Raw genomic sequence first — 57671 nt, forward strand, 5'->3', positions numbered from 1 at the left:
GTGTCACCCATGCGGCGGTGACCGAGAACAAGCGGCTTGGCGAGGTATTGTCGTTGATCAAGGCCCATCAGGACCCGCTCCCTGCACCGAAGGTGAAGACCAACAGCGAGGTCATCGCCTATCAAAAGCGCGCACGCAAACCGTCGCGGCGCAACAGCTGGGTCGAGGAACGAAGGGAACGCAGACTACGGGAGCAGGCTGCCACAGATCTATTCACTGTCGCCGGGCAGAGCTGCGATATTGAGGTCTCCGCCCTGCCCGGCGACACACCTCGGCATCTGTCAGGATGACATTCTAACTTTGCACAACAAGCGACATTTCAACCTTGCTGCCACATAGTGTGTAGCCGGGTACATTCTATTTTCAACTGCAACAGATACTAAACCCTCTTTGTTTTCAGGAGGATGCAATGCGCAGCAGTTTCCGTCAGTTGAGCATGAATGAACGCCGTATCATAGCGCAGATGCTGCAAGCCAAATCAGGATTGGCTCAAATTGCGATGGTTCTGGGTCGAAACCGTTCGACGATCCACCGTGAGATCAAACGCAACTGGTGGCATGACAAGGACGTGCCGCAAGCCGATGGCTATTGGCATGTAACGGCACAAAGTCTGTGTGAACGCCGGCGACGGTCGTATCGCAAACTGCATCAGCATCCACAGCTGCGTCATGACATTATTGATCGCTTGAAGGCTGGCTGGTCTCGGGAGCAGATTGCCGGCCGGTTGAAGATCGAGCCGAATGGTCAGCACCGTCTGTGCCACGAAACGATCTACCGGTATGTCTATTCCGAAGACGGTCAATCGCAGGCCCTTGCGCGCCACCTGCCCGAGCGCCGCCGCAAGCGCAAACCTCGCTATGCGAGAAAGCCGAGAGGTCTGGCGTTTCCTGACTGTATGGCTATTCGCCACCGCCCCGACCAGATCAATGACCGTGGCGAGTTTGGTCATTGGGAAGGCGATCTGATGATCTTCCGCCGGGAGCACGGCAATGCAAACATTGCCACGCTGGTGGAGCGCAAAAGCCGTTACACCGTGCTGTTTCGCAACAATGACCGGCAATCGAAGCCGATCATGGGCCGTCTGATCAATGAACTGTCACCGCTCCCGCATTCGGCAAGACAAAGTATCACATTCGACCGGGGCTTTGAGTTCGTGTCGTGGCGGGATCTGGAGGCTGGGATGGGGACGAAGGCATGGTTCTGCGACCCGCAGGCCCTGGCAAAAAGGCTCCGTTGAGAACATGAACAAACGCGTACGACGCTACCTGCCGCGCGACACAGACCTCTTGTCGCTTCCGCATCAATCCGTCCGGTCAATCTGCGAACGTCTCAACGCAACCCCGCGAAAGTGTCTGGATTACAGAACGCCCACCGAAGTGTTCAGAGACCAGTTGCTTGATATCATCGCGCCACAACGATAGCCTGACCTAACCCGCCGTTGCATTTGAAGTAGAACCTACAAACGGCCTATCACCGAAAAGGCCTTTGCCTATGAACGGATTGGTTGGGCATGTTTATGCTCAACTCCCCCTGAGGAGCGTCGTACGGCCGATGATAACTTTGCAAACTCGCCGATAAAACTACGCCTTCACCGGTATTGGTCCGTTTTCATCAGATAGCTCTGTACGTATTCGCGCACGCCCTCCTCGAGACTGTAGAAGGGTTTGCTATACCCCGCACTTCTCAGTTTTTCCATCTTGGCTTCAGTAAAGTACTGATACTGGTTGCGGATGGATGCAGGCATATCAATAAATTCCATATCGACAGATTTGCCATTGGCAATTCCGATAGCCAGCATCAATTCCCGGAACGACCGGGCTTTCCCCGTCCCCAGGTTAAACAGGCCACTGACACTACGGTTGCCAAGCAACCAACCTATGACAGAGGTACAATCCTTAACATAGATAAAGTCGCGCAGCTGCTCCCCGTCCGCATAGCCTTCCTTATGCGATTTGAACATGCTGATTTTCTTGTCGGCCAAGATGAGCGGCGTGTTCTTTGCCACGAGACTCTTCATATCTCCTTTGTGACCTTCATTCGGGCCATAGACATTGAAGAACTTCAAACCTGCCCATTGCGGCGGAGCCTGATGGCGGCGCGCCCGCTCGAGTGCCCAGCGATCAAATGCATGTTTCGACCAGCCGTAGAGATTAAGCGGTTTAAGCATATCCATGCCCGCGTCGCTGTCGTCGTCAACAAAGCCAGCACTGCCATCACCGTAGGTTGCAGCAGAGGAAGCATAAATGAATGGCGTTCTTGTACTAATGCACCAATTCCAAAGCCGGACCGACAGCCGGAAATTGGATCTGACAATTTCATCTGCGTCAGTCGCCGTGGTCGATGAGTTCGCCCCCATATGAATAACGGCATCTGCACCGGCCAACCCTTGCAGATAAACATCGACCTCATCGGGAAACACGATGTCGTCAAAGCGACGCTTGGCAATATTGCGCCATTTGCTGTCAGTGCCCAGTGAATCGACAATGACGATATCGCTTCGTCCCGTTTCGTTGAGGTCAGCAGCAACGTTCGAGCCGATGAAGCCAGCCCCGCCAGTCAAAATTATCATTGGATCTACTTTGCTTTCAAGTCTTTAGCCGTTGAATCAAACCAGTCGTAGAATGGCCAAGCGTCAGATGCGCCAACATTACCGAACCGCCCGAAGCGCGAACGATATCGGCGCCGACCACCTGATCTTCAGTATAATCCGCTCCTTTGATGAGGACATCGGGTTTGATCGCGGCGATGAGTTCGTAGGGTGTATCCTCTCCGAACAATACCACCGTTGCCACACCTTTCATCGCGCCGATGGCTTCCGCCCGCGCTTCTTCCGTCTGCACAGGCCTTGTAGCGCCCTTCAGACGGCGAACCGATGCATCGGTATTCAACGCAATGACAAGCCGATCGCAGCTTGCCGCTGCCTGTCTGATCAGCGATACATGCCCAGGGTGGATGATGTCAAAACACCCATTGGCCAGGCCAACCGTCAAGCCGCTGTCGCGCCAAAAGGATCTGGCCGCCAATAAACCTTGAATATCGAGCAAGCGCCCATCTTGAATGTCAAGATGCCCCTCGGAGTCCTGGATCGACGCTACCAGTTCTGCAGGCGAGACCGTCGCAGTCCCAACTTTTGCGACAACAAGACCGGCAGCATGATTGGCCACACGCATAGCCTCGATGAGCGGCACCCCAGCTGCAATTGCTACACCCAAAGCTCCGACAACCGTATCACCGGCACCAGAGACATCAAAAACCTCACGCGCAACGGTAGCAAGATGGATCGGTTGGAGATCCGCCCCAAAATAAGACATGCCCTTGTCTGAACGCGTCAGCAGAATGTCAGCCCCGCAATTTTGCCTTGCAATCTCAGCGGCTACGGCAGCCTCTTCATCGGTTTCGCAGGCTTGGCCAGTCGCCTGTGCCAATTCTGCCCTGTTAGGGGTTATGATTGATGCACCGCGATAGGCAGAGAGATTACGGCGCTTTGGATCGACCAGAACAATCTTACCCATGGCTCTTGCATGCGAAATGGTCTGTGACAGTACGCGATCGCTGAGCACACCCTTTCCATAGTCCGATAAGATTATTAAATCCGAGCTTTCAATCGCATCCTTGGCCGCTTCTATGATCGCTTCTTCTATAGCTGGTGATATCGCAGAGGTGTCTTCGCTATCGACACGAACAATTTGTTGATGATGCCCCATTATGCGGGTTTTGGTGATGGTGCAGCGGCTGTCGTCAAAAACGACGCGATCGAAATCAACGTTGGAAAACGGGGTCAAGCTTGCTACCAGCCTGTCGTAACTCACATCACGATTAGCAATACCGACCAGATTGGCCCGCCCCCCAAGCGCTGCCACATTCGCGGCAACATTGGCAGCCCCGCCGGGGACTACACGTTCGGAAACCCGGCGCACAATCGGCACCGGCGCTTCGGGTGAAACACGATTCACATCACCTTGTATATAAATGTCGAGCATCAGATCACCGATGATCGCCACCTTCGCAGACGCAAACCGCTGCACTATATCCCACATTTCAAGTCGCTCCTGACATCTGCGTCTCGGCCGAATACCCTGCTTTTGTTAAGGGCGCCAACTCCACAAAAGCCGTGTAGAGGTGATAGAGGCTGCTGGCTGGTACGAAGTCAATAAGCGCACGATGCGCTTCATCGACCCGATCAATCCAGCCACCTTCGAAGGGTTGGTGAAGAAAAGTATTGTTCAGGGCATATGCCATCGCCTCCGCCACGGGTCTGGCATCGCCATCACCTGCCACAGTCCTGACTGCGGCAATTTTCGCGCCTTCCGCGTGCGGCCAAAGCCGGTGAGACCGCCGCCTCGCCTCCATTGTCAGCGATACTTCATCATAACATAGAAGCTTGGCGTTGAGGCCATGCCGACGAGCCGTCTGCCACAGGCGATCGGAAATCGAACTCTCATCTGTCTTGGCGAGTGAACCGAATCTACGCAAGAGCCAAGCCCATTCAAACTGGTGACCTGGCTCGTAAAAAAGGTCGGGCGATTGCTCATCCAATACTGACCAGTCATTACCATATTTTTCGACGAGCACGCCATGCTTGTGCATGAACATCCTGCTTTTGAAGTGCTCCACTATAGCCGCAGCTCGAACGAGAAAATCCCCGTCGGGAATGGCTTCGTGAAGAGCAAGATAGGCCTCAAGCAAATGCATAAGAGGGTTCTGCTCTTTCAGAGAGGTGGAAGGCGGAAACTGATCAAAGAGGCCAAAGGAACGGGGATCACTTAACCGTTGATCAACAAAGCTCACGACGTGGTCGATAGCCAGCCGAAGGTTCCTGTCACCCGACAATCGATAGGCAGCGGCAAAGGAAAAAAGTACGAACGCATGTGTGTAGCTATCCCTGACACTGGAAACAACATCGCCATTCTTCGTAATAGAAAAGTGCAGGCCGTTCTCTACACCACCAGCATCGCAAAAGCATTCCAGAAGATTCTCAACAGCCCGCATGGCATAGTCCGCTCCTTGCGGGAACACGCCGGTCGATGCAGCATGGCTGTAGACAAAAATCTGACGCGCCTGAACCATAGCGCGATGCGGAATGTTGAGCAGAACATTGCCAGTGAGATCCAGTCGCTCTGCAAAGAGTGACGTCTCTTTAGAGAACGTGTTGTCGTGCCAAAACGGCAGAACGACGTTCTTTATATGCGCGCAATAGCTTTCAATCGATTCGGAATAACCAACAGTCATGGGTTCTTGATTTAACCTAAGAGGAAACGTGTGTCGATGAAAGGCATTGAAGAACGAACTGATCCAGATCCCCACCTGCAAATTTGAAACCCCGTATTCCAGCAGCGGCAGCGGCTTCCAGATCGCTATCCTTGTCCCCGATAAGAAACGACTGCGCAAAATCAGTCGGATAATCCCGAAGCCCACGGAATATCATGCCAGGATTGGGCTTCCGGTCAGGATGATCCTGTCTGTATGCCTCCAGCGGTGCGTCTGGAAGATAGGGACAATAATAGAACGCCGAAATATCTCCGCCGCTTCGGGTAAATTCGCCGTTCATCCAATTGTGGAGCGCTTGCACGTCACCCTCCGAGAAAAAACCACGCGCCACACCGGATTGATTTGTAACGATCACAACGCGATATCCAGCGTCCTTTAAGCGTTTCAACGCCTCAAAACAGCCCTTCATCCATACAATTTCATGCGGATGGATGGGATATCCGGTATCCACGTTCAAGACACCATCCCTGTCGAGGAAGGCCATCGGGCGCGTGTCACGCGTCGCATTGGCGATCACCATCAACACCTGCCGAATAAAATATGACGTTTCAAAAGCAAGGTTTCTACTCTCTGACTATCGGAGGTTGCATCTCCACTCGACGCGCATACCATGGGCGTGTAGGCTAACCAAGCGCATATTAGATACTTTAACGCAGGATTAATAGCAGAACGGATGAACACGATACCCGAAACGCCGGCGGTGAAGTCAATTTCAACGCGATATGGCGATATGACATACTTTGCCAAAGATTCTGGCGCCATAAGGCTCTCCCTCGAGACATATGGCGAATGGGCCGAGAATGAAATCAGCTTTATCAAGAAATTCCTACAGGACGGTGACACCGTCATCGATGTAGGAGCTTATATAGGAACGCATACACTCGCTTTCGCCCGTCATGTGGGGCTGCGGGGGTCCGTCATTGCTATAGAAGCGCAAAGAACGACGCATCAACTTCTGATCCAGAATGTCGAAGCCAACGCGCTTGCCAATGTGCGTATCGAAAACGCAATCGCCGGAGCGCAAGTTGGGGATCGCGATTTATTGGCGATCAATCCGGATAGTTCGGACTCCTTCGGCAGCGCGTCGGTGCTCGCTGCTGTTCCGGATGTAACAAGGGTTGTCACCGATGGTTCACACCTGTCCGTTCGCCAGATCACTCTCGACTCACTGGATCTTCAACAATGCCAGCTGATCAAGATCGACGCAGAAGGCATGGAGCATTTCGTGCTCCAAGGTGCATCCAGCACGCTGCAGCGCTTGTCCCCAGTGATCTATGCCGAATGCAACTCGCTCGATGGCGGACTGAAAACCTGGGAGATTTTGAAAAATGATGGCTACCAAGTCTTTGCTCATGTGGTTGATGCCTACAATGAGCAAAATTTCATGGCAAATCCGCTCGACATATTCTCAGGCGCACGAGAGGTCGCGCTCGTCGGCGTGCAGGGCAAGAACCTTGAAATATGCAGGGCCTATGTTTCTCGGAAATGCGAGATGGTCCTTGAGTTAGAGACGGCGGATGATCTGGCACTGGCCCTTTTCAACAAACCGCAATATGTTCCGGAAATCCTGCGCACCTGTGCCGCCGCCCGGACTGGCGGGGCACTGATTCTAGACACGCATGACAATCAAAAACTGGAGATCGAGCGATCTCACGGCGACGTCGCCTTCCTGCGGGATAAGCTTGCCGCAGAAGCAGCGGAAAAAGACGAACTGAAGGCACTGGCAGCTACCTCCTCACGTGTCATCGACGAGCTGCAGCGCGACGACCGCATTTTGCGGGAGACAATTGCCATATCGGAAAGTCATTCCAATGACCTGCGTTTTCGTTTCGATCAAATAACAAAGGAAAAGACCGAATTGCATCATCGACTGACTGCTGTCTATGGGTCGATGTCCTGGAAAATCACCGCCCCGTTGCGCGCTTTTACATCTATGTTGCGGGGCCGACAACGAACGAACTGACCTACAGTATCTGAATTTTTTCAAAATTTCGTCTTACATAATGGAGTTGCACGTGGATCGCGGAACAGACATTAAGTCGACAGATTTGCAGAGCCTTCTGGAACGTCTGAAACAGCTTACAGATCGGCTGGAATATCTCGAACAGCATCATGGCGACGCGCTGACCGACTTCGGCCAGCGGTTGGCAGCAATCGAAGAAAAACATGGTGATGCACTGGTTGCGCTCGGTTCCAGGCTGGCGCATCTTGAGTCAAGGACGGGGCAAGTAGATGCACCCGCCCAGCCGCAGCCTGCAGCCAAAACACATGATTTTACCCTGCCGCCAGGAACATTTCTCGGTCATATCCCGGAACGCTACAGCAGCCAATTGAAGCGGTACGAAGCCTTAGGAGGCATATTCGGCAACGAAATCAATACCATCAGCTACGGCTACGGCGATATGGTGCGGTTCTACGGGCTGTGCATGGCGTTTGATCTCATCGAGAAGGACAAAATCAAAGGTGAAGTGGTCGAGCTTGGTGTTTATAAGGGCGATACCGCTGTACTGCTTGCCAATTTCGCGAGAAAATCGGCGCGTCAATTGTACCTCCTTGACACGTTCAACGGTTTTGACGATCGCGATCTGGAGCTAAACGAACAGCACCTGAGCGGTGCCTTCAGCGAGACAAGTCTGGAGTTCGTGAAGAAACGTGTTGGTGAAGAGAACACCAGTTTCGTTCAAGGTTTCTTTCCCGATACCGCCGCGCATCTTCCGGCATCAGGCCGATATTCCCTCGTCCACATCGATACCGATCTTTACGCGCCGATCAAAGCGGGATTGGAATATTTTTATCCCCGGCTTAACGACGGTGGCTTTCTTATCATGCACGACTACATGAGTTTGTGCTGGGAAGGCGCCATTCGAGCTATTGACGAATTCTTTGCGGACAAACCGGAACACATCATCCCGATTCCGGACCTTGCCGGAACAGTGATGATCCGTAAGATCGGCAGATGAACCCGCCAAGTCAGATTGTCATGTTTGCGCAATACAATTGCAGTGTCCTGTTTGGTAGTTCCATTTTCCAAAACGGGAAAATATCGTGCCGGCACAGAACCAATCATCCTGTGTTCGGCTCCCGTTTACGCAACTTGATGATTGTTTAGAATCCGGAAGATCAAAGCAGATATGAATTGGACAACCCAGAACTGTGAAGACAAGATTTACTCTCACAAATTCAATGATGTGGTTAGGATTATCAGTGAATGGTTTGAAGCGCATGGCGGCGTAGCTGACAAAGATGTGCTCGAGTTTGGATGTGGCGAAGCGACAGTTGCACTCGGGTTGGCTCTCCAAAAGAAACCTCAAAGGCTCGTTGGGGTCGAGATTTTGGATGTGGTTTTCAAATGCGCGGATTATGCGCGAAAAAACCTGGGCCTTGAGACACTGCCGAATAATCTGGAGTTGTACAAAATTGAGCCAGGGCAGCGGCTTACCGACCTGGGTACCTTTGACTTCATCTACACATGGTCGGTTTTTGAGCATGTCCGAAGGGACACCCTACAAGATGCATTCCGCAGTATTGCGCAGATTCTAAGGCCGGGTGGCGTCGTGTTCCTGCAGATATCTCCATTGTTTTATTCGCGCGACGGATCCCACTTGGCACCGTGGATCAATCAGCCATGGGGACATCTCTCCACGGAGCACGATGTATTTAAAGAAACTTTATGGGATGCGCCTGCAACCCCCGAGGCACTCAGAAAGGCTTGGTCAGTCTATATACCGTTAGATGCCGACCAGGAGATTGAGCGGCAAAAATTGTGGGAGACCTACGTCACACTCAATAAGATTACAGCGCCACAACTGGAAAGAGCTGCCACGGATGCAGGCTTGCAGATAATAAGGGATTATCGAACTAAGAATGATGATGCGATTCCCTTGGATATTGCTGAAATTTATGACGAAGACACTCTCCGAACGGAACAGATTGTGTGGTTATTGACCCATAAGGAGCCGAGATCTTGAGCCGCCTGGGTTCAACAGCGGCGTTCGTGTATTAATTAAATGCAGCTCGTCGGCTGCTATAGATTCGGCGCCACCGGTTATCTTTGGGAGAAAAGTCTTCGAGGACCGGTCGGAACAAAAAATTATAACCATGTGAAATGGCATGGCTTGTCCACCCTGAAGAACTGACGATCACCGGGCTTTTACACTAGATGATAAATACAAATTATACTGTGAATTGGGTCGGACTAAATTAACAACATCATTGTGCGTTTGACAACCGCATGACAGTGACAAGCATCAGCAATTGAAATGGCTCCAAAGCACGTGACAATCAAAACATCCTCTTTAGACACTCCATTTCGAATCTGCTCTTGGCTATGTGCCCTTGTCATCGTAGTACTTGCCGTGTTCCAAGCCATGGTCGCTTACAATCCTGTTCCGGTATGGGACATGCAGGAAGGGTATCTTGGGTTTCTTGAAAAATTGCAAAACGGCGATTGGGGAGCTTGGATCGCCCCGCACTATGAGCATCGAATTCTCCTGCAAAGGATCATATTCTGGTTTGATAACTATATATTCGGTGGCGTCAGCATCTTCGCTATCGTAGCGAACTTCATTTGCATTTCCTGCAATGTAGCCCTGCTTTATCTGCTGGCGAAGCGGCGGAATGCCTCATCCCTTCCACTTGCTCTTATCATTTGCTGGTGTTTTTTGCTTGTGCAGGGTGAAAATATCACGTGGGCATTCCAGGCTCAGTTCCACTTGGCTTATCTTGTGCCTTTGGCAGGGCTGTATTTAATTGCCGTCGAGCGAAAAGACCTAAATTGGCTGCGATGTCTTGGGGCAGTCGGGGCAGGTCTCCTTTCAATCGGCACCATGGGCAACGGAATTCTTGCCCTACCGCTCTATGTCGCTTATGCGATTGTCATGCGCTTCCCGGCACGTCTCACCAGCATCTTTCTCGGTGGACTGACCTTGGAGGTTTTATTTTTACTATCGAACCATAGCCCTGGTACTGCTCAACTAAATCTAGATTTATTGACCAACCTAGATACGATACTGCTGTTCTTGCTCAGATTGTTGGGATCGCCTTTCTATCACCTGCTAGGATCGTCTGATCGGTTCCACCAAGTCGAGATAATTGGACTCGTTTATCTACTGCTTCTCTCGACGAAAACTATCCAATTGCTTCGTCAAAAATCTTCGGCCCCAGTGGATTGGGCGCTGGCGACCTTCGCCCTCTACGTCGTCTTGAGTTATGCGGGTGCGTCTGTTTCCCGCTCCAACGTCGGCATGGCACTCGCTGTCACGACCCATTATACTACCCCTTCCCTGTTGGGCTGGATGGCTCTTGCGATCCTTCATTTCGACTGTTTCCAGCAACAATTGAGCGCAGCTTGGCGGTTCATAGCATTTTTTGTTTTTTCGCTTGTTATTGTCACCTATCAATATTCCGCGTTGGGTTATTTTTCCGGCCCTCTATTCGACTGGAAGGTCGCCACGCTGGGCTTGGCATTGGGTGCTGATGATCAGATTGCACAAAGAAGACTTGCAGCGCCTGAGTCCTACAGAGAGATAAAACGATATTCGGAACCAGCGTATCAATCGAACTTTAGCTATTTTCAATCAATTCCCTTTTCTGGCATCAGAGAACAGCTTGGACAGATATCCGCTGAAAACAAGCAGCCAAACCTGCAGGGCTGCTCGATAGCGCCATTTCAGATGATGACAACCACAGACCCCAAATTCTTTCGATTCTCTTCATTTATTGAATTAGATGCAGCGCGTAGTAACACGTATCCGGATTTTGTACGCATTCTCGACGAAAAGAACCGTCAACTCGGTTTCGCACTGGTGCAAAGTGGATGGAGGGACAGGCGCGAGATCACTCCAGTTAATGGTAAATATCGTTTTAAGGTCGAAGGCTATGTCGCGAGCTCAATTGGACGACATATTGATATCGTAGCGGAAGCTGGTGGGAAGCAAGTCTGCAATGTGAGCACCGAAATACCTTCTCAGCCAATGCAACTCAAAATCCCATTCGCCTATGGATCAAGCGGTGATCTGCCGATCGCGCAGGTATCGAATGTCAAAGATATTACAGGTGGAGATGGACTTCAGACCAATTTGTGCAGCTATGGACTTCAGGTCCTCGGCACATTTGGTCCAGACGGGGATGCAACTAAGGCTGCGCTACGGTTTCAACTGAGAAGCGGCCAAAGCTTCCTATATCGTTCAGGACCAACAGCAGGGAATCAACGTTTGTCGATTGTTGATGGTTCGCAGTTCCTCATGCCGCAGGCGCTGGATTGGTTAGAAGTTACTCTGGATCCCTCGCTTTACGGGAATAAGGATTCCATTGATGTATCCGTATTGGATGAAGGAAGTGGTTGGGGGGAGTGGTCGGCAATTGCTGTTCGTGTGCCTGTCGACCAGTGCAGACCGCCACACAAGGAATGAGTTGAAGTTTGGCCGCAGGTGTTATGAGCAGTCTCGGACTGCGCCTTTCAAACAGCCCAGATGGATCATTCCCTGGAGCTTATTGGATCCTTCATTGATGCGTACTGACCGCCCTTCCCTGTGGTAACCGTCCGTGCAAACGCTGGTGCGTGGCCCGCAAGATCCAGCCGGGCAGGCAAAACGATGAATTTTTTGCGGCCATTACAACAATGTTAAATAAGATCATTGGACTTGGTGCGGCAATTTGATAGGCCTTCATTAAATAGGTGACGGAGGGGGGCGTTACCTCCTTGGGATATTAATAGCTGAGAGGCGAAATGAAGATTTTAGTCGGACTAATTGAGCACATTGGTGATATCATCGCGTGTGAGCCTGTCAGTCGCTATCTCAGAAAAGCCTATCCGGATGCGAAAATTACATGGGCGGTCAGCAAAGCCTATCGCGAGTTGATCGACACCAATCCCAATGTGGACGAAACCGTCATCATCGACTGTCTTACGGATTGGATAAAGAAGGCCAATCACGAAAAATTCGATCACGTGGTCGATTTGCATGTCAACTTCCGGGTATGCGAGTGTTGTCGGATACCTTTGCTCAAGAAGCATGGCAATCCACTTGTAAATGCTCATGAATGGTTCGATTTTGGCTCGATCCTCCAGGCGTTTTCAATTGGCGCCGGCTTGCCTCCCCTATCGGCAAGCCCTCGAATTTACATTGATGCCAATGCAAGGACTTTGGTGGATGCGCTGGACCTTCCTGCCAATTATTGCGTGATCCATCGAGAGTCCAATGATGCCATCAAGGACTGGGAGCCGCAAAAATGGGCAGAACTGGTTTCCTGGCTCCAACGAGAGCTGGGAATAGCCGTCGTTGAAGTCGGTTCTCTCAAGAAGCAGGCGCTGCCGAGCCCGCTCGAAGGAACGATTGACCTGGTAAACAAGACTCCGTTGCTTGCTACCGCCGAAGTCATCCGGCGCGCCAAGTTTTTTATCGGAATCGACAGCGGCCCCGCACATATGGCAAATGCTGTAGGTGTTCCTGGTGTTATCCTGCTTGGCCGGATTGGGGTGTTCAGGAACTACAATCCGTTTTCCGGACATTTCTCGGATAATGGCTCGCATGTGAAAATCGTCCGCAATCTGACCGGTCCTGTTTGCGAGATCAGTGTCAGCGAGGTTCAGGAAGCAACCGCGTATCTCTCATCTCTCATCTCGATGAAACCTCGGGAGGACGCGGATACAATACCGATCGAAGCTGGAGGAACATCGCACGCTACTGCCGAAGATCGTGCGCTCGTCCTGCAGTCTGGAATGTTCGATGCCGCTTGGTATAGCGTCCATATCCCTGAAGTAGACGGGAGCGAAGCCCTTGATCATTTTCTCTCGATCGGCGGATCACGTGGCATTTCTCCGAGCCAGCATTTCGATTCCCAACACTATCTGACCGCCAATGCGGATGTTGCCAAAGCCGGTCTCAATCCGTTGGTGCATTATTTGAAATTTGGACGGCGGGAAGGGCGATCGATGCGCGTCCTCTATCAAAAACCGCCATCCGCTTACTCAAGCACGGAACTGGCTCCCCATTGGCGTTCTCCGACACTTGAGACCGAGGATTCTGTTCAGGTGCCGGAAGGTCAACTGCCGCAAAACGAGGTACCGCGGGTCTTTGCCTTCTATCTGCCCCAATTTCATCCAATCGCGGAAAACAACTGGGCTCACGGCACCGGGTTTACCGAATGGACCAACGTCATCAAAGCTGAACCACTTTTCCCCGGCCATTATCAGCCGCGAATTCCGGGGGAGTTGGGTTACTACGATCTGCGCTCGCTCGACGTGATGAAGGCGCAGATCGATTTGGCATTAAAACACGGCATCTCTGGATTCTGCTTTTACTACTACTATTTCCAGGGCAAGAAACTTCTCTACAAGCCGATCGAAAACTATATAAAATCCGATATAAAGGCTCCCTTCTTCTTTTTATGGGCGAATGAAAACTGGAGCAAACGCTGGGATGGCGGTGACAAAGAGGTCATCATCGCGCAGAATCACTCTCCCGAAGACGATATTTTGTTCATTCAGGAGCTCATCACGACGTTCCAAGACGAGCGATACGAGAAGGTCGACGGCAAGCCGATCTTGATGGTTTACAAGTCCCATCTGTTTCCAGATATCAACACCAGCACTGATATTTGGCGTGAAGAGGCCAAACGCCATGGATTCCCGGGTCTTTATCTTGTGATGGTGGATGATTGGTCTCAGGAGCCAACGCATCCGCGAGCACTCGGCTTCGATGCGGCTTATGAGATACCCGGCAACACCATTCCTGAAAACGTGCTCAGCGACCATATTGCGGCAAGTGATCTGCCAAAAGATTTCGAGGGCCGCATCGTTGACTACAGAAAATTTGCCAGCTTTCACACAGGTCGGCCTTTACCGGAATATCGCAGACACCGGACCGTAATGCTACCATGGGACAATACGCCACGATATGCATCCCGCGCCATCGTCCACGTCAATACCGAGAATGATGCATATCGCATCTGGCTGACTCAAGCCATGCTCGATACTTACCGCTACCGCACGCCGGATGAGAGAATTGTATTTCTTCATTCATGGAATGAGTGGTGTGAAGGCACCTATGTCGAGCCAGATGGGCGGAATGGCCGGCGCTACCTCGAAGAGACAAAGGCAGCCATCGACGACGTCCGGGACATACTCGCGCTGGATCCCACCGGCACGGCATCGCGCGCACTTGCAACACTTCGGCGGGTTGCACGCGAGAAAGACGAGGGCGCCTTTCGAGTGGTGCAAGCAGCAAAGATTCAGACGCGACACATATTCAACGAGCTACAGCAAACGCGTGCGACCCTGACAAAAGAACTTGAATCGGAGCGTACGCACAGATCCGCTTTGCTGAAATCTATATCCTGGCGCCTGACAGCGCCAATTCGGGGACTTCGCAAGATCCTCGCGAGACTATAGGTCGATGGGTTGCCGGCAATTGTGATGTTGGACCAGGAATTGCCGGTAAGCCACGTCGGATGATCGACGATGCGGAGCCTCCTCATTTCAAGCACAGCTGACACGGATCGCTGTCCCTGTCAGTTGGAATATTCCAAGGGCTTCTGTCTTCAATTTCCTCGTGACTGATCCGCATATGTGGGTAATGTGATCGGCATTTGCTCTTGGCTGAAGTATCGTTTCAACGTCTGGAGCGTCGATCATGATCCTGTCCAATTATCTTTTCTTTACAACGACCTGTGAGCAGGCACTCGCCTTTTATGCCGAGTGCGGTTTGGGATGCATCACCGAAGAATTGCGCTATGGGGCAAACGGCATGCCAGTGCCGGCCGAAGCCATGCGCGGCAAGATCATGCATGCGCGCTTCGAAGGTCCGGGCGTCCTCTTCTATGCCTCGGACAATGACGATGCCGAACCCATGCGCGGTTCCGCCCATATGCTTGTGATCGAAGACCGGGATGATGCGAAACGGCTGTTCGAGCACCTCGCGGCGAGCGGCACCATCACCACGCCGTTCGGACTTCAAGTCTGGGGTGATTTCTTCGGCAAGCTGACAGACCGGTTTGGCGTCCAGTGGATGATCAACGTCCCGACAAACGCTAAAACGTCCTGACGGCTTTGCCCTCAGATACCCTCGCCATGCATATGGCCCTCATGGGTCAGCGTCGCGATAAAGCGCTTGGTGCGTTCCTGCTTCGGCTGGGTGAAGATATCATGCGACGTGCCGGTCTCCACGATCACGCCGCCATCGAGCACGATGGCCTGATTGGCAATGCGCGAGGCCAAGCGCAGATCATGCGTTGCCATGACCATGGTCGTTCCCTCCCGTGCGAGCTGGGCAAGCACGTCAACGACTTCACCCGAGAGTTCAGGATCGAGCGCCGATGTCGGCTCGTCGCAGAGCAGGATTTTCGGCGATGGCGCCAGCGCGCGCGCAATCGCGACGCGCTGCTGTTGCCCGCCGGAGAGGGTTGACGGCCATACCTCCGCCTTGTGCGCAAGGCCAACTTTGTCGAGCAGCGCCATGGCCCGCTCCCGCGCCTTCTCCTTCGGCCATTTCAGAACGGTCGTCAGCCCCTCCGTCACGTTCTCGATCACGGTGCGATGCGGAAACAGCTGAAAATTCTGGAACACCATGCCCGAATGCCGGCGCACCAGCTGGATGGACTTGGTGGTCACCTTGACACCAGGCTGGAAATCCAGCCGGTCACCGTCAATTTCCACGGAACCGGAGGTGGGAATCTCCAGGAGATTCATGCAGCGCAGCAAGGTGCTCTTGCCACCGCCGGATGGACCGACAAGCGCCATGACCGAGCCCTCGGCAATGCTCAGAGACACATTCTTCAGGACCGTCAGATCGCCGAAACGCTTCTCGATATGCTTCAGTTCAATCATCATGACCGTGCCTCCAGAAATCCGCCATAACGATTGAGACGCTGTTCGAGCCGCGCCTGCAGGGAAGAAAGGACAGAACTCAAGATCAGATAGATGATCGCCGCCTCCACATAGAGGATCAACGGCTCATAGGTGGTGGCAACGATGCGCTGCGCCGCCTGAAACATTTCAGGCACGGTAATGGCAGCCGCCAGCGATGTGTCCTTGACGAGGGAAATGAACGTGTTCGACAGCGGTGGCACTGCCACGCGCGCCGCCTGCGGCAGGATGGTGCGGCGCATGGCCTGCGACCATGTCATGCCGATGGAATAGGCTGCCTCCCACTGCCCGCGCGGCACGGATGAAATCACGGCACGCAGGATTTCCGACGTATAGGCGCCGATATTGAGGGTGAAGCCGATCAGGGCCGCGGTAAAAGCGTCGAGCACGATGCCGGCACTGGGGAGCCCGTAGAAAATCAGGAACAGCTGCACCAGCAGCGGCGTGCCGCGGATGATCCAGACATAGAACTTGACGATAGCCACGAAGGGCCAGGCCGCAAACAGCCGGACGAGTGCCGCGATCAGACCGACGGTCAGCCCGAGCACAAAGGACAAGAGCGTCAACGGAATGGTGAAAATCAGCCCGGCCCACAGGAGCGGCCCGAGAGATTCAAGCATCAGTGTCAGCCAATGGGACAAGGCTGCATCTCCCTCAAAAGAAAAGGCAGGGAGTGTGATCCCCCTGCCCTGTTAGAGCGTACTTTTTTCCGGGCGTAAACAGCCTTACTTCGAAACGTCCTGGCCGAAATACTTGTCGGCGATCTGCTTGTATGTCCCGTCGGCCTTGATGGTTGCAAGCGCCTTGTTGATGGCGGCAAGCAGGTCCGGTTCACCCTTGCGGATGATGATGCCGGAGAAATCGGCATTGTCCTGGGTTGCTGCGATCTTCACATTGGCGTCCGGCTTGTGCTTCTTGAAATCGAGGAAAGACAGGCTGTCATTGACCGTCGCATCGGCACGGCCGCTGAGCAGGAGCTGGATCGACTGGTCAAAGCCATCGGTGCCGACAAGCTCCGCGCCATTGCTCTGGGCAATCTTGCCGAAATTGCTCGACAGCGACTGAGCCGACTTCTTGCCCTTCAGATCGGCGAAAGACTTGATGTCCGTGTTGTCACCCTTGGTGATCAGCACGGCCTTGGAGGCGATGTAGGGCTCGGAAAAATCATACTTCGCCTTGCGCGCTTCGGTGATACCAACCTGGTTGATGACCGTGTCATAGCGCTTGGCATCGAGCCCGGCGATCAGGCCGTCCCACTTGCCTTCGAGAAACTCGGCTTTCACGCCAAGGTTCTTGGCAATGGCTTCGCCGATTTCCACATCGAAGCCAACCAGCTTGCCCGCGGTGTCGTGATAGGTGAACGGCGCATAGGTGCCTTCCGTGCCGATCTTGAGCACGCCGGCCGTCTTGATCTGTTCAAGGTTGGATTGCGCCTGCGCCTGGGTTTGCATCGGCACAGTTGCCAGAGCCTGCAGAGCGCCAACGACGAGTAGGGATTTGAGCCAGTTCATTTTTTTGTTTCCATCCTGAGTTTCCAAGCCTTTCGGCGGATGATTGGAAAATGTCACTTTGTCCTAAGCATGCACAGGCACTATTCGCTGTCATCAAACGCGAATTTGTGAATTTAATACCACAAATGCCCAATACAAGGAAAAATAATTCCTCGCCCGAAAGACCGGCAGGGCCGTGTTTCCACGTCAGGCCGCCGGATCGATCCTTTGCCCGGTTGCCGGGTTGAAAACGTGCACGTCGCTGGCCCGGATTCCGATGCGCATGATGTCGCCCGGCTTGCGGTCCGTCCGGCCCATTGCATAGATGCAGACCTGCACATCAGCCAGGGTCGTGTAGAACTGGGTCGACAGCCCCAAAGGTTCAATGACCTGGATCTTGACTTCCAACGCGTCCGAACTGCCGACTTCGATGTTTTCCGGGCGGATACCGAGGGTTATCCGCTCGCCGTCCTCGATGGGCAGTCTTGCATTGAGGGCAATTGTCTGGCCGTCACCGAGCTGCGCCTCAACCGTGGCATCGCTGCGGTTGACCACTGCCGGCAGGAAGTTCATGCCGGGCGATCCGATGAAGCCTGCGACAAAGAGGTTGGCTGGATGGTCGTACAGTTCGAGTGGTGTACCGACCTGCTGGATCACCCCGTCGTGCATCACCACGATACGGTCGGCCATGGTCATGGCTTCCACCTGATCATGGGTGACGTAGACGGATGTTGTCTTCAGCTGCTGATGCAGCGCCTTGATTTCCGTGCGCATGTGCACGCGCAATTTTGCGTCAAGATTGGACAATGGCTCATCGAAGAGAAACACCTGGGGATCGCGCACAATCGCACGGCCCATGGCCACGCGCTGGCGCTGGCCGCCGGAGAGCTGGCGCGGCAGGCGCTGCAGGAAGAGGTCGAGACCGAGCCGCTTGGCAGCCGCGCCGACACGGTCGAAAACCAAATCCTTGGCGGTTTTGCGCAACAGCAGGCTGAAACCCATGTTGGATGCCACATCCATATGCGGATAGAGCGCGTAGGACTGGAACACCATGGCGATATCGCGATCCTTCGGTGCGACATCATTGACGACACGCTCGCCGATACGGATTTCCCCGGCGGAGATTTCCTCCAGCCCGGCGATCATGCGCAGCAGGGTCGACTTGCCGCATCCGGATGGGCCGACAAGCACCACGAACTCGCCATCGGCAATGGAAAGGTCCACCGCTGACAACACATTCATCGCGCCATAGTTTTTCTGAACATTGGTAATGGTGACGGAAGCCATGAGCTTATCTCTTTCGATTATCCCTTGACGGCACCGGCGGTCAGGCCGGTCACGAGGTAGCGTTGCAAGAAGCCGAAGAACAGGCAGGCCGGTATGAGCGCCAGCACCGAGGCGGCCATCATCTGCCCCCAGTCGACGGCAAACTTGCCGATGAAGGTGAGAAGGCCGACGGCGAAGGTTTTCTGGCTGTCGCTGCTGATCAGCATGAGGGCGAAGAGCAGTTCACTCCATGCGGCGGTGAAAACGAAGCCGAGCGTTGCGCCCATGCCCGGCAGGGTGAGCGGAATGATGACCCGGCGCAGCGCCTGGCTGCGGCTGCAGCCATCGATCATCGCAGCCTCCTCCAGGTCCTTGGGGATGCCATCAAAGAACGACTGCATCAGGAAGGTGGCGAAGGCGATGTTGAACGCCGTGTAGATGATGATCAGCCCGGTCAGGCTATTGGTCAGCCCGAGCTCACCCATGATGCGATAGATCGGCGGAATGACCATCACCAGCGGGAATGTCTGCGTGAGCAGCAGCGTCACGGCCACGGTGGTTTTGCCGCGGAATGAGAAGCGAGACATGGCATAGCCGGCCGCAGAGGCAATGACGGTGACGAGCACGGCTGTTATGACAGAGACAATCACGCTGTTGAGGAAATAACGCGGGAAGTCTGTTGCGCGCAGAACGGTCTTGTAATTCTCCCAGGTCGCCGACGACGGCCACAGCGTGATGCCTTCGGAATACAGGAGTGATTGCGGGGTGACGGAAATCTTCAGCGTCCAGAACAGCGGAAACAGCGCGAAAATGACGTAGGCGGCAACGGCGCCATAAAGGCCGATGCTTCCTAAAATTCGGGCTCTACGAGAACGACCGGCAATCATCAGGAATACCTCACAAGCGAGCGGCGGATGCGGATGAGCACAACCGCATAGAGGATGAGAAGCGCCAGAAGCAGCACGGCGACAGCCGAAGCATAGCCTTTGTCCAGGGTCTTGAAGGCGCTGACATAGATGTAGGTCGCAACCGTATTGGTCGAACCGGCCGGGCCACCCTCGGTCATGACGTAGATGAGATCGGCGAAAGTGGCGATCCAGATCGTCCGCAGCATGACGGTGATGGCGATGGTCGGCGCCAGGAACGGCAGCGTTACCCTGGTGAAACGCTGCCATGGGTTTGCGCCATCGATCGCCGCCGCTTCATGCAGCTCCGATGGAATGGATTTCAACGCCGCCAGCAGGGTAATGGCGAAAAACGGCACGCCGAACCAGACATTGGCGATGATCGGGCCCCACATGGCGGTGGCCGGATCGGAAAGAATATTCGTGGGCTCGGACTTGAGGCCAAGCGCAAAAAGCCAGTGCGGCAACGGGCCGACAATGGGATTGAACAGCCAGGCCCAGGTCAGGCCGGAGAGGAAAGACGGCACGGCCCATGGCAGGAAGACAATCGCCTGTACGACCTTCTTGCCGAAAAACGGCCGGTCGAGCAGCAGAGCCAGCCCCAGTCCGAGAAAGAACTGGAGAAACAGGCTGGCAACCGTCCACCACAACGTGTTCATCAGGGCCTGTCCGAGAACCGGGTCGGACAACAGAGCCTTGTACTGGGCCAGCCCGACATAGTCCGACTTGAACGCCGAGAACTTGCGGAAGGAATAGCTGACGCCGAAGATCAGCGGAACCACCAGAACGACAAGCAGCAGGACAAGCGCCGGACTGAGATAAAACCACGGCTCGAAAGCAGCGCTGAAGCGGCGCTTGCTGCTTGCCCTTCTCTCCTGTTGCGGCGTCAATGCCGCGGTGGATTGCATTGCCATGTTTCTGGCCCCTCTTTTGCAAACAGTTCCCCGTCCCTCGCCACCGGATTCCCGGATTGGCGAAAGTCATGAGAAAAATGCCCCGGCGTTGTTGGCGCCAGGGCATCCGGTCGAGTTATTTCTTGTTCTTGGCCATCCAGGCCTGCTGCTGCTCGGTCAGGAATGCAGACCAGTCGTCCGCAACCTGCTTGGCTGTCTTCTGGCCAAGCAGCACTTCCTGGAAATTCTTCACCGATACGGAATCGTAGAAGTTGCCGAGATTTTCCAGATGCGTCGGCGGTGTCACGAACTCGAACGTCTTCGGATCGCTCAGCTCCTGGAACCAGCCCTTGAAGCTTTCCGAGCCGAAATAGGGATCCTTGTCCGCACCGTTGTGGATCGGCAAGACGCCGACATTCTTGGCAAATTCCAGATTGTCTTCCGGTGCCAGCAGCGTGCCCATCAGCTTCCAGGCGTCATCCTTGACTTTGGAGTTGGCAAACATGGCCCATCCGGCATAACCGAGTGTCGGATAGGACTTGCCGCTCGGTCCGGTCGGCATCGGCGCCACGCCGAAATCTTCCTTCTTCATCTTCTCGGCAATACCGATCAGGGCATCCGGGTCCTGGTCGAGCATGGCGCATGTGCCGGAGTAGAAGCCGGTGACGATTTCATTGAAACCCCAGCTGACACTGTCCTTCGGCGCATAGCCCTTCTTGTAGATCTCGGCGAGCATTTCGAGACCCTTGACCGAGCCCGGCTCGTTCAACGTCGCCGTGCCATCGGCATTGAAGTATGCGCCCTTGCCATTGGCAATATTCATGAACATCTGGACGCCATTGAAGCCGCCGGGACCGCCGCGCAGGCAGTAGCCATACTTGCCCTTGATCGCGGAAATCTTCTTGTTGGCTTCCATGAACTCATCGAGCGTCTTTGGCGCTTCCTTGAGCCCGGCTTCGGCAAACAGCTTCTTGTTCCAGAACATGGCGCGGACATAATAGCCGTAGGGGATCATGTACTGCTTGTGGTCGACCACGGAACCGAACTGCTTCGCACGTTCGCCGAGCGAGCCGCCGTCCTTCCATTTCGCAACATAGGCTCCAAGATCCTCAAGCTGGCCATTGTTGGCATAGAGCCCGAGCCAGCGTTCCGGCATTTCGACGATATCAGGCGTATCGCCCGCCTGAACCATCGTCAGGAATTTTTCGAAAGCCTGTCCCCAGGGCAGCGAGACCAGTTCCACCTTGACTCCCGGATTGGCCTTCTCGAAGCCCGCAATCTGCTTTTTCAGCAGTTCCGTGCGCGGCGGACTGGTGATCACTTCGACCATCTTGATGGTCGTATCAGCAAAGGCTGACGATACGGTCATGGCCAATGCCGCCATGGCACCGGCGAGAAATGTTCCCATTCTTTTTTGCATTTTATGCTCCCACTTGGTTTTCTGATTAGCGTTTTGCTTTGTCCAGGGCATTCACAAGGTCGGCCCAGAGCTCCTCTACATTTTCAAGTCCCACATGCAGACGGATGGTTCGCGGGCTGACACCGAAGCGCCCGATGGAATTGGCGTCCGGCGTCTGCTGCAACGAGGCCATCGCCGGAACGACAAGACTCTCGTGACCGCCCCAGCTGACGCCGATGCGAAACAGCTTCAACGCATCGACAAACGCCGGCACGTCGACATCCTCGGTCACCTCGAAGGAAAACAGCCCGGTGTATCCGGTAAGCGTTGCCTTACCAGGATGGTTGGAATAGGCCGGGTGAATGACACGCTCGACGTCGTCCCGCCCTTTCAGCCGTTCCGCGATGGTCAGGCCGCTCTTCATGTGGTGCGGCAGGCGCAATGTCAGCGTGCGCAACCCGCGCAGCAACAGCCATGCCTCGAAGGGCGAAAGCTTTGCGCCGAGATAGGAATAGGTGCGGCCATTGATGCGGTCGATCATTTCACGCGATCCGGCCACCACGCCAGCCACGGTATCGCTGTGCCCGCCGAGATATTTCGAGGCGGAATGCAGAACAAGATCAATGCCATGGTTGATCGGCTTCTGGAACAGCGGCGTCGCATAGGAATTGTCGATGGTGGTGACGACACCATGCTGCTTGGCCAGTTGCGCGTAATGGGCAATATCCTGCAGCTCGAACATCATGGAGCTCGGGCTTTCCAGATAGAGCAGCCGGGCGCCGGGAAGTGCTGCGGCAACCGCATCCGGATCGGAACCGTCGACATAATCGACCTTGATGCCGAGATGCGGCAACAGGCGCTCGAACAGGCGGTAGGCGTCGCCATAACAGTTGCGCACGGCGACGATCCGGTCCCCTGCCCCGACAAAGGCCAGCACGGTGGCGCTGATCGCGCCCATGCCGCTGGAGAATGCCCGGGCGGCCTCCGCGCCTTCCAGCGCCGCGATCTTGCCTTCAAATTCCATGACTGTCGGATTGTCGCCGCGTGAATAGATCGGCTGGCGTTTGCGGCCGGCAAAGGTATCGGCCATATCCGCATAGTTTTCGAAGGTGAACAGCGATGTCTGATAGATGGGCGGAACGACAGACCCGCCGGGAAATGGCTCGTCATGGGCAAGCAGTGTCGCCGCCTGGGCCATGAGGTCCTGATCATAGAAAAAGGGATTGTCGTTCATGTCTTGCTCTGTTTCCTGAGATTTGCAGCGCCGCGTCGAAGGTCATCCTCAACCGTGGCGATCAGTTTCAATGCCTCGGCGCGCGCGCCCACGGGATCACGGGCCGCGATGCAGTTGAAAAGGGTACGGTGATAGGGAAAGCTGGCATGGCCAAAGTCGCGCACGCCAAGCGGATGCTCCCAGAACCGGTGAAACATTTCATACATCGCGGCAATGATCTGTTCGAACAGCGGATTGCCCGATGTCTGGAAGATCGCCAGATGGAAATCCCAGTCTTCCTCCGAAGACATACCGGCGCGGGCATGAAAGGCTTCTTCCATCACGACCAGTTTTTTCTCGATAAAGGCGATGTCGTCATCGCTTGCCCGCTCGGCGCACAGAACGGCCGCTTCCGCCTCGAGCCCGCGGCGAATTTCCAGCGTATGCATCAGGCTGTTGAAATCATTGCCGGACGGCAGCGTGAGCGGCATGTGCAGCATGTTGCGGGTCACGGCCGAGCGCAGATAGGTTCCGCTGCCCTGCCGCCGCTCGACAAGTCCGAGTTCCTGCCAGCGTGTCAGCGCTTCACGCACGGTCGTCCGGCTGACTTTCAGATATTCCGCCAGCAGCCGCTCCGTCGGCAGGCGGTCTCCTGGCTTCAACCCTTCGCTGGCAACGAAATCCACCAATGCATTCAGCACCGCGTCGTCGCGGGATGATGTCTGCACCGGTGAAAGAATCGGGTTGATCACGAAATGCCCTGTCTAATTGGTTGGACCATTGTGCCAATTCAGCATGGAAGAGCGCCCTTGTCAAATGGCGCTTCGATTTTTTTTGAACGCTATGGCCGCAAGGCGGCAACGGGAAAAGACGCAACGCCCGCGGCGCTGCGTCTTCGCTTCCGGAACGATACCCGAAGCGGCTACACCAAGCCCTGGCTGGCTGGATCGACCGGCCCGCGGAAGGACGCGCCGGTGATCTCATCCGGCAACAGCATGTCATTGTGCGCGCGGCCGGGCCGGATCATCGGGAAACAATTTTCCAGTCTGGCGACCCGGCAATCAAGCAGCACCGGCCGTTTGACGTCGATCATTTCCTGGATCGCATCATCCAGCGCATCGGGTCTGTCGCAGCGCAGGCCGACGGCGCCAAACGCTTCGGCCACCTTCACGAAATCGGGCAAGGCTGCCGAATAGGAGTGCGCGAGACGGTTGCCGTGCAAGATCTCCTGCGATTGCCGGACCAGCCCCATATGCTCGTTGTTCAAAATGAATACCTTGACCGGTGCGTCGTACTGGATCGCTGTCGACAGCTCCTTCATGGTCATCTGGATCGATGCGTCCCCGGCAATATCGATCACGAGACTTTCGGGGTGAGCGATCTGCACGCCGATTGCGGCCGGCAGGCCATAGCCCATCGTGCCAAGCCCGCCCGATGTCATCCAGCGGTTGGGGCTCTCCACGCCGTAGAACTGCGCCGCCCACATCTGATGCTGCCCCACTTCCGTGGTGATGTAGGTATCGCGATCCCTGGTCAACGCATGAAGACGCTCGAGCGCGTATTGCGGCATGATGGCTGCGTGGTCCATCGCATAGGAGAAGGATTCGCGGGCCCGCCACCGATTGATCGTCTGCCACCAGTCCCGCAGCCGCCGCTGATCCGGCTGAACCGGCAGAGCCCGCCAGAGACGCAGCATCTCGCTGAGAACACGGCCGACATCGCCCCGAATGGCAATGTCGGCCGCGACGATCTTGTTGAGGGACGCGGGATCGATATCGATGTGGATTTTCTTCGATTTCGGCGAAAAACTGTCGATACGCGCTGTTACCCGGTCATCGAAACGCGCACCGATGCACAGCATGACATCACAATCGTGCATGGCCATATTGGCCTCATAGGAGCCGTGCAAGCCGGGCATCTTCAGCCAATTCGGCCCCGATGCCGGATATGCGCCAAGCCCCATCAGCGTCGAGGTGACGGGAAAGCCGGTCAGCTCGGCAAACGCACGCAGCGAGACTGATGCCGCCGGTCCGGATCCGATCACGCCGCCGCCCGTATAAATGACGGGCTTGCGGGCTTTCGCCAGAAGCGCGATTGCTGCCTGTATCTGCGCATCATCACCCGCTGTCGTCGGACGATAGCTCTCCCTCTCCTCAACCGCAGATCGGGCGATGTAATCACCGCTGGCAAGCAGGATATCCTTTGGCATATCCACCAGCACCGGCCCGGGACGCCCTGATCGCGCGATGCGGAAGGCCTCGTGGATGGTGGCGGCCAGATCGTTGACGTCGGTAACCAGCCAGTTGTGCTTCGTGCATGGCCGCGTGATGCCGACGGTGTCGCATTCCTGGAACGCATCGGAGCCGATCAGCGTGGTCGCCACCTGTCCCGACAGGCACACGATGGGAATGGAATCCATCAGGGCATCCTGCAAGGGCGTGACGGAATTGGTCACGCCCGGCCCCGATGTGACCAGCATGACGCCAACCCTGCCGGTCGAACGAGCATAGCCTTCCGCGGCATGCCCGGCGCCCTGCTCATGGCGCACCAGTATGTGCCTGATCGCGCTTTGCTGGAAGATCTCGTCATAGATGGGCAGCACCGCTGCCCCCGGATAGCCGAAAATGTGTTCGACCGCGTTGTCACGCAGTGCCTCGAGAACGATCTCTGCCCCGGTCATGGGCGCACGCGCGGATTCATCGGTGTATTTGCCTGTCATGGCAGTTCCTTGTTGCAATGGCTGGAAAGGGCGGGTTCGACGGGGCTGCCGGTGAAATTCGGGCGTAAAAAAAGGCCCCGTCAGGAGCCTGTTTGCCGCGCATGGGTGCTTAACGCCGGATGGTCAAACCATCCTGCCCATGCGCGATCGCACCACCACGAGAACCATTGCAATTTTCATAACTAATTTCACTAACCGGTAATGGGCGGGCCGTCAACGCCGCTCCCGGGCATATACAGCCTGGGCACATGCAGCCTGGGCGCACGCCACCGCTGCGGGCCTGCCCTGTGCACAACCAGTTTTCCACGTCTTGTCAAAACTGAAATATTAGAATATTTATATTTCAATTGAGATTTTGGCTTGCGAAACGCCAGGGGAAATCCGTCAATACGAATGGGGTAATTGCCAGAAGCGACGGGCGACAACCGCAGGACAAAAGGACAGGCAGCATGCTTACGGACGACAGAAAAACCAATGATACCGATAGAAAGCGCGACCGGACGCATCCGCTTTCATCCTCGCAGACCGCCTATGTGCAACAGCGCGCGGCGACACCGCGTGCGGCAACCCATATCTACAAGGAACTGCTCGAGGATATCATTTCCCTCCGCCGCAAACCGATGGAGCCTGTCTCCGAGAAGGACATCGCGGCGCATTTCGGCGTCAGCCGCACGCCCGTCCATCAGGCTGTCCTGCGGCTTGCCGATGACGGCCTGATCGATATTTTTCCGCAGTCGGGAACATTCGTGGCGCGCATTCCGCGCCGCGCCCTCTACGAAGCCATTCTCATCCGCAAATCGCTGGAAGAAACCACCGTACGGCTTGCCGCCGAACAGGCCGACGCCGCCGATATCAAGCGTCTTGAGGCCAGCATCACCGAACTAGCCCTGGCTGAAGCCGTCCCAGACAACGAGCTTTTCCATCAGGCAGATACGAGTTTTCATTTGCAGATCAATGCCATAGCTGGGTTTCCTGGCATCTGGAATGTCATCCAGCAGGTGAAGATGCAGATCGACCGCTACCGGCGTCTGACCCTGCCGCAACGCGGCCGCCTGACCCGCGTCATTGTCGAGCACGAAGCCATTCTCGACGGTATCCGCCGGCACGACACCGCGCATGCCGTCGAAGCCATGGGCTTTCATCTCGGGCAAATGCTCAACGAGGTGAAGGAGATGCGCAATATCAACCCCAGTTACTTCATCGACGACGAATGATGCGCGGACGGGCGCAGTACTGAAAACACATAAAGGTAAGACATGAAAATCGAAGTCAGACAGGTTTCCCATCCCGACGCCGTGCGTGCCTACGGCACGGACGATTTGCGCCGCCACTTTCTGATTGAAAGCATTTTTGAAACCGATGAAATCGTACTGACCTACAGTCATGTCGACCGTCTCGTCATTGGTGGTGCCCTGCCCGCCAGCAAACCGCTGACATTGACGGCACCGACGCCGATCGGCCAGGAATTCTTCCTTGCCCAGCGCGAAATGGGTGTCATCAACATTGGCGGCAGCGGCCGTGTGACACTGGATGGCACCGTTCATGTCCTCGACCCGCGGGACTGCCTCTACATCGGCAAAGGCGTGGCGGACGTGGTGTTTGAAAGCGCCGATCCGGCGAACCCGGCAAAATTCTATCTGCTCTCGACGCCGGCCCACGCCGCCCATCCGAGCACGCTCATCAGGCCGGAACGGGCGAAACATATCCAGTTGGGTGACCAACTGACCTCAAACAAGCGCACGATATTCCAGTACATTCATCCCGAAGTCTGCGACAGCTGCCAGCTGGTGATGGGCCTGACCCAGCTTGATCCCGGCAATATGTGGAACACGATGCCCGCGCACACCCACGACCGGCGCTCCGAAGCCTATCTCTATTTCGATCTCGCCAACGATCAGCGCGTATTCCACATGATGGGCGACCCTTCCGAAACGCGTCATCTCGTCGTTGCCAACGAGCAGGCGATCATCTCGCCCGGCTGGTCCATCCATTCCGGCGTCGGCACCTCCAACTACGCTTTCATCTGGGCCATGGGCGGCGACAACAAGAGCTTCACGGATATGGATCATATCCCCATCGGTGCGCTGCGGTGACATCGGTGACACAGCTTTTTGATCTTTCCGGCAAAATTGCCATTGTTACCGGCGCCAATACCGGCATTGGCCAGGGCATCGCGGTCGCGCTTGCCGAGGCGGGTGCATCCATCGCCGCGGTTGGCCGCTCGTCCATGGACGAAACCCGTTCCTTCGTTGAAAAAGCGGGTGCAGCTTTCCATGAAATAAGAGCAGATCTCGGCACCATCGCGCCGGTCGCCTCCATCGTCGAGGAAACACAAAAAGCCTTCGGGCGATTGGATATCCTCGTCAACAACGCCGGTATCATCCGCCGCAATGACGCCGTCGACTTCACCGAAGCCGATTGGGATGCGGTCATGGACACCAATCTCAAATCGGCTTTCTTCCTCGCCCAGGCCGCCGGCCGGCACATGATTGCCGCAGGACAGGGCAAGATCATCAATATTGCATCGCTTCTGTCGTTTCAGGGTGGTATCCGCATCCCCTCCTACACCGCTTCCAAGAGCGGGCTGGCCGGAATCACCAGGCTCCTGGCATGCGAATGGGCCGCGAAGGGCGTCAACGTCAATGCCATCGCCCCCGGCTATTTCGTCACCAACAATACGACAGCGCTCCGGGACGATCAGGACCGCAACGCCCAGATTCTGGCCAGAATCCCGGCTGGGCGCTGGGGCGATCCCTCGGATATTGGCGGTGCGGCGGTGTTTTTGGCTTCTCGCGCCTCCGATTACGTCCATGGAACCGTGCTGCCCGTCGACGGCGGCTGGCTGGCACGATAGAGCGGGAAAAGCGCCATGCATTATCAGTTCGATTTCGAAGCGCTCCTCCCCTACTGGCAAAGCTTTCTTCAGGGCGCGGTCACGACAATCGAGATGACGGTTGTCGCGGTGGCCATCGGGCTCGTCATCGGGGTACTCTGCGCAATCGCGCGGCGCAGCGCCTATCCCTGGTTGCGTCTCGCCGTCGGCATTTACATCGAGATCGTCCGCAACACGCCGTTCATCGTCCAGATATTCTTCATTTTTTTCGGATTGTCGTCGATAGGCCTGACCATGCCGGTGTTTTTCGCCTCGGTTTTCGCCATGGTGATCAATGTCGGAGCCTATACCGCCGAAATCGTGCGGGCAGGCATGGAGGCCGTACACCCCGGCCAGATCGAAGCGGCCGAAGCGCTTGGGCTCTCCCGATTCCAGATTTATCGCGACATCATTCTCATGCCGTCGATTGAACGCGTCTATCCCGCCCTGACCAGCCAGTTCATCCTGATGATGCTGTCAACGTCGATCACGTCACAGATATCGGCGGAAGATCTGACTGGTGTCGCCAACAATATCCAATCCTACACCTTCCGCTCGTTCGAGACCTACATCGTCATCGCCGCGATCTATCTCGTCATCACCTATCTGCTGCGCTTCGGATTTCACGCGATAGCACTCGCGATCTTTCCGCGCCGCCGCAAGCTGGGAACACCCCTGTGAGGACGCTGCCATGACCGACGGTTTCACCATAAATCATCTCGTCTACCTGCTGCACGGGCTCGTCTGGACCGTGGTCCTTTCCGCACTCGCTTTTGCGCTTGGCGGCGTCGCGGGGTTCTTTGTCATGCTCGCGCGCACCTCGACGATGCGGTGGCTGCGACGGCTGTCCCTCGTCTATGTCCAGATCATTCAGGGAACGCCGCTTCTCATCCTGATGTTCGTCATCTATTTCGGCCTCGGCGTCATTGGCATTGAATTGCCGCCGCTGATGGCTGCCGGTGTCGGCATGATGATCTATTCCAGCGCCTATCTTGGTGAGATCTGGCGCGGATGCATCGAATCCGTACCACGCACCCAGTTTGAAGCCGCCGAATGCCTCGCTTTGACACGCTGGCAAGTGCTGACTGATGTGATCCTGCCACAAGCGATGCGCATCGCTACACCGCCAACGGTGGGTTTCATGGTGCAGCTCGTCAAGAATACCTCACTTGCCTCCGTTGTCGGCTTTGTCGAGCTGACCCGTGCCGCGCAAGTCATCAACAATTCGCTTTTCCAGCCCTTTCTCATCTTTGGCATCGCCGCCGCCTTCTACTTCTGCGTCTGCTATCCGCTGTCGGTCTGGAGCCGTTCTCTCGAGAGGAAACTCAATGTCGGCCGCCGTTAAACTCCATGAAGTGATCAAGCGTTTCGGCTCCGTCGAAGTTCTGAAAGGCGTATCCTTCGATGTGGCACCGGGAGAAGTGGTGGCGCTCATCGGCCAATCCGGCTCGGGCAAGAGCACGGCGCTGCGCTGCATCAACCGGCTTGAATCCATTCAGGGCGGGACGATTGAAGTCTGCGGCCACCGCGTGGAATCCCCGGAGCTGAATATCCGGGCGTTGCGCCAGGACGTGGGGATGGTGTTTCAGAGCTACAATCTGTTTCCGCACATGAACGTGGCGGAAAACATCATGCTCGCGTTGCGCCGCGTCAAGAACATCGGCCGTGCCGAGGCGTTCGAGACGGCAAAATCCGTTCTCGCCAAGGTTGGACTGATCGAGAAAATCGAAGCCTATCCCGAACAGCTGTCCGGCGGCCAGCAGCAGCGCGTGGCGATCGCCCGATCGCTCGCCATGCAGCCCAAAGTGATGCTGTTCGACGAGGTGACTTCGGCGCTCGATCCGCAACTGACGGGCGAAGTTCTGCGCGTGATGGAAGACCTGGCCAAGGGTGGAATGACCATGATCGTCGTCACCCATGAAATGGCCTTTGCCCGCAAGGTCGCCAACCGCGTCATTTACATGAATACCGGCCGGGTCTGGGAGACCGGTACCGGTGACATGCTCGTACGGCCGGAAACGCAGGAATTGAAGGAGTTCCTGGCAAACGGCTTGTGACTGCAAATCCGGTCAAAACCGGTGTGACTGAATCAACTGGGAGAGAGAACATGAAAACGATGATGAAAGTGGCAGCCGCCGCCGCGGCACTCATGATAGCCGCAACGGTGGCGCAAGCTGACGTACTTGAAAATATCAAGAAATCCGGAAAGGTGCGCATTGCTGTCGCCATGGGCAGCCCGGAATACTCCTATGTCGACAGCGATCTGAAGGCGACAGGCTCCGATGTCGAGACCGCCCGGCTCATTGCCAAGGACCTCGGCGTCAAACTGGATCTGGTCGAGATTACCAATGCCGCCCGTGTACCGACCGTCCAGACCGGAAAGGCGGATATGGTCGTCTCCGCACTCGGCATTACCGAGGAGCGCAAGAAGGCCATCGATTATTCCGTTCCCTATGCCACGCTGAGCCTGATTGTCGCCGCGCCCAAGAATGTCGAGATCAAGAATTACGCCGATCTCGCCGGCAAGCGCATCGGTGTTACCCGTGCCACGACAAATGACATGGACATCACCCAGAATGCGCCCGGTGCGCAAATCGTACGCTTCGAAGACGATGCGACCCTGATCACCGCAGCCGTATCCGGTCAGGTCGACATCATCTCCAGCCAGTCGGCTGTGCTGGGCGGCCTGAACAAGAAACGCACCAGCAATCCACTTGAACTCAAATTCACCCAGAAGGAAACCAATCTGGGTATCGCTCTGCCGAAGGGCGAAAAACCGTTGCAGGATTGGCTCAACAACTGGGTAAAGACCAATTTCGCCAATGGAACGCTGCGGACTGTTTTCAAGGAGTTCCACAACCGCGATTTGCCTGACGATCTCACCTCTCGTTGATCTGAGGCGCAAAAATGCTGGATCAGGGGTGCTCGCGCGCCCCTTTTCGCTGTCCACGCCTATGCCCGCCCCTCCCCATTGAGTGCCTTGATCACCGGAATGACCGAATACTGGCCAATTTCGGCCCTGTCGGTCAGCGCGCGCAGATATCCGCCGGGTGAGCGAATTTCGCCAGCCCGCTCCAATATTGCGGCAATGGTGATGGAAGCGTTGATATCCCCCATGGTTTCACGCGCCCTTTCCCAGGCATCCGGCGAAATACCGAGCATGGAGCGGACCAGACCGGCGGTCTGCATCAGATCACGCCAATCCCCGATGTCATTGCGGGCATAATCCCGGATTTGCGGGCAGGCTTCCAGGACGGCACCCAACGGCAGCGCCGCGGTCTTCACCGGCCCGGCGGCCAAATCCCCCGGCCAGGGATCACTGTGCTGCGCCCGTTTCAGTTTGGCATCCAGCAACCGCTGGCGCATTTTTGACATTGCCTGGCTGCGCCCGGCTTCCGCCTTATGGTTTTCTTCCGTTTCAGGCGCTGCCGTTCGTTTCTGGCTTTTTTCGGAAGCCCTTTCAAAATGGTGGTCTATATTTGAATTCTGAATATGGTGCTCAGAAGAAGAGTCAGTGCCGCTCATTTCTTCGTTTGAAAGTGTGTCGAGATAGGCTTTTTCGACCTTGCTACGCAGATCCGCAAGCGCGTCCCGCCTTGTTTTCATGGTCTCCAATGGCAGATGCCGGCTGACACGCCCTGAGAGGGATGCCAGTTCATCCGCATAGGCTTCCCACGCGCCTGGACGTTCCTCGCTCAGTCCGGCGTCAATGGTCTTCGAGACATCGCGCAGATGGATGGTGATCTCGCTGCGGACGCGATGAATGGCGCGCGCCATGTCCCGTGCCGCGGCCGCATGTTCCCTGATTTCATCGGCGCGCAGTGCCAGGGGCGACAAGTCGAACCCGAATGCATGCTCGATTTCCCCGCCTTCCCCGCGCCGGGCATAGCGTTTGCCATTGGGGCTGTCGCGCCGGATGATCAATCCCGCTTCCACCAGCGCGGCAAGATGCCGGCGAATGGTCGCGGACGACATGCCACGCGTGCGCATGGATAGCTCCGCATTGGACGGAAACACGACCAGCGGTGCGCTTCCGTCGAGCAAGGTCTCGGGATAGAAGCTCAGAAGGGCTTCCAGCACGGCAATGGTGCGATCCGACAGGAAGAATGCCGCGCGCGCCTGCGTCAATTCCCGCAGCAGCGCCCATTTTTCCGGGTGATTGGCATCGCTACCGGCCAGTTTTTCACGGGCACGGGCTGTCTTTTCCTGCACCGCGAACATGGCATGCGACAGCGATCGCCCGCCAAACGGCGTCGTTGCAAAACGATCAGTCATTTTCTCTACCTCAAATTGAGGCAAGGGAAAGGTGTTGCCGGAACGCGTCCAACGCTTGACAAGTCAGGTAGGAAGTGATTCTCTAAAATTGCTACATTGAAGAGGGCTTCCGGAGCGGTAACGTTCTGGGGGCCTTTTTTCTTGCCGTTGTTCCTTCTCTCTGTTCTTTCCGTTCAACGCTTACACAAAACCAGAATAACGCCTGTCTCAGGCTTTTTGCCCGCTCCTGTAGCGCTGCAAAAGACCGTCTAACTCGCCAGCCACAAACTCCACGAACCCCTCGGGAACCGTGTCGGCAAAACTGATCGACCGCTCCTTTTTGCTGTTCAGAAGCTGGGCGATGAAATCACCATTGCCGTCGCGTATATGCCTTGCGGCTGCAGGATCGGCTTTGGCTGCCGCAGCTGGCCTGTTGAGCTCCAGCAACCGCTCGAACACCGCTTCAAAGCGGCCGTCACTGCCCTGCAGCTTGAAATGGTCCTGCTGCACGATCTCCTGCGCTGCCGTTCGGCCATCCGGCTTCTTCAACAGATCAGCCAGTTTGACCCAGCGCGGCCGGCCGATTTTGGGTGCAGGGCCAATGGCCTGCAAAATCGGCTTCGGAATGGCATCCACGACCTGAAGGTAACGGGTCATCTCGGCTTTGTGCAAAGCCAGGGCATCCTGCACCACCGACCGGCTGAAACCGCGGTCTATCAGGTTGCGGGCAAAGAAAGCCCGTTCGATAAAGGAGAGATCGCGCCGTTCGGCATTCTCCTTGCCCTGCGCCACCACAAGCTGGGCATCGCTCAGCTCACGGACGATCGCCTGCACAGGCAGCTTGAGTTCCGCCGCCGCCCGCAGGCGGCGATGGCCGTAGGCGGTCTGGTAGTACCCCCTCCGCTCCGGATGCGGCCGAACGAGAATGGGAACCTGCTGGCCATTCAGCTTGATGCTCTCGACCAGTTCCCTGAACGTCTCGTCAAGGCCGAAATCGTGGCTCAACCGGTCTTCGACAAAAGAATACTCAATAAGCTGGGGATCAATCTCGATGACCCGTTCCGCTCCCTCGAGACTTTCTCTAATCTTGCGGGCATCCTCCAGCTCACGCGAGATACCGCCGAGCGAAAGGCCCATAGCCTTGATGGCACCGGACGCCGTGCGCTGCTTCGGTTGCTCAGAAGGAGGAGTGTTGTCCATCGGAGCCGTATTGAGCGGCGTCGGCTCCGGCTGGGGAGCCGTATCCACCGTTCCGAAAAGAGCTTTGAGTTGATCCCTGCGGTTCTTGTCAGTCATTTGCTTGCCTCACACAGGCCGGTTCCAGGCCTTGAAAATCAGGCCCTGGATTTCAGCATTGACGGAGGACAGCGATTCAATGGCCCGGTCATAGGTTGCCCGGGTGAAACTGTCGCGTGAAACTTCATAAAGCGTCTGCTTGGTGAGGCCGGCGTCGGAAAACGCCGTCGATTTCACCACGGCCGATGTCAGCACGCGATCGCCGAAGAGCGAGCGCAGGAAGCCGGCAATCTGCTGCTGCGGCGCGTCATTGGGCTCAAAGCGGGTAATGAGATAGCGCATGAAATCGAAATTGAGTTCACCGCCCGCCTCGCGCACCACAGCCAAAAGATCCGCCGTCATGAACAGGAACTGGCTCATGGATGCCACATCGAGCATCTGCGGATGCACCGTGACGAGAACCGACGTGGCGGCGCAAAGCGCCGACAGCGTCAAAAAGCCGAGCTGCGGCGGGCAATCGATGACGACCACGTCGTAATCATCCGAGATCGTATCCAGCGCCGCCTGTACCCGGGCAAAGAACAGCTGCTGTTCGATGCTCTGCTGCGCGCCATGCTGGCGGTCGGCGAGCATTTGCGGTGTGGTGTGCTCAAATTCCTGCAGCTCGAGATTGCCGGGAATAAGATCGAGCCCGTCAAAATAGGTCTTGCGGATGATGTCGCGCATCAGGCGCCGTTCACCGTCATAGCGAATGGCCCCGTAGAGCGTATCATTGCCGGTCAGATCGAGTTCCGGCTGGTAGCCGAACAGCGCCGACATCGATGCCTGAGGGTCAAGATCGACCGCAAGGACGCGAAACCCGGCCATGGCGAGGTGCTGGGCCAGGTGCGCGCTCGTCGTGGTCTTGCCGGAACCGCCCTTGAAATTGGTGACCGCAATCACCTGCATATGTTCGTTGGCCGAGGGATCGCGATGCGGCAGATAGGTTCGGGCCTTCGGGCCGCCGGCGTCAGCGAGATGATGGCGCAGCGCATTGATCTCGGCGAGCGAGTAAAGCCGGCGTCCATTGGCACCGGTTTCCGGTTGGGGCCCCTCGCCGGCAATGGAAAGCTGGCGCAGATAGCCGTCGGAAACACCGATGAGCTTTGCCGCCTCGCCGCTGGTGAATTTGCGCAGGGCCTTCTGGGCTGTAGGCGGAAACAGTCGGTTGCGCATCGCCTGCAACTGCGCCGACAGCATTTCTGCGTCGGCAGCGATGGCCCGGTCTGCGGTCAAGGCAGCGGATGGCTGTGGCACAGCCGCCAATTGCGTGCCATCCGGTTGAGTTGTCTGTACCGCATTCATCATAGTCACGTATCGTTCCTGTGCGCCTGTTCAATAGAATCGCATCAGCGCAGGATGAGGATGCGCCGATTCGACAGAAATACCAAAAAGGGTAACGCTCGCTGGTGATTTAACGCTGCAAAACAGCACTAACATTCAGATTTACGTGTAACGCTTATATCGCAGGATACCCCTTAAAACCGTAAGTAAACTGCTGAAAGAACCGAGTCGCGTCAAGCACTTTATAGTTAACGCAAATTAACCATTAAGGCAGCGTCCTTAGCCCCATGCTGGTCACTCTGGTCGATCCCAAGACTTCAAGAGGGGTGAGACCAGCATTGCGCATCGTTATGTGTGGATCGGCGTGCAAAAATTGGGCGCCGATCGGGGGTAGTTTGGGAAGCCGTTTGACACCCTGACGACGGATATGGAGGATCAGGTCGAAAGGCAGATCATGCCGCCGTGGCTCCATGGACAAACCCTGGCCTCGCATTCTACTGTGGCGGTTACGGGCACGCACCACATGAGTCGGACGCGGGCCGCGGTTTCAGTCCAAAGGGAAAAACATGCGCATTCGGTCGATGATGATGGGGGCAGCTGCCTTGGTGGCGGTTGGAGCGTTCGCTGTGCACGCGCAGGCCGAAGGGTTCGAAAACATCGTGCTGTCCGCAAGCAAGGACGCGAACGAGACCCAGGCGACATTTGCGCCGGATACGGCCAAGATCTTCCTCTCCGCCGACCTGACCGACGAGGTGGCCTCGGGATCAAAGCTAACCGTGAGCTGGATTTCGGTGGATTCGGGCGGTGTCGCGCCGGCGAACTACAAGATCGATGAGGCCAGCTTCGAAATCGGCAAGATCGAAAACCATATCGACGCCTCGCTTTCCAAGCCGGACGCCGGCTGGCCTGTCGGCACCTATCAGGTGCAGATCGCCGTTGACGGCACGATGAAGGAAGCGGTCGACTTTTCCGTAAAGTGACCGGCGCGCGCCAGGTGGCCCTACTCCATGAGTAGGGCGTCGCCGCCCGCCATCGACTGTGGCGCGAGAAGAACGCGCGTCGGATTTACTTTCAATGCGGGCGAGCCATACTGGTCCAACCCATTGAAGACAGTGTATATTGTTAATTACGATTGAGGCCCCGAGTTGGGCTTGTTCTCATCCTGCCCTGCAAGCTCAACCTCATCTGAAACTGTGCACGAACAACTTATATTTGTCGCCAGAATGCCTGGGACGCCTGTCTGCGGCGGCGTTCGGTAAACGCCACGGCAAGAACGACCGAGGCGATTGTGGTGGCACCGACTGCGAGCAGGTAAAGCCACGGCACCGACATGGTTTCCGGCGGCGGATCAAAAACACCTGTCAGCATCCTGATGAGAATACCAGCCGTTATCACGCCCGTAACAAGACCGAATGTCAAACCTCCAAGCAGAATGATGGCGGCCTCACTCCACAAGAATGCCGCGAGTTGGGCTGGCTTGACCCCGATTGCGTTGAGAATGGCATAGTCGCGACTTCGGTCAATAAAACCGAGGGCAAGCATGAGCCCAGCCGAGACAATCGCCATGATGAGCGCGAACGCCAGTTCAATCGAGGTCAAGCCGCGAAGGTCGACTGCGGTAAGGCTGGAGCCAATCAAACGGCTGACCGAGCCAATATCCACGATTTTCAACGATGGGAACGAGCCTAATGATACGCTAGCCGCGCGCGCGACAGCGGCCGGATCGATGCTTGTACGCAGCAGCACATATTCGGCCGTCGCGTCGCCGGTAATTTTTGAGACATAGTCCATGTTTGCGACCAAAAACGAATCTTTCGGCGCAGTGGGAAACTCCCTTACGACACCGATGAATTTAAACGGGTAGGCATGATATTGATGGTCGGCCGCGTTTTGCAGGCGCAGGTTTATCGTGTCACCCGTTTTGAGCTGAAAGTCCTTTACCGTTTCCTCTGACACGAGAACCCCGTCGGGCGTTTTCAGGAGGCCGGCCAGATTGTCGGCGGCAGTTCCCGCAGAGAAAAAGGCGTCGGACAGTTTCGTCGCAGCCTGAATGCGTGCGGGATCGATTCCATATAAATCCTGCAAATCCGTGCCGACATAGGCGAAGCGATGCTGCATGGGACGCGCCACCGTGACGCCTGGAATGGATTCCAATTGCGCCAATTGGCTCCCCGCGGGTTGCAATGTGGTGCCAAAAACCGTGACATCGGAGCCGTTCGTCAGTTCGGCATCCACATGCGCCTGATCGTTGAACGTGCGATTGAAAACCGCCGTGGAGGTTGCAAACGACACCGCCATCGCGACCATGGCAATTGCGAGCGTCAATCGCCCGGCTTGTCGTGAAAGCGAGGACGATACAACCTTCGTCATCGACCCGCTCACAGGCATGACCATCGCGCGCAATATTGCACCATTTCCACGAATGATGAAGCCGCAGATGCGAACACAGAAAAGCGCAGATCCTAGCCAGAACAGGATCGGAGCGGCGAATGCCGTATAGTCGACGGCAGTCGCTGCAACTCCTTCCGTTGCTAGAACGACCTGGTAGCCATGTGCCGCCGAATGCCAGAAAATAGCTGCTGCCGACAAGATCAGCACGACATCTGCATAGAATTGCTGCCAAAGCGGTACCGCAGCGGGTTCGACTGCTTTCCGGGCAAGCTGAACGGTTCGAAGCCGGGCCGCATTCCAGGCGGGGAGAATGACCGCTGCCAGGGATAGCAGCATGCCAAAAGCCGCCAGAGCCGCGAACAGAAACACGTGCGATAAGCTCAGCGGCACATTCCCCAAGAACGTTCTGGTCAATATGAATGCCAGGATCACTCCGCCGATGACACCCAATGGACCAACAACAAACGCCTCCATCGCCGTCAACCAAAGAATTTGACGCATTGACGCACCGCGAACGCGCATTTGAGCTTGTTCACGTTTTCTGCGACCGGCACCTGAAGCGGTAATGGCAAAAGTCAGCATCACCGAAAGCAGTATTCCCGGCACGCCAAGAAACAGAAACAAAACGCGGGCATAGAGGGCATCGCCTCGCACCGCATCCAGCCGTGCTCCAAGATTGTTGGCGAGCAATGCCGAGCCTGCGACCCGGGCTTCAAGATGACGGCCGGCACCAGTGACGTAAGCATAGGCGGCATCGGGGTTTGCAGGTAATTCTGCGTGCGAAAGCTTCGCATGGAACTGCAACTTGATGCTACCGGGAGAAGCTTCTTCCTGTTGTCTGAAAATATCTTTCCAAATATTCAAGGGAAGTATCAAGACATTGTCGGGAGGTGCCTGTGGGGCCGATTGGGGAGGCAAACCTATCGATTGGAAAAGTGAATCCGCATCGGGCAAATCGACAATGCGGTCGATTTTTAGCGCCGCGGGCGACAAACCGACACGATGGATCGTAACAATATCACCTGGCTTAACGTGGAGGTTTGATGCTGTCTGCTGGGTTATCATCGTACCGCCATTTGGCGCTGACAATGAGCGGATTTCGGCAGGGAAGCTTTGGAGATAGGCGGCGTCAAATGCGAGCACCTTGCCAGGCCCGGTGGTTTGGGTGGTTCCGTCAGTCGTGGCTTCCAGGCCGGTCACGCTTGCAAAATGCGCCTCGCCCATAGCGGCAACCCTTGCGGATTCAGCAATCGCTTTCTTTATCTCTGCTTTATCGGCCGTAGCCAGAACTTCGACCTGCCAGTCAATCGGCACGCCTGCAATCGCTCTCCTGGTCATCGTTTGGGCGCTGGAAGAAAGAAAGAGGCCGAGACACGCGATCAAGCCGACTGTCCCTGCAATGCCTGCAGCGGTTCCCAAAAGCTGCAAGGGGCGGCGCGTGACAAGACCGTATACCCAAAGACCCATCATTTCACGGCACCAATTCGGCGAGAGATGGATTGTCGGTGGTCAGCGTGCCGTGTCGCATCGACCATTGTTTCTCCATGCGCTCGGCGACCCTCAGATCGTGCGTCGCGATAATAAGCGCAGTTGACGTGCCATCGATCTGTCTGAGAAGCACGTCGATCAATGTCCTTGCCGTTGCCACGTCAAGCTGACCGGTCGGCTCGTCCGCAAGGATCAATCGCGGTTGTGTTACGAGTGCTCTTGCCAAAGCGACGCGTTGGGCCTGCCCGCCCGACAACTCTTCCGGAAGCTTCTCCGCCAGCCCATCGAGCTGGAATTCAGCGAGCAAGGCCATCGCACGTTGATCAGGCAAACCCTGCCCGCTTGAAACGATCAGCGGCAAGGCCACATTTTCAAGAACCGTCAGAGCGGGAAACAAACTTTGTGATTGAAAAACATAGGTAATTTTCTCAGGCCGCAGGGTATCTCCGGCACCGAGCGCCGGCCAGGTGACAATCCCTCGGGTGGGCCGGTCAAGGCCGCCCAGCAGATAGAGGAGTGTAGACTTGCCGCTTCCGGAGGGGCCTGTAAGCGCAATCCGATCCCCGGATATGATCCGGCACGATGACGGCTGCAGGACCGTGCTCACGCCGGATGTTCCGTCTGGAAAGTCCCTTGCAACATCTTTTGCATCGACCAGACACTCAGTCATGGACCACCTTCCCGTCCCTCAATCTGAGAACACGATCCGCGATACCGGACATTGCATCGCTATGGGTCGCAACGAGCGTTGATTTGCCGGCCTGTCGCCGCTTTTTGAAATGCTCGATCAGGTGCGATTCAGTTTTTCTGTCAACTTCAGCTGTGGGCTCGTCGGCGACAAGCAGCACAGGATCTGCCGCAAGTGCTACAGCCAACCCTGCGCGAGCCGCCTCCCCCCCGGACAGCTCATTCGGATAACCATAGGCACGATGCCGCAGATCGACTGTCGAAAGCAGCATTTCGATGCCGTTCATGTTTGCCATGCCTGCCAGGTGCATCTGAAGTTCGATGTTTTCGGTCACGGTGAGGTGCGCAAGAAGGTTCGGCACCTGTTGCAAAATGCCCAAACGCGTCGCCCTTATGGACGCTCGAAATGCTTCGGAGCGCCGCGTGATCCTCTCACCGGCAATGATGACGTAACCGCCGTCCGGTTCTTCAAGGCCTGTCAGGCATGACAGCAAGGTCGATTTACCGCTGCCCGATGGTCCGGTAACCGCAACAATCTCGCCATGCCCAACCTGAAGGCTGACGCCACGCAGTGCCGCCGTTTCATCATCCCCATTGTGGTAAAATCGGTACAATTCATGGGCTTCGATGAGCGGCATGTCATTGCCAGCGAAACGATTGGGACATCATGCGCCATTGATCTGCATTGTCCGCTCCAAATGGTGCATACAGATCGAGCTCGGCAAGCTTTCCATTCCTGAAGTAAAGGTAGCGTCTGTTCTCAAGCCGAACCTGTTTGTTCGTGACCGCGTTTGGCTCGGAATCTGACGTGTATGAAATCAGGATGGCATTGCCACCAGATACCTTTACGGCGCGAACGCCAGCGACCTTGACCGCCTTTCCAGCGGCCTCCATTTTGGGAACATAGTCTCGCTTTACGGATTCTACCGAGGGCGGCGAAGCGGCGGCGGAAACCATAACCACCACGCCGTCCAATTTATCAGTAAAGCTGACGCCGTCCGGTCCGTCCTTTCTTGCCCATCCTTCGGGAACTTTCAAAGAAAAGCCGAGAGCCGAGCGATACTCGATAAAGACTTGGGTATCGGGGATGTCTCCGGGCGGATTCTTTTCCGTCGCAGAATCCTCAACCTGAGGTACCGATGCCGAATGCGCTGCCGGCAATGTTAAGCAAGATGATGTGACAGCGGCTGCGAGCGCCAAGGCGATCGTGACCGCAGGGTGTTTTTCGAGATATTTGTACATGGTCATTCCTTCGTGCGCGCCACCATGCGCCATCGAAGACCATAAACATCCAACTTTACGACCGCTTCGCCGCTACCATACGGTTCCGTAAGGCGATCGACCATACGCACAGCCGATCAGCTTAGGGACATCGGCTATTCCGAAGACAATCGGCCCATACTCGAGGTCAAAGCAGGTCTGATGACGAAGTTGATGTTGATGCGGTAGGAACCGCCGAACTCCACTGCGCGGAAGTACCAACTGTTGGTCTGTCTCGGCCTCACTCCGTGACGATACGAGTCTGGCGAAACCAGTCGAATTGGCCGTATTTCCAAGCAAGGAAACAGAATGACAAGAAAGCACCTCCATGAGGTGGCGACATTTCTATCAACGCTTCACCTACGCTTTTCGATACTAAAGGCGTGGGCATGAAACTGGCCAAGTGTACTGGTCTGCTTTCGGGCCAGACGAGGGCGGTAGCGGACAGAAAAATAGGTTTCGTCAGATAGGCTCCCGGCTCACGCCAAGTGCTGTCGCGGTGCCTCGCCAAAGGTACGGCGAAATGCATGGCCAAACGCACTTTGAGATGTGTATCCGACACTCGCCGCCACGTTGCTGACGCTGGAATGACGTTCAGCCAGTGCAGCACGGGCGCGCGTCATCCGCCAGTTGCGCATATACGCAAACGGTGCCTGTCCTATGCGGCGGGTAAAAGTCGACGAGAAGGCCGCCCGCGACATACCCGCCTCAGCGGCCAGGGCGGCAACGGTCCATGGGTGTGCGATATCGCTGTGGAAGCTTTGGATCGCACGCCCGATGCGTGGGTCCGCCAGCGCGCCAAGCCAGCCGCTGGTCGTTTCGGAAGCCGCGGTGAATGTGCGAATAGCATGGATCATCAGAACCTCCGCCAATCTGGCTGTAACAACCTCGTGTCCCATAGCGGGCCGCTCGGCCTCCCCGTCCAACAGGCCCAGAACCGCCGTGATCGCTGCGGCTCCCATTGACCTGCCAGAGACGTGCATGAACGCCGGCAGCATATCGAGGAGGAAGGATGCGTTCCCGGGCGTAAAGGAAATGCCGCCGCCAAGCGTCACCGTCTCGTCACCCCCCACGCACACAAGGTCGTTCCCTTCGGCATACAGGCCCGAACCGTCAATCGGCACCAGCGTGGGATCGCTCGCAATCACATAGGCCGTGCGGCCGATTAAACAGCAGTCACCCGCTTCGATGCGCTGGGGCGCGGTATCGGGCAGCAGGAGCCAACCGGCCCCACGCAGCACGGCGACGAATTTCAGGCGTTCGAGCGCGGGAAACGCCAGCGCCCAATCGCCCGAGCCCTCAAAGCGGGTCCTCCGGGTCGCCCGCGCATCGAGCACGGTGAGCACATCTGATAGCGGATCAAAGGTTCGAGACGATTGCGATAAAATCATGGCTTTTCAAGCATAGTACGTCTAGCGCACTTTTTCTATAGTTGTGTGGAAGGAGACCAACATGACCATAGCAGGCAAAGTAGTGGCGATCACCGGCGCTAGCAGCGGCATCGGCCGCGCGACCGCAATTCTTCTGGCGGAAGCAGGTGCCACAGTGGTGCTCGGCGCGCGGCGCGAAGACGTCCTGACGGAGGTCGCTCGGGGCATCGCTGCCGTCGGGGGCAAGGTTGCCTACAAGGTGACTGACGTGCGCGTTCGTGCCGATCTCGAGGCGCTTGTGGCGCACGCGGTGGAGCATGGAGGCAGGCTGGACGTCATCGTCAACAATGCCGGCATCAGCCCTATTTCACGCTTTGACGCCCTGCGTGTCGAAGACTGGGACGCCATGATCGACGTAAATCTGCGCGGTACGCTATACGGCATCGCCGCCGCGCTGCCAATCTTCGCAAGCCAGCGCAGCGGGCATGTCATCAATGTGGTATCAACCGCCGGCATCAAGATTGTGCCAACGATGGGCGTCTATGCCGCGACCAAGAATGCCGTACGGACGATCAGCGAGACCCTGCGGCAGGAAGCTGGACCCCATCTGCGGGTTACCGAAGTGTCGCCGGGTATGACAGCGACCAATCTCACCGACTCGTTCACCGACACAGCCGTCAGGGATGCCATCGCAGCGCGGATTGGGGACATCGCCATCCCTCCTGCAGCGATTGCGCGAGGCATCGCCTTCGCCATCGATCAGCCTGACGACGTGGACGTCGGCAGTATAGTCATCCGGCCGACAGCCCAGGATTGAGCATCCGCGTCCCGATGCGATCACGCTTGGTTACTCTGCCGGTTGTTGCTGGGAGCCGACGAGAGCCAGCTGCCGAGATACCAAATGCCCTCCAACCACCACAAGGGCCGCACCGATAGTCGATATTTCACCTCTCACAAAAGTCGTTGTAAGCGCGCTTAGCGGACTCTTTATCCGAATCCTTGATTATAAGACCGCCGAGAGCGAAATAGTCATACTTCTCCTTTGCCTCCCTTGGGTCTCGATAGACGGCTCTGCTTCCAGAATCGTCGATATAAACTGAGACACTCAACCATATTGCTTCACCCCATAGTATTGGAGCTATCATGCGAAATAAAACTGAACAGGCAGCTATCGTACTACGGTGCTTCGCCGGGACTTCCGTCTTTTGTAGCAAACGTCGCCACTTACGGTGACCAATCCAGATACAATGCTTGTGGCGCATCGCACCTGATATCAGTCGCTCAAAACCCCGTGCTGCGCACCAGTTTCAAAAAAAACGAACTTTGGGTCTCCCACCCCGTCCTCTTCTCACCCTGTCAAATCCGTACTGCGTCGGTTCAACTGCCGTTTTCGCCGATCATCCGGGAACTAGGTCTGAAGCGCGAACATCTCGAGATAGACGATCCGATATTCGCGCGCTCCGTTGTCACCAATTGCCTCGTGTTGATCGGTGGGACGTGGTTCGCGCTCGGCAATCACAAGCCGGAAGCGTTCGCCATCTTTTGCAGCGCGGGGCAGAATGACGTCATAGCTTGCGATCTCCGGCATGAGGAGTCCTGACAAGAGGTTGCCGCTTGCTGTCAACTGCAGAAAATCCCTCTGCTGACGCAGGGTTTCTGCAGACGCAGCGCGCTTGCGGCTCACGACCTTAGTGCGCTGGCGCTGAGACACCTTGACCACCTGAGCGCCTTGCAGCGGCTCCCAACCGAAATCTTCGTCTGCGGCTTTTTCCAGGCGTTCGACAAGAACCTCGATTTGAGAACGAGCCTGCCGGCGTCGCGCGCCGAACTTCTGAAACATGCCGACGAAGGGAATTCCGAACAATCCAACGCGATAATGAAGCGGATCCTTGCGAACCAGGGTTGCCAAACGATCATTGGTGAGCTGGACAATCTCTGTAATGGCGGATGGCGACAGATGCGCCCCGGGAGCAGAGATCGGTTGATACCGTGCGAGCGCCAGCCGAATGAAGGGCATGTAGCTGAGCCCGGGATCAAGGACGATGTCTGCAAACCAAAGTTGACGCTCCGCGTCAAAACCCACCAAATGCGGAGCAACCTCCACGCGTACATCTGCCGGGGTGCCCGGCATAGGCAGCTGTGTGACCGGAAGTTGTGCGGCGGGCAGTTCACCTTCCGATTTCGGAAATATCGGATCAAGACGATCCGGTGCGATCGGGCCTTGATAAACTGCTGCCGGAAACCGGCTGCGAGCCGGTGATCCATCGGCCAAGCTGTTGTGTTCAGCAGTTGGATCACCGCCCCACCGCGTCACAAAACCTCCAAGTTTCGTATCAACCTCCGCTGCAGCCATTCCTGTGGGAGGCAAGATCACACCAAGCATCTCCATTGCGCCGGTTACCAGCCAGGGTCGCCTCAAATAGACGCGCAATCCGCCACCATCCCGGTAACTGCGTTGCTCATTGCCGTCGGTTACCCGGGTCCAGCCAAAAGTCGGGATAACATAGACAATATCGGGAGCTGGCGGTGGCGCACTGTTCGGCACGAAACCGATCACTTCGTCGGACGATACGATCAAATCGGCGGCATGCGTTGGTTCGCGAAGCGCTTCCGGCATGAACTGTGCAAAGCGTGTTGTTGCAGCAAGGGTGTATCCGACACGGCGATAACGTGTGTCGGGGAAAGTGTGCGCAACTTCATCTTTCAGAAAAACGCGGTGCCCTGGAGGAGACCTGCCGGGTGCCTCCAGCCGTGCAAGCTTGAGTTCAGCGGCATGGCCACCGCCGACATGCCAACGCGGCAATGGTTCGGTCACGTCATCGACCGGATCAAGCCAGTGACCGGAAAGATCCAGCTTCTCCGTGCTGAGGCTGTCAACGGGCGTAGCGAATCCAATTGCACACGCTGTCTTGCCAACTGCCCGACCGATCACCAGAGACTCTATCGCGGGGCGCACAAGCGGTTTCTGAACGGCATGAACGAGGTCCAGATCGCGCCACGGCGTTAACATCCAGTGTCGCCCCTCAACCGCGCGCTCTTCCAATGCCAGTTGTTGATCAGGCTTTGCGTGCTCGATTCCCCACTGATAAATACCCAGCAGCGCAAGATCCTTGCGTTCGAGTGCATGGCTGAGGCGCACACGCACATGTTCGCCTTTCTCCAACGGGACGAACAATATCCGCTGGGCAGGATCAAAATTTGAACCACGCGGCCCCTCGCCGATTGCTATCCGAAAAGAGCTGGCATCCGGCCATGCCGATCCAGGCGAATAAAAGGGAACCTCCAATGTTTCCGTACTGCCGTCGCCATAGCCCGCAATGCGCACGCGGCAAACACGGGACAGCGGGTCAGGCAGAAACGGCAGCGTAAACACCGCTTCAGCGACGGGGAATCTTTGCTCGCTTGCATCTGCGGCAAGAGTAGCAAGCTCACCATCGCGAGCGACAAGGAGATTGTATGATACCGGATCCAACCGGCCACCCGTATCCAGCATGCCATGCAATTCTGCCATGCGTTGAGAGCCCGACGGCGGCACAACATGGCGGGAGGCCACTTCGGCGGTTGGTACCGCATTATCGCCTTCCGTCACATTGAACGTTCTGATCGCCGCAACCTGAAGGCTCTCTCCGTGTAACGGTGGAAGCAGATCTGGTGCGCCAACCAAAGCAAAGTTCGGAGCCTCGACCGGCTCGAATCTGTAATAAACCGTTGGCGGAGTTTCGATACCATTCAACGTCGTTGCATTCTCGTCCAACGAGCGCGCATTGCCCGCAAGATCGACAGTACGCATCCTGACCTGGTAGCTTTGACCGAACCGCAACGACGGCAAAGACCTTGCTGTGGCAACATGGTCAACCTCTAATGGCAAGCCGGGCGGCGCAAGGCTTTCCGGATCACCAACCTTATCGGCAGGATCAATCGCGCGGCCAGGACGCGGCGCTGTCAGACTCCATCCATCCCAGCTAAGTATCGCCGCATCGACCTTCAACAGATCAGGTTCCGAACCGTCCGCAGACCCTGATGCGGCCAAGCGCACATTTCCCTCGTCATCGGCAACCTGCAATGTGGAATTGTCAACGAGAAAGCGATAGGTGCTGATGCGCCGGCAGAGTGAGCGCCAGGCCCCTCCTCCCGTCGATACGTCGGCCCGCACGCCGCGCAACAAGTCTTCCTGAAACAGCACAATGGGTTGGTTGGCCGCAAGCTGGCTCTGTATTTTAGCGGACTGATCGAAGGCCTCCTCAAGGGCATAGCCCGTTCCGTCACTGGCAAGAACAATACCGCCTGACCGCAGTGCCGGGGCGCCAGCCCTGTCGGGCTCGGGTGCGACCGGATCCCGGCCGTCGAGTGACTGATTGCCAATCTCCAGCTCGCGCCGGTCAGTATTGGCGATGTTGATGGCGAACTGCCGAACCTTGAGCGCCGATCCATTGACATCCACTTCAACAAGGCTGCTGTCGCCAAGCAAGACGTATCCGTCACTGACCATGGGGGTGCCCGCAGGGCGCGGCGCTGGCGCGAAACGGTCATCGTGCAAGATTGTACGCGTGGCGGGAAAGATGTCGGGCAATGTGCTGACCGAATTGGTTTTTTTCCAATCGACAATCAGCTCCAGCTGGTCGTCGACATCCCTTGGGAAAACATCGCGCGGCAGCAAGAGATCAAGCCGAAAACCGCTCGCGCGCAGAAGCCTGGGATGATGCGACAGAAGGGAGACGATACGGTGGAAATCAATATCCTCCCGGAAAGCGCCAGGATCTGGCAGAGGAACCAAATCATGTGTCTGCCATGAGACGTCCTCGCGAGGATCGTCTGGTCCGGCCTTCAATCTCGTGTCTGTCCGAAGTCCGGATAGCGGCGTGTTATACGCGTTGGCCAAGGCAAAGCGCCCCAACCGCGTACCGTTCAGTGGAGATCGGTTCGCCGGGATTCGCTCGCGGCGGCGAGACCGCAATAGCCTGAAAACGTCGGCCGCGCGCGGCTCACCTTTACCACCTATACCTTCAAGCTGCCCGAACCATGAAAGACGCGACGGGAGTTCATCTTCGCATTTTGCCGCCATCGTGCCATAAATCTCGGCAATATCCTTTGCGAGCGCCACGGCTGGTGACGTCAAAACGCTCGTATTCTGACGGTCCTCAAACTGATGAGCGCGAACGAATGTCTTCTCATCAAACAGGCGTCGCTGCACATTGACCTCCGGCAACGTCTCGAAGACGGCCTCGGTAATGTTGCCGTTAAATCGTACAGCGAGCTTTGCGGCAGCAACCCGCGCGGCCCAATCCAGAAAATCAGGAAACAGCTTCAATGGTTCTCCGGGCGTTGCCGTCGTCACAAGGCGGGGAGATACGAGCACGGACAGGCGCAGGCTCTTGCGATCGGCTGTGGTGCCGTTTGGAAGCGCCGTCCAGATCAACTGTTGTGTGCGATCGACCATTTTGGGACCTCCTCAGGCAAAAGCGTTGGCATAAGCGTGCCAAACAGCAGGGGTAGGTACGAAGTCTATGAAACGCGGATCCGATTCTGAGCCCGCAAAACTGCGTTCAACAACGACGCTCGCACTGACGGAAAAGAAAGCAATATCAACTTCGACGGTCAAAACGGCCTGGCCCTTGACCACGGACGTGGTGCCTTGCTTGTAATATCCAAGGGACAAGTTGAGGATGATCGACACGGAGATAAGGCCCAACGCCTGTACCTCTCCGCCCATTTCAACATAGCCCTTGAACACCGTAAGCCGATCGGGCTCGTTCCAGTGGAAGTACAAACCGCCTTTCACATAGATGCCACCGGAGGCAATGCCGAAATCAAGTTCAGCAAAAGCACCAAACTCAAGTGCAGCCTCGATTTCCTGAATGCCTTTGGAGGTCATCCCGAGCATGACAAAACCGCCGCCGCCAAAGAGAGCGACCGTCAACTGAAATGGATTCTGCCTTTCGGCAAAACCGAATTTGAAAACGAGCGGACGGCCATCGAACGGCAACTGAATCGCCGCAAAAATCATGATGTTCTTGAGCGTGAAAACACCCAGAACGACGCTTGGAACACCGAATTTTCCGCCAACCGTCAAGCCGCCGTTCTCAAGTTTTATGATCGGTTTAAAGCCAAAACCGGGTTTGGAAGAGCCGCTTCCACCGCCACTGCCTCCACTGCCGCCGCTACTGCCTCCACCACCTCCGGATGAGGATCCGCCAAACGCGGATCGGCGCAGCGTTTCAAGAAAAGCGAGCGGGCCACCGAACATGATTGGATCGGTACCAGCCAGCTTGGGATCAGGTTCCATTCCCTTCGCGGTGCCCGCCTTGAAGCTGAACGAATCGAAGCTGACGATGATCGCTCCGAAAAAGTCGAATTTGAACCATGTGAGCTTGGCTTCAACATAGGCCTCGGGGTCCTTCAACCCGGCGTCGCGGGCGTAACTGCCTGGCCCCGAACCCACCTGATCTGCCGCGGATTTGGGTTTTGCGACTTGCAGATAGGTTATGGTTGCCGCCTTGACGTCAAAGGTGGATGTGCCACGTTGATTCATCTTCAAGACAAGGACCTTGTCGGGAAGCGTGGCGACATGGTGCTCGAAGCTGGTTTCAACCTGTTCCTTCGTGCGTGTTGTTTTGAGTTGTGGAATATGGCTGGCCTCGCTCATGACCAGCGGCACGAGCAGATCCTTCAGATCGATACCGCCAAAGATTTTGGCTGATGGAAACCATTTGTCCGGCTGAAAACTGCCGCCGGCAAATGTCGCGGAGTCTCCCGTCGCTGTGCCTCCGACATGTCCAAACTCCTGTGACAGGCCGACAACCCCGAAGGTCGGTTGGACGAAGCCGCCGGATTTGTCCGATCTTCCGCCGCCGCCAAGATCTGCAACCAACGACATGTCTTTGGCTGCAAGGAACAATTTCCCGGCATTGGAGCCACCAAATCCTGCACCCAGATAGTGATCGGCATACTCGAAGTTTCCAAGCCCTTCACCGCCGGTCATTTGCGCGATTTCGGTGGACTGAAGACGCACGGTCGCAATCAGGGGATAGCAACGTGGACCGTTGCCACCCTTCCAGCCGGGCACGTCTTTCACGCGGAAATGCAATTCATCAATCGGAAAAGTAACCGACCCTGGACCAGGTGCCAGCTGCAACAATTGTTTCTGCAGATCGGCCGACGTCCGGCCGGGAACCGCTTGGTCGGGGCCATTGTATTGACCTGCTGCGCCAGCAGTTGGCTTGGCTTCGGAAACGAAGTGAAGCGGCAGATCAAAGCGGGCAACGTTCCCTCCCAGATCTACCGCCTTGATTGTAAAACGGAAATCCTCTTGTTTCCCGGGAGCGACCACAATCTGGGGCCAAAAATCCTCCTGGTCCGAAGGGGGCGCGAGATTCGGAGTCTGTTTGGTGAGGATTTCAACAGACGTGAATGGGAAATCCCGTCCTGCGTGAGGTTGCCCCGGCAGGGGATATGCCCGAACGGATTCGATCAACAGAATGCGCAACCTCTGGCGAAGCACGGCGATACGGCCACCGTCAGGGCCCGTTTGAAATCTACGCTCGGTAATCTTCAACACCGAAGCACGATGCCCAAGCGGCATCAGCATTCCCACGCGCAGGACTTCGACGGCATAGTCGCGCCCCATCGCAGCATGGTGCACCCATTTGATGAGCGAAAGCGGCAACCCATTCGGTCCGACAGGCCGCGTCATCCAGGTTCCGTCAACATCCAGCCATCCGCCAAGCGACGTGAGCATCAAGCGATGGGCAGAAGCAGGAATAGGTTGATAGGGTTTGCTCGAAATGGGCAACAAAGCCGTTTCGTCGGCCGTCAGCCGAACGAGGTCTGCGCGATCACCTCCCGAGAGCGACATCTGAAAAGGCGGCTCGCTAGCGGAAGGATTCGGGAAATCGGGGCTCCAGATCGCAGAGATTGAAATGTGGGCTTCCGTCGCATCAACGCGTTTTGCCCGCTGGGTCGCCCCAAGCCGGCTGTGCCACAGTTCGACACGCCGGTTTTTCTCGCCCCTGACAACGGGGCTTTGCGCATGAGAGAAGCCAACATCATCCTCTATCGGCGACAACAACAGCCGATAGGGAATTTCGAGCGCCGTCTGATTGTAAGCGGGTTGCCTGGGATAGAAGAGAAGCAATAGCCCAGGAATGACTCCGACCAGGGAACCGACATCGTTCGAACCCGCGAAACGTTCTGCGAACGCATCCACGAGTTGCAACTCCGCCGCATGCTGAGCCTGTTGAACGTCGGATGCACGGATACCCCGGCCGGATAGCAGGCTCTCGACAACGGCACCGACATGCAGCGCCGCCTCGCGTACAGATTGCGTCGTGAGAGCATCAGCGTTCTGAGCAGCACGACGCACCGTGCGCGCGATATTGATGGCCAAATCGGGTTTTGCCTTCATGACGGGAGCAGTTCGACTTATTGCAGCCAATGAAGAGAGCACTACCCGGTACGATGGAGACAGAAAGGAGAGACGCGGCGGACTCAGCGGCACGCGCGCAAGCGGCCAGGACGTCATGGCATCGAGAAATCCGGCAGCCGAGGCGTCCCAGTCGGTGGTTCCGCTCGGGAATTGATAGACAACCCGGCTCCGTCCTGCCAACCGGAGCGCTGCTGGCAAATCATTCGGTGCGAGCGCGCTTGGTGTCTCATCAAACGATACATCCGCGAATACTTCTTCCGCAAACGCTTGCGGTTGATGGCAGACGGCGAGAAAAGCAGGCTTTTTGCCATCAAGCGGAGCAATTCTACGTCCGCCTGCTGCGCTTGTGATTGCGAGATTGTACAGCTTAAGCGTCAATATAACGAGATCATCCGCCCGCCAAAAACGCAGTTGAATTGGGACTGGATCAATCAGTCCCGGTATCAACCCCGCGATGATGGGGTTCAACTCACGAGCGCCAAGCAACCAAGAATTGCTCTCCACCAGTTTTACTGTTTTGATTTGACTAGCCATTGAAACTCTCCCCCCTGGAGGTTCTGCTGGCCTAAACATGCGCTCTTTTCTTCAAGTTATCCATACAGAAAGCGCTAAGAAATATTGGCTAAGCCATTTGCAGAATACTCAAACGTCAATATCTGCCACGGCGCATAGAGTTAGTTTACAAAACCGTGAAGGATTGACAGGACGCCAAGTTCTACTTCTGAACGCAGCGAAACAATCAATCCATCGTTTTGCGCATCACGTTGGTCACGTTCTCGCAATTGACCGCAGCTTGTCTCACACATGCTCCCTTGGGCGGTTTCCAATCTGGTCCCCTTGCATTTTTCTGCGTAAGAAAGCTAGGGCCACTTCGGAAGCATATTGCGATCATTTTCGTGCGGGTTATCGCAATTTGGCGTCGGCAGAGTTACACCCTTTGTGACCCGAGAACGCTTCCATCATCGATATAAGCGTTGATTTCCACACTTGGCCGATCCAGGGCGTTGCCGAACCAGCACAAATCCGGCCGTTTCCACCCATCGCCTATCGCGCGATTACATGTGTCTGCAGGACCTGATCGTTGTCGGAGACATGGCTCTTTGATTTCGTATTATTCCTGTCGTGCCCTCTTCATAGTCTCAGCGCCACGACATTGAAGGAAAAACAATGAGCCCTCGTCAAAATGCGATCCAAGAGATTGCGCAGCATATTCTTGTGGCGAGCCAGGGGATTGATCATCCCTACAGAATAGCAATAAATGGTCGAACAGTTGCTGGGAAAACCAGTTTCGCGGACGATGCGCGCGACTGGCAGGCTATAACGAGCTTGATGTTGGATCCATTGGGTCCAGATGGCGTTCGCATGTACCGAATCCAGATATTTGATCTGAGGGCGGATGTTCCCTTGCATGAATTGCCTCTGGAGGCTCCGTCCGACGCTGTTGTGATCTTGGATGGGACATTTCTTCAACAGGAGGAATTGGCCGGCGGCTTCGATTTCATCATCTTTGTCGACGTTACCACGCAAGAATATCTTGCACGCGGCGTGAGCCGGGACAGCGCTCTTCTCGGCGGTCCCGATCAAGCGGGAATTGTATTTGAAGAGCGATATCCAGGCGCTTTTGAGATTTATGAGAAAAGGACCGATATCAGGTCGACCGCCAAAATATCATTGTGGAGAATTCCGACTTCGCGAATCCCAAATTGACATTGCGAAGAGTGCAATCGCACCCGCCGCCCGCTGATTGAAGGAAACGCCGCTTTGTTGAAGGGTTTTCAGGCGGCCGTTGCTCGCAGTAAGTTCAGTATCGCATTCTTGAGCTCTGCAGGGCCGCTGATCAGCATATCGGCTCCTGCCAAGTCGAGTTCCTCCCGGCTGCCGTAACCCCAGGTCACGCCAATCGCTTTCATATTGTTCGCATGCGCCCCGGACACATCGAATTTACGATCGCCCACCATCAGGCATTTATCCGGGTTCAGCTGGTTCTCTGCCAGAATATACGCGATCAACTCGGGCTTGTGATCTGTCACAACACCCGGTTCTGAACCGTAAATTCCGGCGAACAAGCGGTTCTGTTCAAGATTTTCCAGAATCCTTCGAGCAAAGAAGACGCGCTTTGATGTCGCCAGAAACAGGTTCATTCCCTCATTGCGAAGGGAATTCAGTGCGGAAGGAATCCCATCATAAAGCGTGCTCATCAGAAGTCCCCGAGCGCTGTAGTCGCTGCGGTAGGCATCGACCGCATCAGAGATGCGTCCGTCGCCATAGGGTTTGAGCAGATATCCCATCACCTCCTCGATGGGAGGTCCGATCAACGATTCAATATCCATAACCTCGGGCGGCTCGTGTCCGAGTGCACGCAGGGCGGCACGACAGCTGGACACAATGCCGGGTTGCGAGTCGATCAGTGTGCCGTCGAGGTCCAGAAGAATGGAAAGATCAGAATTCGGCATTTGGATTGGATTTCCCCTCGCTTTGTCTTGTTGTATCTTTAACGGACCCCGGTCGTCATCCCCAATTCCGATCCGCTTGGCAGCAACAGCGATCACAGATTTCAAAACACCGCAGGTTCAAGTTGCGTTTTTCGTCTGAGTGTTCCGGCAATCAGGTGCACGCACACCGCAGCAAAGACAATCAGCGCGCCCATTATCGTGCTTGCACCGGGTGTTTCATTGAATGCGAGCCAAACCCAGAGCGGCGCTAGCGGAGCGTCCAACGATCCAATCAAGGCCGTCTCGATTGCCGGAAGATGCCGGGCACCCAGTGTGAACAGCGCAAGACCAACGGCTGAATTAACAACACCAAACAGAGCCAGGATCAAAAGCTCATGACTGGCAATGGCAAGCGGATCACCGAGCGGCCAACACACCAAACCACTGAGCAAAGCCGACAGACAGGCGGCCGGCATGATCGGGATATTCTGATACCGCCGCGCGATAACCATCATGATGGCCATACAGACGGTAAGTCCAAATGCCAGGACGTCGCCCAACAGTCCGCCTTCCACGCCGAATCCCATCATCAGCGCCACACCGGCAAGGGCAAACAAACTTGCAATGATGGCGCTGCGTGTGGGTTGTTCATTCAGAACGAGCCAGCTCAAACCCGCGGCAACGAACGGAACCGTGGCGTAAATGACCGCGCCATGGGCGACGGTCGTGTGCCTGAGCGACGTGATGAAAAAGATCATTCCAATGGCGGATACGGCCGCGAACATCCATCCCGGCAAACCCATCGTTCGAAACGCCAGCCAACTCTTTCGACCTTCCAAAGCGAAAATCACCAATGCAATTGCAATCGCGCCGAAGATGCCGCGCCACGCCAGCATCGTCCAGCTATCCAGTTGAATAAGCCGTGTGAAAAATCCTGCCGTGCTCCAAGCCACCGCAGAGCCCGTAACAAACACCAGTCCCAGTCGATATCCCGCCGCACTCATCGATCCGCCTTTGATTGAACAGAAACAATATAGGCCCACTGCTGACATCCTGGTGTCAGGAAACAATGAGATTTGAAATTGGATCTCTCGTTGCCCAATATGGCTTCCTCTTGCTCCGTATCGATCACCGTCGTTCCGTTGGACAATAAGCGCATGATGCTGCACACATCACGCACACAAGCAATCATGCCGTGAACACCGGGGCCTTAAATGTTCTTCCTGATCTCCAAAGTGGCGGGCTACGTGGTCCTGCCGTCCAACATCATCGGGCTTCTCGGTATTTCGGGCATATTCGCCCTGATCCTAGGGTTTCGCAGGACAGGTCTGTCATTTCTCGTGATGTCAGTTGCGCTACTTGCAATCCTTGGCTGGTCTCCTGCAGGACCAGCAGCCCTACTGCTTCTTGAGAACCGCTTTCCACAACCCAGCATTACAGGCCCAGTTGCCGGCATCATCATGCTCGGAGGCGCTGTCGACACACACATAACAGCCGGACATCATAGCCCCGCTTTGAACGAGGCAGCCGAAAGGCTGACGGCAACGGCCGAACTCGCCCGGCTTCATCCTGATGCGCGTGTATTGCTGTCCGGCGGTGCCAATCATCTTGTCCACGACAACTCCCCGACGGAATCGCAGATTGCCAAAGATGTGCTTGTCTCTATCGGTCTAGCTGAAACCCGCATCAGCATTGAGGAGCTTTCGCGCAACACATGCGAAAACGGATCGGAAACCGCCGCAGCGTTTCAAGCCGAGCCAGGGGAACAGTGGCTGCTGGTGACTTCGGCGAGCCACATGCCACGGGCCGTTGCGTGTTTTCGTGCTGCCGGTATGAACATAACTCCCTATCCCGTGGATTATCGCACCCGCGGAAGTGCAGATTGGCTCAGACCCGTTTCGACCATTGCCACAGGTCTTGCCGCATCTGATCTTGCGATGCATGAATGGCTGGGGTTGATCGTTTATCGTGTCCTTGGTTTGACCGAGGAGTTATTTCCGTCCCCTCGGAACCCGGTGTAGATTCGATCGCGGTCTCGATTGGCTGCGATAGAGGAACCTATGCTTCAGCGCCCGTTTTTCCCGGCTTCAAGCTGATGGGGCCTTGAACGAATGTGCTTCGCGGGCGGTTTTTCCAGATTATCCGATGTATGGCTCACTGGACGCTTTACGGAATTAAACGACTCTTGTCGCTTTGGCGGACACGAGTTAGATCAACCGCTCGATTGTTGATAATGGCTTCCATCGAAAAATAGCCCGTTACGGTCGCCAAATCGAAGTTTGTAATAAGTTTCTGATAAAAAGCGTCATAGCCCGACATCCCACGGGTTGCGACCTTGATCAAATAGTCCCAATCCCCGCCAATTCGGTAAAAATCGATAACCTCCGGCAACTGGTCGACGTGTTTGCGAAAATCATCAGACCATTCCTTGGAGTGGTGGCGCGTGCGGATCATGACAATCACGATCAGATCGAAACCAAGCACCTCCAGATTGATGTCAGCGTGTGCGCCTCGCACCATGCCGATAGCGTGAAGCCGTTGGAGCCTCCGCCAACAGGCATTTTGCGATAGCCCCACCTGGTCGGCCAAATCACGTTGCGATGCGACCGCGTTTCGTTGAAGGCAAGTCAGAATTTTCAGATCAAAATTATCAATTTTCTCGGATTTATCGATCATTTTACCCGTATTAGCTCCAAGTTGTCAAAAAATCGGTGAGGATTTGAAGAGTGAGGGGGAATATAATCTCTGTCAAATCCTATCTGGAGACCGACAGTGCAAGAGCCAGTCAATACTCGCCAATCAGCAGTCCCGATGGCAGTTCTCGCCAAATTCCGAAGTAGCCTCGATGTGGCCGATCCCGTCGTCATGCTACGCGAGGGTCTCATTGGTTCGCAGGCCAAAGTCGACGGGCCGTTCGGCTTGCAAGATCTCGTCTATGCCGATTACGTCGCTTCCGGACGGGCACTCAAACAGGTCGAGCATTTTATCCTCGAAGACGTGTTGCCCTATTATGCAAACAGCCATACCGAGGCCTCCTACTGCGGAGGCATGATGACACGCCTGCGCCGGGCTGCGCGCGCAGTGATCGCGGAATGCTGCGACGCAGACCACAACCACGCAGTCATCTTTGCAGGGTCCGGAGCAACTGCGGGCATCAATCGGCTTGTCAATTTGCTTGGTGTCTCCAAGGCTGTTGCGTCGGGCCAGCGGGTTTGCGTGATCATCGGACCTTATGAGCATCACTCAAATATTCTGCCATGGCGAGAAAGCGGCGCGCAGATCATAGAAATCGCCGAAGGTGTCGACGGCGGCCCGGATCCCGTGCTTCTGACAAAAGCGCTGGAGAGCGCCACAGCAGATCTGAAAGTCTGCTCTTTTTCGGCCGCGTCCAACGTGACAGGGATTATGACCGATGTCGCGGCAATCACGAAGATCGCCAAATCGGCAGGGGCAAAGATCGTCTGGGACTATGCCGGTGCCGGACCTTACCTGCCAATCTCGATGCGTCCTGAAACGGACGTCGAGATAGACGCGATTGTCATATCGCTGCATAAATTTATTGGCGGGCCGGGAGCAACAGGTATCCTGATTGTTCGTCACGATGCCGTTATCGCAAGCAAGCCCTCTTGGCCAGGTGGCGGCACCGTGAAATTCGTTTCGCCAACGGGCCATGATTACAGCGACAGCCTTGAAGCGCGCGAGGAAGCGGGCACGCCCAACGTCATCGGTGACATTCGAGCGGCACTTGCTTTTCTGGTCAAACAGGCGATCGGATTGGATGACATCAGGCGGCTCAACGATGCGCTGACGCAAAAGGCATTTGCGGCATGGCAGAACGTTCCAGAGATCGAATTGCTCGGCTCCTGCCTACTCCCACGTCTTCCGATATTCTCGTTCCGAATCAGAAACGCTAAAGGCG

General features: G+C 56.0%; 45 protein-coding genes and 3 pseudogenes (1 of these 48 running past the window's edge). 21 read left to right on the forward strand and 27 right to left on the reverse strand.

Annotated features, from left to right (window positions below; all coding sequences use genetic code 11):
* Both RDL77_RS13170 and RDL77_RS13175 read left to right on the forward strand, forming a co-directional pair.
* Positions 1–290, forward strand: a pseudogene (locus RDL77_RS13170) (hypothetical protein); the annotation flags it as partial.
* Between the two features lie 119 nt (positions 291–409).
* Positions 410–1421: pseudogene (locus RDL77_RS13175) on the forward strand (IS30 family transposase).
* 167 nt (positions 1422–1588) lie between these two features.
* On the opposite strand, the gene rfaD reads toward RDL77_RS13175, so the two are convergent.
* From rfaD to RDL77_RS13195, 4 genes are read right to left on the reverse strand one after another with little or no spacing between them, the layout of a single operon-like run.
* The gene (gene rfaD, locus RDL77_RS13180) at positions 1589–2569 is read right to left on the reverse strand and encodes an ADP-glyceromanno-heptose 6-epimerase (protein WP_288193227.1); all 981 of its coding nucleotides are present in this window, start codon (positions 2567–2569) and stop codon (positions 1589–1591) included.
* A gap of 16 nt (positions 2570–2585) precedes the next feature.
* A complete protein-coding gene (gene rfaE1 / locus RDL77_RS13185; protein WP_288193228.1) occupies positions 2586–4037 on the reverse strand; it encodes a D-glycero-beta-D-manno-heptose-7-phosphate kinase in 1452 nt (483 codons plus the stop codon).
* A 1-nt stretch (position 4038) separates the two neighbouring features.
* Positions 4039–5229 (reverse strand): AGE family epimerase/isomerase, encoded by a 1191-nt coding sequence (locus RDL77_RS13190; RefSeq protein ID WP_288193229.1) that lies wholly within the window; start codon positions 5227–5229, stop codon positions 4039–4041.
* 16 nt (positions 5230–5245) lie between these two features.
* Positions 5246–5788 (reverse strand): HAD family hydrolase, encoded by a 543-nt coding sequence (locus RDL77_RS13195; protein WP_288193231.1) that lies wholly within the window; start codon positions 5786–5788, stop codon positions 5246–5248.
* A gap of 153 nt (positions 5789–5941) precedes the next feature.
* Between RDL77_RS13195 and RDL77_RS13200 the strand changes: the two genes are divergently transcribed.
* The 6 genes from RDL77_RS13200 to RDL77_RS13225 all read left to right on the forward strand — a co-directional run bounded on the left by RDL77_RS13200 (position 5942) and on the right by RDL77_RS13225 (position 15311).
* Positions 5942–7231, forward strand: coding sequence for an FkbM family methyltransferase (locus RDL77_RS13200; protein ID WP_288193232.1), 1290 nt, complete (start codon positions 5942–5944; stop codon positions 7229–7231).
* A 52-nt stretch (positions 7232–7283) separates the two neighbouring features.
* Positions 7284–8228, forward strand: a complete 945-nt coding sequence (locus RDL77_RS13205; protein ID WP_288193233.1) for a TylF/MycF/NovP-related O-methyltransferase — start codon at positions 7284–7286, stop codon at positions 8226–8228.
* Positions 8229–8399: 171 nt separating this feature from the next.
* Entirely contained in the window at positions 8400–9236 is an 837-nt protein-coding gene (locus RDL77_RS13210; RefSeq protein WP_288193234.1) for a class I SAM-dependent methyltransferase, read from the forward strand.
* Positions 9237–9542: 306 nt separating this feature from the next.
* On the forward strand, positions 9543–11678 hold the full coding sequence (locus RDL77_RS13215) for a hypothetical protein (RefSeq protein ID WP_288193235.1): 2136 nt from the start codon (positions 9543–9545) through the stop codon (positions 11676–11678).
* A gap of 317 nt (positions 11679–11995) precedes the next feature.
* Positions 11996–14659, forward strand: coding sequence for a glycoside hydrolase family 99-like domain-containing protein (locus RDL77_RS13220; RefSeq protein WP_288193236.1), 2664 nt, complete (start codon positions 11996–11998; stop codon positions 14657–14659).
* Positions 14660–14900: 241 nt separating this feature from the next.
* Positions 14901–15311 carry a VOC family protein gene (locus tag RDL77_RS13225; RefSeq protein ID WP_288193238.1) on the forward strand — a complete coding sequence of 137 codons (411 nt, stop codon included), beginning with the start codon at positions 14901–14903 and terminating at the stop codon, positions 15309–15311.
* 11 nt (positions 15312–15322) lie between these two features.
* On the opposite strand, the gene RDL77_RS13230 is transcribed toward RDL77_RS13225, so the two are convergent.
* From RDL77_RS13230 to RDL77_RS13275, 10 genes are all read right to left on the reverse strand, one after another.
* Positions 15323–16093 carry an amino acid ABC transporter ATP-binding protein gene (locus tag RDL77_RS13230; RefSeq protein WP_223616076.1) on the reverse strand — a complete coding sequence of 257 codons (771 nt, stop codon included), beginning with the start codon at positions 16091–16093 and terminating at the stop codon, positions 15323–15325.
* Positions 16093–16773 (reverse strand): amino acid ABC transporter permease, encoded by a 681-nt coding sequence (locus RDL77_RS13235; protein WP_288193239.1) that lies wholly within the window; start codon positions 16771–16773, stop codon positions 16093–16095. Before RDL77_RS13235 ends, RDL77_RS13230 begins: the two co-directional genes overlap by 1 nt.
* Positions 16774–16857: 84 nt before the next feature.
* The gene (locus tag RDL77_RS13240; RefSeq protein WP_288193240.1) at positions 16858–17643 is read right to left on the reverse strand and encodes an amino acid ABC transporter substrate-binding protein; all 786 of its coding nucleotides are present in this window, start codon (positions 17641–17643) and stop codon (positions 16858–16860) included.
* Between the two features lie 186 nt (positions 17644–17829).
* The gene (locus tag RDL77_RS13245) at positions 17830–18909 is read right to left on the reverse strand and encodes an ABC transporter ATP-binding protein (RefSeq protein WP_288193241.1); all 1080 of its coding nucleotides are present in this window, start codon (positions 18907–18909) and stop codon (positions 17830–17832) included.
* Positions 18910–18926: 17 nt separating this feature from the next.
* Positions 18927–19775: a carbohydrate ABC transporter permease gene (locus RDL77_RS13250; RefSeq protein WP_288193242.1), complete on the reverse strand. Its 849-nt coding sequence runs from the start codon at positions 19773–19775 to the stop codon at positions 18927–18929.
* Positions 19775–20701 (reverse strand): carbohydrate ABC transporter permease, encoded by a 927-nt coding sequence (locus RDL77_RS13255; RefSeq protein ID WP_374042717.1) that lies wholly within the window; start codon positions 20699–20701, stop codon positions 19775–19777. Before RDL77_RS13255 ends, RDL77_RS13250 begins: the two co-directional genes overlap by 1 nt.
* Positions 20702–20822: 121 nt before the next feature.
* Complete coding sequence (locus tag RDL77_RS13260) at positions 20823–22106, reverse strand: sugar ABC transporter substrate-binding protein (protein ID WP_374042714.1); 1284 nt, start codon at positions 22104–22106, stop codon at positions 20823–20825.
* 25 nt (positions 22107–22131) lie between these two features.
* Entirely contained in the window at positions 22132–23319 is a 1188-nt protein-coding gene (locus RDL77_RS13265; RefSeq protein WP_288193244.1) for a PLP-dependent transferase, read from the reverse strand.
* The gene (locus RDL77_RS13270; RefSeq protein WP_374042715.1) at positions 23316–24050 is read right to left on the reverse strand and encodes a FadR/GntR family transcriptional regulator; all 735 of its coding nucleotides are present in this window, start codon (positions 24048–24050) and stop codon (positions 23316–23318) included. Before RDL77_RS13270 ends, RDL77_RS13265 begins: the two co-directional genes overlap by 4 nt.
* A gap of 170 nt (positions 24051–24220) precedes the next feature.
* Entirely contained in the window at positions 24221–26017 is a 1797-nt protein-coding gene (locus RDL77_RS13275) for an acetolactate synthase 3 large subunit (protein WP_288193245.1), read from the reverse strand.
* Positions 26018–26466: 449 nt separating this feature from the next.
* Between RDL77_RS13275 and RDL77_RS13280 the strand changes: the two genes are divergently transcribed.
* The 7 genes from RDL77_RS13280 to RDL77_RS13310 are packed head-to-tail and all read left to right on the forward strand — an operon-like array spanning position 26467 to position 31782.
* Positions 26467–27231, forward strand: coding sequence for a GntR family transcriptional regulator (locus tag RDL77_RS13280; protein WP_223616065.1), 765 nt, complete (start codon positions 26467–26469; stop codon positions 27229–27231).
* A 42-nt stretch (positions 27232–27273) separates the two neighbouring features.
* A complete protein-coding gene (gene kduI / locus RDL77_RS13285; RefSeq protein WP_223616064.1) occupies positions 27274–28110 on the forward strand; it encodes a 5-dehydro-4-deoxy-D-glucuronate isomerase in 837 nt (278 codons plus the stop codon).
* Between the two features lie 5 nt (positions 28111–28115).
* Positions 28116–28871, forward strand: coding sequence for a 2-dehydro-3-deoxy-D-gluconate 5-dehydrogenase KduD (kduD, locus tag RDL77_RS13290; protein WP_288193246.1), 756 nt, complete (start codon positions 28116–28118; stop codon positions 28869–28871).
* 15 nt (positions 28872–28886) lie between these two features.
* Positions 28887–29570: an amino acid ABC transporter permease gene (locus RDL77_RS13295; protein ID WP_223616062.1), complete on the forward strand. Its 684-nt coding sequence runs from the start codon at positions 28887–28889 to the stop codon at positions 29568–29570.
* A 10-nt stretch (positions 29571–29580) separates the two neighbouring features.
* Entirely contained in the window at positions 29581–30234 is a 654-nt protein-coding gene (locus tag RDL77_RS13300) for an amino acid ABC transporter permease (protein WP_288193247.1), read from the forward strand.
* Entirely contained in the window at positions 30218–30946 is a 729-nt protein-coding gene (locus RDL77_RS13305; protein WP_288193248.1) for an amino acid ABC transporter ATP-binding protein, read from the forward strand. The genes RDL77_RS13300 and RDL77_RS13305 overlap by 17 nt, the downstream gene beginning before the upstream one ends.
* 50 nt (positions 30947–30996) lie before the next feature.
* Positions 30997–31782 carry a transporter substrate-binding domain-containing protein gene (locus RDL77_RS13310; protein ID WP_288193249.1) on the forward strand — a complete coding sequence of 262 codons (786 nt, stop codon included), beginning with the start codon at positions 30997–30999 and terminating at the stop codon, positions 31780–31782.
* A gap of 59 nt (positions 31783–31841) precedes the next feature.
* Here RDL77_RS13310 and repC read toward each other — a convergent pair whose 3' ends face one another.
* The 3 genes from repC to repA all read right to left on the reverse strand — a co-directional run bounded on the left by repC (position 31842) and on the right by repA (position 35732).
* Positions 31842–33164: a plasmid replication protein RepC gene (gene repC, locus RDL77_RS13315; protein WP_288193250.1), complete on the reverse strand. Its 1323-nt coding sequence runs from the start codon at positions 33162–33164 to the stop codon at positions 31842–31844.
* Positions 33165–33371: 207 nt separating this feature from the next.
* Positions 33372–34439 carry a plasmid partitioning protein RepB gene (repB, locus tag RDL77_RS13320; RefSeq protein ID WP_288193251.1) on the reverse strand — a complete coding sequence of 356 codons (1068 nt, stop codon included), beginning with the start codon at positions 34437–34439 and terminating at the stop codon, positions 33372–33374.
* 9 nt (positions 34440–34448) lie between these two features.
* A complete protein-coding gene (gene repA / locus RDL77_RS13325; protein WP_374042716.1) occupies positions 34449–35732 on the reverse strand; it encodes a plasmid partitioning protein RepA in 1284 nt (427 codons plus the stop codon).
* 536 nt (positions 35733–36268) lie between these two features.
* Between repA and RDL77_RS13330 the strand changes: the two genes are divergently transcribed.
* Positions 36269–36682: a hypothetical protein gene (locus RDL77_RS13330; protein ID WP_223613075.1), complete on the forward strand. Its 414-nt coding sequence runs from the start codon at positions 36269–36271 to the stop codon at positions 36680–36682.
* A 226-nt stretch (positions 36683–36908) separates the two neighbouring features.
* Here the strand turns inward: RDL77_RS13330 and RDL77_RS13335 are convergent, their stop codons facing one another.
* The 4 genes from RDL77_RS13335 to RDL77_RS13350 are packed head-to-tail and all read right to left on the reverse strand — an operon-like array spanning position 36909 to position 41510.
* A complete protein-coding gene (locus RDL77_RS13335) occupies positions 36909–39563 on the reverse strand; it encodes an ABC transporter permease (RefSeq protein ID WP_288193252.1) in 2655 nt (884 codons plus the stop codon).
* A gap of 1 nt (position 39564) precedes the next feature.
* Positions 39565–40251 carry an ABC transporter ATP-binding protein gene (locus RDL77_RS13340; protein WP_288193253.1) on the reverse strand — a complete coding sequence of 229 codons (687 nt, stop codon included), beginning with the start codon at positions 40249–40251 and terminating at the stop codon, positions 39565–39567.
* On the reverse strand, positions 40244–40906 hold the full coding sequence (locus RDL77_RS13345) for an ABC transporter ATP-binding protein (RefSeq protein ID WP_288193254.1): 663 nt from the start codon (positions 40904–40906) through the stop codon (positions 40244–40246). Before RDL77_RS13345 ends, RDL77_RS13340 begins: the two co-directional genes overlap by 8 nt.
* A gap of 1 nt (position 40907) precedes the next feature.
* A complete protein-coding gene (locus RDL77_RS13350; RefSeq protein WP_288193255.1) occupies positions 40908–41510 on the reverse strand; it encodes a hypothetical protein in 603 nt (200 codons plus the stop codon).
* A gap of 285 nt (positions 41511–41795) precedes the next feature.
* On the opposite strand from RDL77_RS13350, the pseudogene RDL77_RS24840 reads away from it, so the two are divergent.
* Positions 41796–41921 (forward strand): annotated as a pseudogene (locus tag RDL77_RS24840) (IS110 family transposase); the annotation flags it as partial.
* Positions 41922–42007: 86 nt separating this feature from the next.
* Here the strand turns inward: RDL77_RS24840 and RDL77_RS13360 are convergent.
* Positions 42008–42919, reverse strand: a complete 912-nt coding sequence (locus tag RDL77_RS13360) for an AraC family transcriptional regulator (protein WP_288193256.1) — start codon at positions 42917–42919, stop codon at positions 42008–42010.
* 61 nt (positions 42920–42980) lie between these two features.
* Here RDL77_RS13360 and RDL77_RS13365 point away from each other — a divergent pair, with 61 nt between their 5' ends.
* Complete coding sequence (locus tag RDL77_RS13365; RefSeq protein WP_308526404.1) at positions 42981–43715, forward strand: SDR family oxidoreductase; 735 nt, start codon at positions 42981–42983, stop codon at positions 43713–43715.
* Between the two features lie 591 nt (positions 43716–44306).
* Here RDL77_RS13365 and RDL77_RS13370 read toward each other — a convergent pair.
* Positions 44307–48335, reverse strand: coding sequence for a hypothetical protein (locus RDL77_RS13370; protein ID WP_288193258.1), 4029 nt, complete (start codon positions 48333–48335; stop codon positions 44307–44309).
* A 12-nt stretch (positions 48336–48347) separates the two neighbouring features.
* A complete protein-coding gene (locus RDL77_RS13375) occupies positions 48348–51854 on the reverse strand; it encodes a hypothetical protein (protein WP_288193260.1) in 3507 nt (1168 codons plus the stop codon).
* A gap of 633 nt (positions 51855–52487) precedes the next feature.
* On the opposite strand from RDL77_RS13375, the gene RDL77_RS13380 reads away from it, so the two are divergent.
* The gene (locus RDL77_RS13380; RefSeq protein WP_288193261.1) at positions 52488–53027 is read left to right on the forward strand and encodes a hypothetical protein; all 540 of its coding nucleotides are present in this window, start codon (positions 52488–52490) and stop codon (positions 53025–53027) included.
* 68 nt (positions 53028–53095) lie between these two features.
* Here RDL77_RS13380 and RDL77_RS13385 read toward each other — a convergent pair whose 3' ends face one another.
* Together RDL77_RS13385 and RDL77_RS13390 are read right to left on the reverse strand one after the other, a co-directional pair.
* Positions 53096–53773, reverse strand: a complete 678-nt coding sequence (locus RDL77_RS13385) for an HAD hydrolase-like protein (RefSeq protein ID WP_288193263.1) — start codon at positions 53771–53773, stop codon at positions 53096–53098.
* Positions 53774–53874: 101 nt separating this feature from the next.
* A complete protein-coding gene (locus RDL77_RS13390) occupies positions 53875–54756 on the reverse strand; it encodes a DMT family transporter (RefSeq protein ID WP_288193264.1) in 882 nt (293 codons plus the stop codon).
* 210 nt (positions 54757–54966) lie between these two features.
* On the opposite strand from RDL77_RS13390, the gene RDL77_RS13395 reads away from it, so the two are divergent.
* Positions 54967–55773 carry a YdcF family protein gene (locus RDL77_RS13395; RefSeq protein WP_288193265.1) on the forward strand — a complete coding sequence of 269 codons (807 nt, stop codon included), beginning with the start codon at positions 54967–54969 and terminating at the stop codon, positions 55771–55773.
* Positions 55774–55918: 145 nt separating this feature from the next.
* Here the strand turns inward: RDL77_RS13395 and RDL77_RS13400 are convergent, their stop codons facing one another.
* Positions 55919–56428, reverse strand: coding sequence for an Lrp/AsnC family transcriptional regulator (locus RDL77_RS13400; protein ID WP_288193266.1), 510 nt, complete (start codon positions 56426–56428; stop codon positions 55919–55921).
* 135 nt (positions 56429–56563) lie between these two features.
* On the opposite strand from RDL77_RS13400, the gene RDL77_RS13405 reads away from it, so the two are divergent.
* Positions 56564–57671 carry the 5' portion of an aminotransferase class V-fold PLP-dependent enzyme gene (locus tag RDL77_RS13405; RefSeq protein ID WP_288193268.1) on the forward strand. Its footprint extends 353 nt past the window's final position, so 1108 of the gene's 1461 nt are visible here — the first part of the coding sequence; its start codon is at positions 56564–56566; the stop codon falls past the right edge of the window.

It is taken from the genome of uncultured Phyllobacterium sp., from assembly GCF_902479695.1.
Lineage (GTDB): Bacteria > Pseudomonadota > Alphaproteobacteria > Rhizobiales > Rhizobiaceae > Phyllobacterium > Phyllobacterium calauticae.

What these genes read in the sequence shown, in the direction of transcription:
- RDL77_RS13340 (WP_288193253.1), bottom strand. Translation starts at nt 40,251, where the DNA reads ATGACTGAGTGTCTGGTCGATGCAAAAGATGTTGCAAGGGACTTTCCA.
- RDL77_RS13335 (WP_288193252.1), bottom strand. Translation starts at nt 39,563, where the DNA reads ATGATGGGTCTTTGGGTATACGGTCTTGTCACGCGCCGCCCCTTGCAG.
- RDL77_RS13360 (WP_288193256.1), bottom strand. Translation starts at nt 42,919, where the DNA reads ATGATTTTATCGCAATCGTCTCGAACCTTTGATCCGCTATCAGATGTG.
- rfaD (WP_288193227.1), bottom strand. Translation starts at nt 2,569, where the DNA reads ATGATAATTTTGACTGGCGGGGCTGGCTTCATCGGCTCGAACGTTGCT.
- RDL77_RS13220 (WP_288193236.1), top strand. Translation starts at nt 11,996, where the DNA reads ATGAAGATTTTAGTCGGACTAATTGAGCACATTGGTGATATCATCGCG.
- RDL77_RS13365 (WP_308526404.1), top strand. Translation starts at nt 42,981, where the DNA reads ATGACCATAGCAGGCAAAGTAGTGGCGATCACCGGCGCTAGCAGCGGC.
- RDL77_RS13345 (WP_288193254.1), bottom strand. Translation starts at nt 40,906, where the DNA reads ATGCCGCTCATCGAAGCCCATGAATTGTACCGATTTTACCACAATGGG.
- RDL77_RS13385 (WP_288193263.1), bottom strand. Translation starts at nt 53,773, where the DNA reads ATGCCGAATTCTGATCTTTCCATTCTTCTGGACCTCGACGGCACACTG.
- RDL77_RS13300 (WP_288193247.1), top strand. Translation starts at nt 29,581, where the DNA reads ATGACCGACGGTTTCACCATAAATCATCTCGTCTACCTGCTGCACGGG.
- RDL77_RS13190 (WP_288193229.1), bottom strand. Translation starts at nt 5,229, where the DNA reads ATGACTGTTGGTTATTCCGAATCGATTGAAAGCTATTGCGCGCATATA.
- RDL77_RS13245 (WP_288193241.1), bottom strand. Translation starts at nt 18,909, where the DNA reads ATGGCTTCCGTCACCATTACCAATGTTCAGAAAAACTATGGCGCGATG.
- RDL77_RS13295 (WP_223616062.1), top strand. Translation starts at nt 28,887, where the DNA reads ATGCATTATCAGTTCGATTTCGAAGCGCTCCTCCCCTACTGGCAAAGC.
- repC (WP_288193250.1), bottom strand. Translation starts at nt 33,164, where the DNA reads ATGACTGATCGTTTTGCAACGACGCCGTTTGGCGGGCGATCGCTGTCG.
- RDL77_RS13350 (WP_288193255.1), bottom strand. Translation starts at nt 41,510, where the DNA reads ATGTACAAATATCTCGAAAAACACCCTGCGGTCACGATCGCCTTGGCG.
- RDL77_RS13195 (WP_288193231.1), bottom strand. Translation starts at nt 5,788, where the DNA reads ATGGTGATCGCCAATGCGACGCGTGACACGCGCCCGATGGCCTTCCTC.
- RDL77_RS13260 (WP_374042714.1), bottom strand. Translation starts at nt 22,106, where the DNA reads ATGCAAAAAAGAATGGGAACATTTCTCGCCGGTGCCATGGCGGCATTG.
- RDL77_RS13395 (WP_288193265.1), top strand. Translation starts at nt 54,967, where the DNA reads ATGTTCTTCCTGATCTCCAAAGTGGCGGGCTACGTGGTCCTGCCGTCC.
- RDL77_RS13265 (WP_288193244.1), bottom strand. Translation starts at nt 23,319, where the DNA reads ATGAACGACAATCCCTTTTTCTATGATCAGGACCTCATGGCCCAGGCG.
- repB (WP_288193251.1), bottom strand. Translation starts at nt 34,439, where the DNA reads ATGACTGACAAGAACCGCAGGGATCAACTCAAAGCTCTTTTCGGAACG.
- RDL77_RS13330 (WP_223613075.1), top strand. Translation starts at nt 36,269, where the DNA reads ATGCGCATTCGGTCGATGATGATGGGGGCAGCTGCCTTGGTGGCGGTT.
- RDL77_RS13375 (WP_288193260.1), bottom strand. Translation starts at nt 51,854, where the DNA reads ATGGCTAGTCAAATCAAAACAGTAAAACTGGTGGAGAGCAATTCTTGG.
- RDL77_RS13275 (WP_288193245.1), bottom strand. Translation starts at nt 26,017, where the DNA reads ATGACAGGCAAATACACCGATGAATCCGCGCGTGCGCCCATGACCGGG.
- RDL77_RS13310 (WP_288193249.1), top strand. Translation starts at nt 30,997, where the DNA reads ATGAAAACGATGATGAAAGTGGCAGCCGCCGCCGCGGCACTCATGATA.
- RDL77_RS13400 (WP_288193266.1), bottom strand. Translation starts at nt 56,428, where the DNA reads ATGATCGATAAATCCGAGAAAATTGATAATTTTGATCTGAAAATTCTG.
- RDL77_RS13390 (WP_288193264.1), bottom strand. Translation starts at nt 54,756, where the DNA reads ATGAGTGCGGCGGGATATCGACTGGGACTGGTGTTTGTTACGGGCTCT.
- RDL77_RS13250 (WP_288193242.1), bottom strand. Translation starts at nt 19,775, where the DNA reads ATGATTGCCGGTCGTTCTCGTAGAGCCCGAATTTTAGGAAGCATCGGC.
- RDL77_RS13210 (WP_288193234.1), top strand. Translation starts at nt 8,400, where the DNA reads ATGAATTGGACAACCCAGAACTGTGAAGACAAGATTTACTCTCACAAA.
- RDL77_RS13280 (WP_223616065.1), top strand. Translation starts at nt 26,467, where the DNA reads ATGCTTACGGACGACAGAAAAACCAATGATACCGATAGAAAGCGCGAC.
- RDL77_RS13255 (WP_374042717.1), bottom strand. Translation starts at nt 20,701, where the DNA reads ATGCAATCCACCGCGGCATTGACGCCGCAACAGGAGAGAAGGGCAAGC.
- RDL77_RS13200 (WP_288193232.1), top strand. Translation starts at nt 5,942, where the DNA reads ATGAACACGATACCCGAAACGCCGGCGGTGAAGTCAATTTCAACGCGA.
- rfaE1 (WP_288193228.1), bottom strand. Translation starts at nt 4,037, where the DNA reads ATGTGGGATATAGTGCAGCGGTTTGCGTCTGCGAAGGTGGCGATCATC.
- RDL77_RS13305 (WP_288193248.1), top strand. Translation starts at nt 30,218, where the DNA reads ATGTCGGCCGCCGTTAAACTCCATGAAGTGATCAAGCGTTTCGGCTCC.
- RDL77_RS13230 (WP_223616076.1), bottom strand. Translation starts at nt 16,093, where the DNA reads ATGATTGAACTGAAGCATATCGAGAAGCGTTTCGGCGATCTGACGGTC.
- kduI (WP_223616064.1), top strand. Translation starts at nt 27,274, where the DNA reads ATGAAAATCGAAGTCAGACAGGTTTCCCATCCCGACGCCGTGCGTGCC.
- RDL77_RS13380 (WP_288193261.1), top strand. Translation starts at nt 52,488, where the DNA reads ATGAGCCCTCGTCAAAATGCGATCCAAGAGATTGCGCAGCATATTCTT.
- RDL77_RS13370 (WP_288193258.1), bottom strand. Translation starts at nt 48,335, where the DNA reads ATGGTCGATCGCACACAACAGTTGATCTGGACGGCGCTTCCAAACGGC.
- RDL77_RS13225 (WP_288193238.1), top strand. Translation starts at nt 14,901, where the DNA reads ATGATCCTGTCCAATTATCTTTTCTTTACAACGACCTGTGAGCAGGCA.
- RDL77_RS13240 (WP_288193240.1), bottom strand. Translation starts at nt 17,643, where the DNA reads ATGAACTGGCTCAAATCCCTACTCGTCGTTGGCGCTCTGCAGGCTCTG.